The organism is Mesorhizobium wenxiniae (assembly GCF_002284535.1).
Lineage (GTDB): Bacteria > Pseudomonadota > Alphaproteobacteria > Rhizobiales > Rhizobiaceae > Mesorhizobium > Mesorhizobium wenxiniae.
Map to the genome: position 1 here is coordinate 54442 of NZ_NPKH01000023.1, position 51779 is coordinate 106220.

Sequence of the window (51779 nt, forward strand, 5' to 3'; positions counted from 1 at the left end):
CAGGGGAGCCATGTGACGGCTTTTGCCGCCATGAAGCCGCCCAGGGTCGCCGCACCAATGATTGCCCACCGTGCGCCGCGCGCCTGCATCAGTAGATCGTGCATCTGGTTGACCTGCTCGGCCATCGATTCGACGGTATCGGTGAGGTGCTGAACCTTGACTTCGAGGCGAACGACTCGATCGCGGGTGTCTGTCTCGGTGCTCATGGACGCCAACCGCAGAGTTTCTGGCCCTTACGGTTATGGGCAAGGAGGGCTTTAACTTCCGCGTCTGTCAGTGCATCAATGGCAGATGCGGATATCCGGATCGGGCTGGATATGGCGCAGAAGCTGCCCTTTGTTGACTGGCACCCCGCAATAGCGAGGAGCAGGGTAAGAGTTAGGATTTTGACCACTGGCCCAACTCCTTTCGTGCGGCATCGGCCGGCAGCGCGCCAATGTCGTTGTCGACCTGATCAGCGATATCGCGGGCCTTGGCTTCGGCAGCAGCCTGCTTGTTGCGCTCAGCCTTGGCGCCTGAGAGGCTGCCCTTGAACCATGCGCCAGCTACTGCGATGATGCCGGCACCAATAGCGAGGATGGTTGGATTGGAGAGGAAGAAGCCGAGGATCGCGCTCATTTCGCCCACCCGAACTTGCGAGCCAACCAATACCATCCCTCAACTGCCGAACCGATCGCCAGAGCCGCGCCAGTTTCGAGGAGCATCTGAAGATCAGGATCATCTGCGAAGCCCGCCCCGTCTTCCGCAGACAGAATACCCTTCGCCGCGAGGAAGCCGGCACCGTATCGAAGCAAAATGCGGATGATGACACTGGTCATTTCGGCTTCCTTCCGAATATCCATTTCAAGATTGCGAACAGAGCTGCCCAGAACGGGTTGCGTTCCGGATATTCGGGCGGCACAGGGGCCACTAGAGGCGGCTTTGGAGCCGTGATGGGCTTAGCTACGCCGTAGCCTTCCAGCAGCAGCAGATCATCGAACTTCTGGGCATAGCCGGCGATCAGCGCAGCCTTGTCCGTGCCGTTGATGATCCGGCGCGCCCCGATGAAATCGGACTTGCTGAGCGTGATGTAATCTGCCAGCTTCTTGCCGGTGAAGGTGCCGAGTTTCGAACCCTTGACGAGGATCTTGACGGCAATCTCGGGGCGTTCTGCCAGTTGAGGCTCTTTCAGCAGATCAAGGCCGAGACGCTTTGACCAATCGGTATAATTCCGGCGCCCGGTGATCTGGACGAAGCCGCGCCCCATGAACTTGCGGCCGTCGCCGGCAATGGTGTTGCCAAGGTCCTTGCGGCCCTCGTATTTTCGTTGCGCAGCAGTCGGTCCCCAAATCTCGCGCATGTATTTGAACGCGCCAGTCTCATGCCATGCCGTGCCGAGGACATAGGCGCACTGGTTGCGCAATAGTCCTTCTGCCTTGCATTCGGCCACGATTAGCCGCGCTGAAGGGTGCTTCAGATCCATGGTGTTTCCTTGAGGTTGTGGCAAAGAAAAAGGCCGCCGAAGCGACCCTTAAGAATTGGCTGTCAGGCCCGAACCAGGTTAATCTATCCCTGCTTCGGCGTATATTCTCTTCAACTCGATTGCTTCGTTTATCTCTTCAGCACCGTTCTTGAGGAATTCCTCTAAACTGTTGCTCGAAATGGCTGGGTAGTAAAAGCAATTGAGTGCCTTTTCGAAGCCGAGAGCCTCAACACCGCGCGCGAGAATCTGTTCAAACGTTTCCATGGCGGGTTCCTTCTTTGGCCACGAGCTTAGCATAAATTGCCGCCGCAATCACGCCGCCTTGGTGACTTCCACGCGCAATGTGCCGCTGCCAAGGTCGAGCGGGTTGGCGCCAACATCGTTGCGGAAGAAGTAGGTCACCGTATTGGCCGCGCTGACATAGGCGCGCAGAGAAGCGCCGGCCAAATCGAGACTGAACGAAGCAGTGACGAAATCGCCCAATGCCGCCCCTGTGACGGTGATTGTGGCGGGCGTCGTGCAGGCATCAAGCGCTATGCTGGCAGGATCGACGGTAGCCGAGGCGCGGATTTTCTGCCGAGAGCCGATCTGATACCAGCGCGGGCTGTGGAAAATGAACTCCAGCACCTCGCCGTTCGCCGCCAGATAGTCCGCACCGGAGGTCAGCCAAATCTCGCCAGCGCCGCCAGCATCATGCTTGATCGTCGTGTTGGCGTCCTTGACCAGCAGTTTCAGCGTCTGGTTTTCAACGCCATCCGTGAAATTTGTCAGGTCGGTTGCAACGGTGTTCGCGGTCTTGACGCTATTCTGGCTGGCGACGGAGAACGTTGAAGCGTTGGCGGTGAACGTGACTGCCACAGGCGCGATAAAGCCGCTTTCGAGGCCGGATTTGAGCCTTGATATCTGCAGGTCTTGCGTGCCAAGGGCGCCGCCCCGCACCTGTAGGATGGGTATTTCGGTCAGCAGCGATGAAGTCGTGTTGTAGAAGTCGGGGAATGAGCCGGTTGTCGTGTTCGACTGATTTTCGACAAGGAAGACGCCGCCGGTGCCTTGGATGTTCGAGCTGCCGCTACGCGTTGCGCCCTTCGTTGAAAGCCGCGTGTTGCCTCGAATCCAGACACTGGCGGCAGTGCCGGAAATGATCTTGATGGCCGTTTCATAGGTGCCACTGGCGCGGGCAACCATCGCAAGGTTTTCAACGATTAGCTGGCCGCCCCCTGCATCGACCGCAATCGCTGCCGTGCCAAAGTCCTCCGCATTTCCACCGAGAATGTGGATCTGCATGACGTTGTTAACGCCGGTCGCGAAGGGATCGCCGCCGACATGGAAAACGTAGGTGCCGCCCGTTGTCGTGTCGCCGCCAAGGCAGTTGATCAGAGTGGCGTAGCCGCCGATGCGGAAATTAGACTTGCCGGCGCCGCATTCGTGGGCATAGCAGTTAGTCAGAACCGTGCTGTTGCCGCCTTGCAGCTTTACGCTGTCGCCGTCCTCGGACGAGAAAGAGCAGCCATACCAGCTTGTTGCGAAATGGCGGTTCGCGATGAACGAGGCTTCCGCATCGGATTCGAAGAGCATTTCGTTAAAGGTGCTCTCGTATAGCTGCCCGCTTGCAAGCGTGTAGTTTACGCAGGTGTCAGCGTCCCCAAACATGCGGTGATGCGCCAGGTGGATGCGGTGCAACCCTGTGTCGGGGCTCGGCTTGAGCATCGACTTGCCGGCCATGCCAAAGGCAACCAGCGCGCTCTTTTCCTTGCCTACGCCGTGGCAAAGGACGCCGATCGATGTTGGGCTGCCTGTGGCTGAGTACAGGAACAGAGGCTCGGTGATCTTGTAACGGCCTAGCCCAAGCCGATAATAGCCGACATGGTCGATCATGCCTTGAATGGCTAGGGTGTCGTCGTGACCATCCCCGGTGATGCTGCTGGTGTTGTCGCCGTAGGCGCCGTATGCATTGACCGTGGTGGCTAGGCCCACGACCAGTTCAAACCAGCGACCATTGGCAGACTGAAGCTTGCCCTCGTGGGTCGGTTCCGCGGCTACCCATTTGTAGAGAGCATCGCCACCGTCGCCAACGGTGTAATAGCCGGCAGTCCGCAATTCGAGGACGCTGGACGAGATGGTCGCCGCTTCGACCAGGACCGCAGTCCTGAACAGTGGGACCGCAATATTGACCAGATTCTGTAACGGCGTGTGGACCGGGCGCCCGCTCTGATAGAGCATGACGCGGATCTGGTCCGTATTGTCTATCTCGCCGATGGCTGCAGGTTCGGCCATTTGTTAACCTTAAATAAATTGTGCGGAGATATTGCGCAGACTCAGTGAATCCCCCATCTTAGGAAGATGAGGGCGTTTCTTGTTCTTTCAGTTCTGCTAACTAATTTAGTGATGGCTAATACAGCCATTGCCGGGAAGAACGACGCCGAGTGGAATCCGCCGGTGCGGTTCGACCATTCTTACGCTGGCAAGCTCACTGTGATTTATCTGCCGCAAAAGCAGGTTGTTACTGCCTGTGCAAAACTTTTCTCAAAGTATGGCGTGTCAGCCACATCTTCGCTTGTCCAGCGCGGCTGCGCAGCGATCACCGGCAGGACATCCTGCACCGTGATTGTGATCGACAAAACCTACGCGCTCGCCACGCCGAAGGCGGTCCTTCGCCACGAGACGGGCCATTGCAACGGCTGGGCGGCAGATCACCCGAACTAGGCGATTGAGACAACAGCAAGCGCGCTGCCACTGGCGCCGCCCACCACTTGACTTGTTGAGACCGGCCGATTCGATTGGGAGCTAAGGCCCGTACTCAGCGCGCCGCTATAGCGGCTGTTGTCGGAAGAACTGGCTCCCGACGTAGTGCCATCATAGGTCTCTGTAACGCCGGTCCAAATTACATCCCCGTCAGTGTCGCTATTCATGTAGGCGGCAATGAGTGCGCCTTTCGCAGAGACGTTGATCGTGGTCGCCGTTGTCGCCGGGGAACCTCCCTGGTTGGCTGTGTCAACTGCTGTATCAACAATTGCACTTCTATTGAGCACCCGAACAGTGCCGATAGCGCATGATCTAACGGTTCCGGAAAAGTTGACTTCGATGGTGCCAGATGTTCCTGACGGCACTTCCGCTGAAATGACGCCGGCGCCTACGCTTTGGCTAATACCATCCGCAATGCTGTCCTGGTCATGAACCGTGGCAGAAACGCCGCCGATCGTTGCGGAGGAGATCGTTCTGGCGTTGTTGTCACCGCCCCAGCTTACCGAGACGAAGATTTCCCTGCCCGATGCGGCATCGCCAAAACTTTCTGATCCAAAGGAATAATCCGCGGCGTTCGAGTCATCATTGGTCGAGCTGAGAAAGGTTGCCTCAAAGGCCGCCCCAATCCCCGCCATGATCCCCGCGATTCCCGGCAGCATCAGGCCACCGCCTTCACGAGGCTGGCGAAGACGCGATTGCTGGCGAGCACGTCATAATACAGGATGTCCTCCGCCCCGGCCGCCGTGCTCAGAACTGGCGCTGTTCCGCCTGCGAATTCCCAATCCGTGCCGTAGGCGAGCGTCCGCGACCCTGTGCCGTCCTGCACGATGCGGATACGGCCGGTCTGCCCCGGCTTTTCATTGGTCGGACTCCCGAGAGTTCGATTGCCGCCAAGCGTCACCACCGCATTGATGAACGTGGACATATCAACAGCGATTGTCGCCGCGTCGGTCAAGGTGACTGTTGCGGCGGCGTCGAAAACCTGCCCGGGCGTCAGCGCGCGGGCAGCGTCTGTGCCTGTGCGGTATTCCGCTGCCGTGGCAATCTCTATGATGCCCTTGGCTGTCAGGGACGCATCCAGGCCGTTTATAACCGGGCTGGTGAGCGTCTTGTTCGTCAAGGTCTGAGTGTGGTCCTTGAAAACGAACTCGTCGTTTCCAGTGAGAAGTGGGAGCGTGACGGTTCGATCGGCCGCAAGCTCTGAGACAGCCAACACATACTGGTGGTCTGCTGATGTGTCGTTGATCTGAGGTGTAGTAAGCGTCTTGTTGGTGAGCGTCTGCGTGCCGGTCAGTGTGACATACGCCGACTGATCAGCCAGCGTCGGGTTGAGCAGCAGCCAGCCGCCCGCCGCGGAATTGAGCGCTTCGGAATACTTAAAATCATAAATGCCGGTCGCCTGAAGCTCGCCGCCTGTAAGCGCCGATTCCCCGGAAGAGATCATCTTGCGGATGGACTTCGCGCCGATGCCGTTGACATTGAGTGTTGCGGCGGTCGTGTTGTCGGTGGCAATGCGCAGGGTAATGATGCGCCCGTTGGCGTAGGTGGTGAACGCCGAATTTGCCGTCACGGTCAATGCATCGGCCGTACCGCCGGCCGTGAGCGCGCCGCCGATGTCGCCAAGCAACTCGGCATCGCGAGCCATCATCTGCCGGGCTGACCCGTTCACGGTCGAAGGCGCTTGCCCCTCGGCCCAGTTGATAGCGCTATCGGATGTCGCGTTGCTGGCCGCGACAAGGCTCCAGTCGTATTTCGATGCCATCGGCGCTATCCCATTCTTTTCTGGTAGAGGTGTTGGGCGAACTTCGGCGCGTTCACTTGCTTAAGCAGCGCGTCGCCGGTCTGGCGGGCATCGCCCATCGGGCCCATGCGTGGCATTGGAGCGTTGGGCGTGCCGGCGAGGATCTTGAACGCGCCTTGCAGCCGATCGCCGAAGGATTGCGGCTCTGGTGAAGCGGCGTATTCGGCAACCTCCATCGGAATAGATGGATCGGAGAGCATCCCGCCTGGTTGCGGCTGTGAGGCGGTAGCCGGTGCCAGGCCGAAACTTTCCTGGCCCTTCGGCCCGTCTGTAACGAAATCGCTGCCAAGCAAGCCCATCGCGTTCTTGCGATGGCCTGCCATCTGCTGTTCAACCTTGTCGCGAACGGTTCCGGGCGCCCCGCCGTTGTTGGCGTCCGAAGCGTTGTATTTGCCAACGCCGCCAGCATTGATCGCGGAATAGATGTCGAGCAGTCCCATCCCCGGCTTGACGCCTGTGTCGCGGAGATAGCCGACCATCCCCTTGGCCTGGCTTTCAGGAGAAAAATCGCCGCCAAGGTACTTTTGCGCCTGCGGCTGGCCCCATTGGATCAAGCCCTGATGCTGGCCCCATTGCGTGGTTGGGCCTTTCTTCAGCGGGTCGAATGTGCCGGCCGTCTCGTAGGAAACAGCCGTTCCGAGATCGAGCGGCGACACGCCAAGTTGCGCGGCGGCATCGAGGATCGCCTTTTTGATATCTTCGCGCATGGGCAATGCCTCACAAAGAAAAGGCCGCCCACTTGGCAGCCTGAGAGTTCGTCACTATGTTCGCGTCAATGAGGATCGTTACTTTCGCCCAGATTGCCGCCTTTGGCGCTATTGCCGTCGCCGGCATCGCCTCGCGTGGTCAACTGCCTGAAACGTCCCCGAGCTGGGGAGATTGGATATTCATCGCCCTGACGATCGCTTTACTTGCGTGGTGCGTTCAGACCCGCGTTGCCAAGATTGACCCCGAGGGACATGAGCAGGCGGGACAAGGGTTCGCGTTCCGATTGGGCAAGTCGCTGAAGGGCATTCGGCGCCGCCTGCGTGGCTGATTTCTGACCACCGGCCGCGATAATATCCAAGATCTGCTGAACGTTCCGGTTCGTCATGCTGTCGGCAACCGACTTTGCGCCCATGCCTCCGAGAGAAGCGATGCCAACCATCGGGTTGACCATCGCCCCACCGACGCCAAGAGCCGCCATGAGGCCATTCCCTGACGGAGACAGCTTGCCAGCCAACCGAAGTGCGTTCTGCCCTGGTGTGCCGCGCACGACCTTTTCAAGTGCGGCCTGTTCATCGGCTGTGAAGCCGCGAGGCTTTTCAAGGACGCGGCGAAGGTTCTGCCGCGTGGCGTTGTCGGCATTGCCGCCGGAGCCTGTGGATGCAGCCCGCAATTCCGCCTTGCTGAGCGCTTCGGACACCTTGTTGGCCTTCATTTCACGTGAAGCAAGGCTTCGCGCCTCACTGATCGCGCGCCATCCGGCATTCGCGTCGCCCATGAGGACATCCGACGTGCCGGGCTTGGCGATCAATTCATCAATCTGATTGATGATCTTGGACGTGAGGGCGTTGTTCGATTTGTTGCCGGGAATATAGGCGTTGCCCGCCATCTTGCGGATTGTATCTAGGCCCTTCAGGGTAACATTCTGGCCCTTCAGGTTTTCGATTTCCTTTAGGACCGCAGCAGCGCCAGGTTCATTCGCCGGAAGGAAGCCGCGATCGGCAAAATCCGCAGCGATGTTGGAACGGAGCCTGTCAACTGCAGTCGGCGTAAAGGCAACGCCTGCCTGGTCTGCCCGATCATAGGCGGCAGTTTTGAGCGCTGAAATCTCATCGAGCGAAGGGATTGCCGGCTTTTTGCTGAAGGCCCCGGCGACCTTGCTTGCGCCGGCCGAGACGGCATCGCCAGCCACACTGCCCAGACCGCCAGCAACAGCACCGATACCAGCGCCTGTTCCGATATCCTGATCATTGCCGGCGGCGCTGAGCGCTCCGTAGGCGGCCGCTTCAGGCACCATCATGCCGGCGCGGGCCAGAACGCCCTTGACACCCTCCATCGCGGCTGTACCGCCCCGCCCTGCCAGCGTCAGGCCTTTGCCAGCAAGTTTGGCCGGTCCGGCAACGGCACCAGTCAGTTCGGACGCCATTCCAGCCCAAGGAGCACGATCGCGAGCGCCCTGAAGCTGGTTGCGGATGTCGGCAAGCTCTTCGTCATAAGGCTGGCCAGTCACCATCGAACGAACGCCGGCGGCTGCCTTGTCAGCAAAGCCGAAGCTTGCACCATGGCCAAACAGAGAAATGGCATCTGAGGCAGCGACTATCGGCTGCTTCCATCCCGCCATTCCTTCAGCCCGAGCGCGCTCGGCATCCGCTACAGGGTTGCCTTCAACGCCGGTGTCGAAGGATTGCGTGATGGCGGAAAGCTCGGCGGCGGTTTGTGCGGCAACGTCCTGCTGAGGAGCGGCTTGATAATCCTGCCACGGCAGGCGCTGTTGCTGTTGATAATACCTGTCTTGGGTCTTGTGTAGCTCCTGCGCATACATGTCCGCATTGGCGGGCGTGTCGAACACCCCAAGCATCTGGCCCGTGCGACCGTAGTGCTGCACGGCTTCGTCATCGGACATGATGCGCCCATCCGGGGAAACGGTTGGCACGAGAATTTCGCCGCCGCCCGTTCCGAAAGACATAGAGCGTACAGTGCTAATGCTGCCGTCTGGATTGCGAACAATCGGCCGAGATGCCAGATCAATGTTTCCTTGGGCTTTCAGGCCAGGGAACGGTCCCACCGGGCTAGCGTTGCCCCGCCTCTTCGGTTGGTATTCTTCCCACGGAAGCGGCATTTAATTAGCCTTTTCCCAGTTTGACGGCTCGGAAGGATCGCCGCCCTTGAAGCGATAACCGTAGCGGGATTCGCCAACCTTCGGCAGCGCAGCGGCGGGAGGTGTAGCGCCTGCTGGAGGTGGTGCAGCCGGGACAGCGAATTGCGAACCCTGCCCGCCGGAAATCTTCAGGCCGGTAATGGTCGTATCGCGGTTCTTGCGCTTCTGCGCGATAACCTCCGGCCCGTCGCCGGGCTGTGGGAAATATTGCTGCTTGGCGTTTTCAAACTCTTCCGGAGAGATGACCGCGCCGGACTCACGGCGCAGCACAGCATTGATGAAATCGCGCTGCGCCTGCTTGAACTTCTGCGCATCCTGGGACAGTGCGTAGTTGCCGACAAGCGGGACATCACCAACCGTCTTGTTGAAAAGGCTCGTGCCCTCTCTTTCAAGATCAGCGAGCAATTTGTGCGATTCTGCGGCGCGGCCATAGAAACCAGCGTTGCGGCCTTCCGCTTCCGACAGTTTGGGCATGCCGGGTGCGCCGCCCTCGGAATACGTAACCGTGCCGTCGGGCCCGACAGTCAAATTGGTTCCGCCCGAACGGGCTTTGATGCCGCCGACGCGCTCATATTCGCGCTTCTCAGTGTTCCATGTAGCCTTGTAGGGCTGGCCGGTCGTCTCATCGAACAACTCGACAACTTGCGGAGGCTTCTGGCCCGCGTTCGGTGCCGTTATCCATTGCTTGCTCTGAGGATCGTACAGGTTCCCATCACCGGCATTGACAAGCGATGGGTCTTTTTTCTCGCTGAAGTCGGCCAACACCTCATAGGTGTTCGGATCGACCAGGCGGCCATTGATCTCGATAGGCGTCTTGCCCTGCGATCGCTGCATGACATACGCACGCAAAGCGCTCTTGTCGGAGGCCAGAATAGTCGCCATCCCCGGATCAAGCCCCTGCTGTGTCAGCCAGCCAACGGTTTTATTGCGGGCAGCGCTCTGCGGGGCGATGATGTTCTGCAGGATGCCGCCAAGACCACCGAAACCGCCGCCATTCGCCTCAGGGGCGGCCTGTGGAGCGTTTTGTGGCATCGGCTGGCCTTGCGGAGCCATCTGCGGCGGCATCGCCTGTTGAGGGCGCTGCTGTGGCATCTGCATGGCATGCGGCTGGGCAAGCCCCTGCTGTGCCTGCATCAAGGCAGCCGGATTATGGTGGTCGCCGACCTGTGTTGCCGGGCCGAGCGGAGACTGTGCACCCGGGCCAAGCAGCGAGGCGAGGATTTCTTGAAGGGTCATTTATCGTTCCCCTAACGGCTTCTGAAGCCACCGCCCTGGATTTTCTTAGCCACTGTCGGAGCCGCAGCCGGTGCTGCCATCGGCGTGCGGGCCACCATTCTTGCTCGCGTGGCTGCCGCTGCATCATCGGTCGAAGGCGTAAGCGCCCCGCCGTATTGTGGAGCGGCGATTGGCGCGACCTGGTTGGGCTGCTGGTAGCCGCCGCCGGGCGATTGCATGCCCTGCATGAATAGCTGCTGGAGTTGCGAGCCTACATTTTCTGGTGTGGAAGATGAATTGCCGCCCATGCTTATTGTCCCTTATTGACCGCTATTGACCGCTATTTACCGCCGAACATTGAGCCTACGGCGCCAATGGCGCCCATGGGATTTGACGTTGTGGACGTGCCGCGTTGCGTGCCGTAAGGACCAGCTGCGCCCGAAGCCGCGGATGTCAGCAGGCCAAGCCGGTTCCAGTCCTGATTGTCCTGCTCGTACCAGGCATTGACCTGATCGCTGAGCTGCTTCTGTGCCTGGTTGTCGAGCAAGCCGCCGGCCTGAAGTGTGGCACCGGCGCCGGTCAGCGCGTTTTCGAACTGTTTCTGATCCTGCCCGGCCATGGCATTGGTTGCGTTCAAGCCGAGCCCAAGACCGGCCTGCCTTGCGCTGTCCATCTGGCCAGTCGCGGCAAGCTGGTTCTGGATGTTCTGATTCCATTGGTTCGAAAGCGCATTGGAGCGGATGTTGCCGAGTTCGCCGGTCAGAGCGCCGACATTCGCCCCGGAACCATACCGCCCAGCCCCTGCGAACTGGCTTTGCACCTTGGATGCCGTTTTCCCCAACTGTCCCTCAAGCGCCTGCTCAAAATAGGGATTGTCTGCGCCGGAAGCGATGCCCGAAAGGTTCTGCTCGGCAAAGGATGGGCCAGTAGCCGCGGCGCCGATGCCTTGGAACAGCGGGCGCGTCCCTGCCGTGTTGGTGTTCGCGCCGGCTTGGGCGAGGTTGTTGATGCCTGACATCGTGGTGCCAGACAGGTCAGCAACCGTCGAGCCAGTATAGGCATTGCCGCCCGCCCCGGTATTGTAGAGGTTCAGCCCCTCCTGCCCTGCCAACTTGAACATTGGCTTTGCCCAGGCAGGCGGCTTGCTTTCGGTGGTGCTGCTTGTCTTGCTGGACATGATTTACCTCGTCTTCCGCCAAAGCACTGCATGCGGTTTGTAGCCGCGCGGTTTCAGGAACTTGTCCCAGCCTGTTCGGCCTTCGACGGCGATTATTGAACAGTCGTTTTGAGCCGCGCTGTCTTCCATCGCGGTCGTCAGCTCATCGGCGAATTTCGCCACATCCCTGCCGGCGAGGTCGCAAAGCGTGAATATCCGGGTTCCTGTCGCATCGATGGTTCGAACCGTCGTCATTGCGATGGCAACGAAAGCGTCGCCGTTCAGCACCAGCCACAGCGTCCTGTTGCCGGCGAGAACTTCCTGAAACAGCGCGCCAGTGGTTACGTCCTTCGGATAGCGCTTGGCCAGTTTGCCCATCGCGCCCAGAATGTCGCTCATGTACGGCGCCAGTTGATCGATCGACCATGAGGCAGTGCTTTGGACGGTATAGGTCACCGCTGACCCGATGGTTTCGCGTTGACATCCACACCCTGCGCGTGATGCCATGTCGTGCCGGCCGGGATGGTCACGCGCACCCTTTGGAACCGGGATGCATTGAGCTTGTCGGCCCGTCCCGTTGAGGAAGTTGGCGTGATTTCACTGGTCCATGCTACGGCGGCGCCGCGCTTCATCCGTGAGCCGATCGCCACCGTGCAACTGTCGCTGTCCACAACCGGATAAACCGACGAGATCAGCGTGACACCGCCGGCAAGGTCGCCCTTTTCCTGCGTGGTGATGATGGCTTCCTTGTTTGAGCCGTTGAAAAAGCCGAGCGTGAAATCAGATCCGAATGCAGCCAGGATAGGGGCCCCGCCCTGCCACACCTTCGAATCCAGTGAATAGGTCAGCGTATCCAGGTTGGTCGAAATCGCGTCCAGCCCCTCCAACGTGTAACCAGCGGTCGCAGCCGGGAAAATGCCCACGTTGGTCTGGTTGGCGATCGACCAGCGCGTTTGCAGCCAGTCATAGACCAGGATGGCGCCATAGATGCCGGCGCCGGTCAAATCCATGGTCCAGTAAACACGGGAATAGAACGGATCGATCGCCCCGATCATCGTTGCGGCATCTGATGCGGCCAACTGCCCGAAAATGGTGCGACTGACCTTCTCAAAGCCAATGTCAGCAATTGCCCCATCTGATGTGATCTGGAAGAATGAACCCTCATCGGCAAAGAAGGTGTTTTCACCGCGGGAAGCGATGGAATAAGGCGACTTGGCCCCGCGCCCGTCGTGGATCTTGACAAATGAGAAGATGATCGATGAGCCGGGAACGAAGGTTCCGAGATAGATGGCCCGCTCCAGAATGATCAGCGGGTTTGTGGCCCGCGATGAGCCTTGAACCACACCGCCTTCAGGGAACGTCTGAAAGTCCGAATTGTCAGTGCCTGGCGTCCAGCCTTCAATGTCGTTCAGGGCAGACCAGTGCACCCGGTTGGCATCGGTGGCCAATTGCATCAGACAGAGGAAATCGCCCCATGCCTTGACGAAAGACGCTCTTGGCGGGGAACCTGCGAGATTGGCGAACTCAGTCGAAACGCCAAGTTCGAAAACCTGCGGATCGTCATTGATGTTGACGGCGACGACGTATTCGCCGAATTGTTCGAAACACCAGCGCGCGGTGTCGTTCGCGGCATAGTTGGTTAGCGCCTGAACGGTCACGTTATCGACGTTGAGCGTGGTCGTGCCGACCGCTTCGAGCTCGAACGTGGTGTTGCCGGTGACCGCCGTTAGATACTCGGTGAACGTCCCGTTTGCCGCTCTTGTCGTGCCGTTGACAGAAGTGCCCCCGGAAATGACAGGGCGAACACCGCCCGCCGAAAAGCCCGAGACGGTGAATACAACCTTGTATATCGTGCCGGCAGTGAACGACTGGGCTTGAGAGATGGAATTGCCGCTAGCGGCCGTGGTGGCAGTGGCGACACCGGCCGCAATCGTCCATCCGGCATCCTTGGTCCAGTTGGTGTCCGCAGCAAACGTCCCGTTGACGACCTGATTAGCCGCCAGTTTAGACACATGGTCCCATGCCAGTGTTGTGTTATTTAGCACATACAGCTTTGTCGTGGTGCCGGCGAAGATGGTCACCTGCCCGCTCAGGCTTCTTGCCGTGAAGAATCCCAGCGGTTCGGCAGAGAGAGCCGAAGACAGCGCCTCCAGATCGGGAAACGGCAGATAGGAGCCGGTCGAGCACAACACGTTCAGGATGTCGCCTGTGGACTGCCCGTTCAGGTCTGCCTGGTCGGGCAGCCATGCAGAGAAGGGGACAACCGTCATTCGTCTTCACCGAATACCAGATGATGCTTGGCGCGCTCCATGAGGACGAGTGTTTCGCCGGCATTGGCGTTGCCGCTTACCCAGATGGAGCCGTCTTCAAGCTGACCGAGGATGGCGAGCGTCGTAAATACCTGTCCCTTGGCGCCTTCAAGGATTTCGTCGGAATCGAACCTGAAGCCTTCGCCGATCTCGACGGGTTCGAATTTGAGAACGTTGCTTGTCACGGCGTGCGGCCTCTTGCCCAGACAACAACGTCATCGACGCTCGCAAAGCGCTCGTAAGCCCATCCCTTGCTCGTCCTGACGCGAACAAGCGTCTTGCCGTTCTTGGAGCCAAGATCGGTCGCATCGGTAAAGCCGAGTTCGGCGAGCTTCTGGATGATGGTCACTGATACATCCAGTCCTGGTAGCTATAGTGCGGCCTGTGCATCAAGCCGGGGTCAACCGACGAGATGCTGCGCTTGCCCTGTGCGATGATGTTCTTGACCGATGGGAGCGCGCTGTTGAGAACCGAGGCCCAGCGGGACATGGCGTCATTATCCTGAATGAAGATGCCGCCCCAAACGATTGTTGCCGCGAGATAAAGGTCGGGATGATAGGTCAGCAGCCAGTTAGTCGGAGCCGCCACCGAAAGCGCGAACCGCTGGCGATAGCGGAAGCGGAACGGATAAGCCTGGTCAAGCGGGCAGTCGAAATCAATGCTGGTTCCGTCCATCGCCCAATAGCGGGGATATCCGTTCGACACCCGGTAGGGAAACGTGCCGTCATCCTTGCGGGTCATCTCGACTTCATCGATGCCGGATTGGGCAAGGAACAGGCCGATTGGCGCAACGATGCTCAGCGCAGAAATACTTATGGCGCGCGATGACACCGTGCCGGTGAGCGTCGTATCAACTTCGACAGGGCCAAGCTCGCGGTTCAAGGCAGCTTCGGCGAGCGCGATAAAGTCCGCCGCCTCGCCAGCCATGTCGCCGCGCGTCATCCAGTTGGTGACAGCCGCCTGAAGCTCGGTGTAATTCGTGATCGCCATCGGCTATCCTTTCGGCAGGATGACGCCGGCGCGACCGTCCTTCTGGACTTCGCGGCCCTGCGCCCTTGCCCAATCCATGACCCTCGGGCCGATCATCACATCGCTGGCGTCGTCGTACAGAATGACCTTGCAACGGTCTCCGAGCCGTTCGAAGAATTTTAGCCTGTCACCCAGCTTGCGCGGCGGTCCATCAACGAAAGCCAGCCCGAATGCCTCGGGAAGTTCGTCGGTGAGGTCGTACCAGCCGTCTTTCAGATCGGCCGTGACCAAGACGATATTGCTTGACACGCCAGCGACGGCGGCCATTTGTTCCAACTTCTCGGCATAGTGCGGGTCATGCTCCACGCACCAGATTTTCGCTCCGGTCGCCGCCATGGCGATGGTGGAAAGCCCGGAGCCGATTTCCAGCACGGGGCCATCGGAAGACCGCGCCAGCCCAACAGCCAGTTGCAGGACATCTGGTGCGGCTGACCATTTGTTGCCGAGTGCCTTGAAGACTTCTTCGAAGGTGGCGAGCTTCGCGTCTCTTGCCTGGATGCGCTCAACCAGCCATGGGAGAGAGGTTCCGTTCCGGCGCCGCAAGGATGCCCCAAGGGTGTCTTTCAGCACCGCCTTGCCGCAATGGCCGAGCTTTAGTTCGGGAGCAGCGAAGACCTTGCCGCCCATCTCCCGCCAGACCATGCAGAAGCGAATATCGCCGCCCCTGCGCCCGCCGCCAAAATAGTCCCTTTCGAACAGGACGGGATGCAGCCCGTCATTCTTGAGGAAGTGCTTGGCGGTCGCGGCCATCGTCTCAAGGAGGTGGCGCTTGATCTTCATGAAGCCGGTTGGAAGCCCTTCGACCTCCAACAGACCATCCTCGTCCACATCGTTGACGCCGGCCAGCATGCGAACCGGCATGTTTTCTTCTTCGCTTTCGCGACGATAGGGATAGACGCCGCCGACGAGATCGCGATCGATCTGGCAGAGCGTCACCAGCGCGTCGGGCTCCCACGACACATCGGCGTCTAGGAAGACAAGATCCGTGCAGTCGGACTTGAGGAAATCCCCGACAACGGCATTGCGGCCGTCATCGACGTGGCAATTGCCCTGAAGGAGATAGTAGGCGGACTGGATGCCCACCGCCGTAAGCGCTTCTCGGCTTCTGGCGATGGAAAACACGTAACTGGCGTCCGGGCTGTCATAGACGGTCGTGGCCAGCATGACCTTCTGCCCGGAAGCAGAAGGCCCGGCATCATAATAGCGATAAGACACCGGGCCTCCCGATCAGGTGGTTACGATGAGGCCGAGCGCGACCAGAGCCGCCATAAGGCGGTTGGCCTTGAGCTCGTTCAGCGCAGTCGTCGCCGTCGCGGTATTCGGCCAGGTGACCGAAGGACGCGCGATAGGCGTCGAAAGCGCATAGAATGCCAGTTTGTCCGTCGCGGACTGGCCGAGTCGGGTCCCATCCGGACCCTTATCGGAAAGCTGTTTTGCACCCATGAGAGTGTCCTTTCTTCAGATTTGAGGGGATTAGATGTCGGCCGCGAGCGAGGCGCGGACGGCAAGACGCGGATCGATCGTGTCCGTGCCGTACAGAACGTCCAGACGCCAGTTGCTGTCGTCGTTGGTGCCGTCATAGTACGGGATGACACGGACGCTGACGCCCTTGAAGGTGCGGCGGGCAACGTCGATGGCGCCGGGAGGCGATACCAGCGGGACCATCGTCAGGGCGAACGCGTTCTTGTGGAAGAACAGGTTCTGGACATAGCCGGTGGAGGCCACGCCCTGCCAGGTGACGGTGTTGTCGTTGATGTCGGTGCCGGTCGAGAGATGGCATGTCTTCTGAGCGCCCGAGAGGATGATGGGCGGCCAGATCAGCACGTCGGACTCGTTGCCCGAGCCGACAGCGTCAGCCATGACGACGAACTTCTTGAGGTGCCCAAGAGTTTCCTTCGTCACCGGGTTGACATCGTACACGTCCGAAATCGTGAACGTGTCGCCATACTTGATGGTCGAGGTCGCGCCTGCATAGCCATCCATGTGGATGGTGATGGAGGTCGAGTCCTTCACGCTCGCCCAGGTGAACGTACCATCAACGATCGTGAGATCGATCAGGTCCGTGCCGGTGCGGTCGCCGGTGGTGTGGGTCGGGACGTTCTGCGACATGTAGGTATCGACATTGCCGACGCGGCCGATGCGAGCCTTGCGGAAGGCATCCTTGGCAACGTCCTGCATGTAGAGGGCGGTCGAAGAACCGAGCATGGCCCAATGATCAGCCGGCGACAGAACCGCATAGCGGTCTTCCTGCGGCACGGAGGTCTTGTCCATGTATTCCGGGGCAAGGGCGAAATCGGCAAACGAGTTGATGCCGCCCGAGGGGATGGTCACATTGCCCGGGATGTTCTTGTACTCGGCCATCAGATCGCGATCGATCTGGTTGGCAAGCTGGATCATCGCCGGCTTGATGACGCGCTCGGAAAGCTGCTTGATCTGCAGGGTCAGGTCCTGAGACGAGAACTTGAAATCGACGCCCTTCTGCTTGTCAACGGTGACCGGGATTTTGCCTTCCACGACATCCTGAATGGCGGCAACCTTGCCGTCGCGGACGGTGAAGTCAGTCGGGCGGCGGATGGAAACGGTTTCGCCGACCTTATAGCCGTTGATGTTCTTGGAAAACTCGTCTTCGTAGCCGCGATAGACGAGATTGCCCATGACGAGTTCGTTCTCGAGGATCATCACGGCCTCTTTGGCGATGATGTCCGCAGTCAGTGTGGTGTTGGACATTGTGGTTCCTTCGGGCGGCCTTGGCCGCGTTCAAACGGGTTGAGTTAGATGCGCCCTTCTCGTTTGGCGTGCGCCACGTATTCCTCCATCGACATCTCAGCGAGGTTCTTTCGGGCTGGCGGGTTGGCCTTGGCCGCGACGACCTTCAACGGTTCGACGGAAAGCTTTGGAGCGGGTGCATTGGGTTTGGTGTTGATGGCCTGGTGGCCGAGCCATGCGAGATGGAGCGCCCGATAGACGGCCGGGGTGTACGCTCCTTTGAGCGTATTCCAGTCGAACCCGAGTTCCTTTGTCGCAAAATCGGTGACTTTCTTGTCAACCTCTTCGGACCAGCCCTTGATTTGTGTTTCGGCGTAACGGCGCGTTTCCTGAAGGCGCTTGGCAGTTTCCTGCTGCGTCTGCTCAGTGCGAGCCTTCTGCCGTTCTCCGAGGTATCCCGCGACCTCGCCGCGCGCCGCCTTCAACTGCTGGAACTTGCGAAAACCTGCCTGGGCGGCAAACAGGTCTTGCGTTTCCCATGCGTCCCAATCGACATTTTCATAGGACTTGAGGTCCGAATCGATGCTGATCAGCGCCGCGCGGGCATTCATTTCTTCTTCGCCGACCTTGGATGCCTGCTCGATTTGCGCAGCACGCGCTTCGAGTGCTCGTTCCTTTTCGGCGACTGCTTGGGTTTTACGCGTATAATCGGCCTGCCGAAGCACGCCGTCCTTGAGACCTTTCGGCCCCTTGATCTTCTTGCCGTCCCAGTCGAATTCCTCGAGTTCTTCTTCTGGGTTGGGTTCTCTTGCCTCTTCATCCTCGACTTCGCCGGGTTCGACAGGTTCGGCGGCTTCGAGGTTTTCCGGTTCGTTCGGCTCCACTGGCTCGATTGGCGCTTCCGCTTCGAGGGCAATAGATTCCTGTTCACCGTCCATGGGTGCAATCCCTTTCATGGGTTGTTGCGGTTAGAAAAAACTAGGCGGCGCCGACGCCCTGCAGATAGGCAAGGTCGGCGTTGTATTCGGCGAGGATCATTGCGTCGGTGAGGTTCCCACCGAAGCCTGCCGATGCTAACTGATATGAATTGAATGAACTGATGACGCCTGCGGTGTTGATCGCGCCGATCACTATGGCAGCCGTTGACAGTCCGGTAGATGTGACAGTTTGAGTACCGAGACTGACACCGTTCCGAAATGCGGCCATCGCAGTAGAGGTAGATCGTCTGGCAACGAAGCCTCCAGAGCTATTAGGTGACGCGCTGGTTGCGGGCGTGGCATCGACATTCAAGCGATATGAGACGGCGTCGAGTGTGGTTCGAAGGACCAGCGCTGCCTGAGATGTAGTCGCTGCCGTCCTTGATCCCATCACCACAGCACCCGACTGCGCGTCAGTCCGCGACCAGACGGACAGATGTGCGCTGTTGAGGGCAAAGTTCCCGCCTGCTGTTGATGGCGTGAAGCCTGTGGCTAGATATCCGTCTACCCCGTTGCCAGTGTAGCCGCGGTCAGCCTCGAAAGCGATGGTGCCAGTCGGGGTCAGGTTGAACGTGTCTGCCTTCCAATTGCGCTGAGCGGCCTGTGCATCGGCAGCAGCCATCATGTAGAAGGCATCTCGCAACGCCCATGCGCCTGAAGCCTTGGCAGCCAGGATGCGGTTGTTGATCAGCGTCTTCCGGGCGTCGGTCGGTGGCGTCGTGAAACGGGCAAAGAGCGCAAGTGCTTCCGGCGCGAAGACGACCTGCCTTGAACTGATGAGGCTTAGCCCGAGAGGCCCGAGCGAGAGGCCCATGCTAGTATTTCAACCCGACAAGGCTGGTTGCCGTCGTGTTGGTGGACATGACCCGATCGCACTTGACCGGCAGAATGGAACCAGCCGGAACACCAACGAACGTCACGGTCGATCCTCTGACGGTTCGAACCGCGACGTTGCCGGTCACGCCGACATAAACGGCATCGAAGGCAACAACCGTGGAATCGCTCACGGTGACGGCTGCAGCATCACCGGCTGCGAGTGCTTCAATAGGGCTTGCCATGGGTTATCCTTGCGCCGATTGGCCGTTGGGTTTTGGCTTGGCCGCTGCAATGGCGGCTTGGGTTTGCGCCTTGTAGAATTCGACTTGCTGCTGGGATTGGATCTTGGCAGCGGCGATCTTTTCCTCGCTCTGCACCTTGATCAGTTGGATTTGCTGTTCAGCCTCGATTTCGGCGATCTTCTCGCTCTTGTCGGCCTTCAACTGCTGGTTTTCCTGAGCCAGCTTCTGCATCTGCGCCTGCATTTCCTGCATCTGCTTCTGAAGCTCGGGCGGCACTTGACCAGATGCCATCTCTTCCATCTTGTCGGCGATCTTGTCGGCGCCTGGCCAATCAAGCTGCTTGGCAAGCTCCGGCATGATGATCGGAGCCGCAGCCGGGAAGGCACGGACCATCTCAGTCATAGAAGCAGCGGCTTCCTCACGTCGTGACGTGAAGCTCGGGCCAGTGGTGACAGTCAAATCGTACTTGCCCGCTGTCAGGTCGTGCATGGCCATGATGGCCTGGCCCTGCTCGTCAACCATCGGCTGCCCGGTCTTCGGATCAACCTGCGGGTATTCCTTGTTGATCGGCTTGGCTTCCTGCGTGCCGTCCTCGCCAATGATGCGAATGATCCGCTCGCCGGAATAGACTTTTGGAATGAGATCGATCAGCACACGGCCGGTGTGGCGAATGGCGCGCGACATGTTGTCGATGAAGTGGAACGTCGAAACGTCGCCCTCGCGCTGCCTGGCCATGATGGCGCGACCCGATGTTTCATTCGAACGCGCGCCCAGGGAGGCATCATAGAGGCCGATGATGGACTTGATGTCGTCGGATGCGTTCAGAGCCTCCTGAAGCGCTCCAGCAGCCGTTCCCATGTCAAGCGGCTGCCTTTGCGGAGGAAGGGCGCCCTTCTTATATTCCATGTAAGGATGGCTTTTGGTGTTGGCCGTGTTCCAGCGCTCTTGATCGACATCAAAGGCGCCCTGCTCGCCGATGTACGGCACCTTGGGTGCGAGCGCGACGAGCTCAGTTGACGCCGTGCGCCAGTAATTGAACATCCGCTGCGCATCCACAGCGTTGTGGATCAGCGAGCGGAAATAGCGCTTGCCCTCAATGTCGAACTCATCGCCATAAACCGGGATGATCGGGATGTAGCGGCCGGGCCAGTCGCGGGTTTCGAGGATTTCGGCACCGGACATGATGCGTTGCGTGACCTTGCACGACTTGGCCTGACGCTCGCGCACGACCTTGATTTGCCCAGTGGAGAGCAGGAATTGCATCTGCTCCGACTGCATGGCCTCCATATCGTGGACAGACCCATCGGAAAGCTGAAAGATGGGCCGTTCTACTTCCTCACGCGTCCACCATTCGGCAACAGTGACGAAATCGCCATCACGCCAGCTTGTGCTAACGTCATTCCATGAGGCATCGTCCCAATCGACCTGTGCCTTGTCGCCATACTGGGCTTTGAACTGCTCCTTGCTCAGCCGATCGACTACGAACGCCTTATCCCAGTCGGAACTATCGGCGTTGCGTGAGTTCGGATCGCCATAGATCGAGAACGGATTCGACACCCGGTTGATGGTGATGTCCATGTCGAACGCATCGTCATAGGCATAGTCCATGCCGACTCTGATATAGCCAAAGCCGCCCGAAACAGCGCATTCCGTGGCCGTGTCGTAAGCGGTATCGGCGTTGGAAGCATATTCGATGTTGCGGATCAGCCCGTTGATCAGTTCCGCGGTGGCGGGATCTGCTCCACTGTCGGCCGCATGAACCTTGATCGAGGGCTTGTTCTGCCGGGCATCGTTCACCACCTGGCGAATGAAGGTCGGCAGCTTGTTGATGGTGAGGCAAGGGCGGCCTTCGACCTGGCGCTGCTTGGCAACGTCAGCCGGCCATTGATCGTTCAGCCGGGAGAACGTCATGTCCGCAAGCGCGGTCGTGCGATTGGTGCTCTCTGCATCCTCGCAAGCCTGGAAATCATCCAGCGCTGCGCGAAGCAGATCGTCGTCCTCGCTGGATTTCTTGGCTTTGGCCATCTACACAAGCTCGCTCTTATGAACGCCGGCTCGGAACTGCGGCTTGATGTATTTGTCGTAAATGTACATGACCTGACGGCGGGTCATCTGGCGCGCAGCCATGATCTGACTGGCCACGATCTTCTTTCGTTGGCCGCACTTCATGGCGCACACGAAATCGATGTAAACCATGTGATGGAAGCTGCCGCGCTCAGGAAACTTCATCAGCTAACCCATCCAGCCGCCGGCACCGTAGCGAGGTGCGGCAGCGCGCTTGCGCTCTATCGGTTCTTCGTAAGCAACACACATCAGGCCGAAAGCATCGGCGCCGTGCGAAGCCCAGTCATGTTCGGGACCAAGGCCGATATTGCGGGCCTCGTCATACTTCTCGTGATACCAGCCCAGCGCGTCGATGCCGGCTGCGCATGTGGCCTCGTTGAACCAAATGGCAGGGAAGATGCGCCGTGCTGCCTCAACACGCTTGAGTGCCGCGCCCTTGCCCTGATTAGGTATGGTGCGAACCTGAAAGCCTGCCGCGGAGATATGATCCTCGAAGCGGATGGCCGTGATTGCATCCTCTTTCGCCCCGTCATGAGGCAGGATGCATTCTGCCGAGCCGTAGCCCTTGGTTCTCAGCCAATCGAGATGTGCGGCTAGCGGCTGCCTGACTGCCTCGTAATAGTCTAAGACCCGGATTTCCTTGCCGATGAACTGCGCAATCCAGATCGAGGTTGCATCGCGGACGCCTATGTCCCAGATCGCGTGAACTGGGAGAATAGGATCGCGAGCAACGTTGCCTATGCGCTTTTGCGCGCGGGCCTCAGCCAGAGATCGCGCATAGTACGCGCCAGACAGAACTGTCGCGTAATCGCCTTCCCAAATGTGCGCATATTGATCGGGGTCGTTGTTAAGGCAGTCTCGACGTTCAACATCAAGAACCGATGGAAACCATGGGTTATCAGACCAGTTCGCGCGGACGACACGAGAGCCGGTCGGAAGTGTTGCCCCTCGGAGAAGCACATCGATCGGATCGTTTTTCCTTCGTGGATTCCAGCTAGCCCAGATCTCCGAACCATCGGCCCTAATCGTCGGACGTAGCAGCGTGAGAGAGGTTGTGGAGAGGGTTTGCGCTTCTTCTGCCCAAGCACGTTTAAATCCTTCCAGAGACTTGATCGATTCCGCTGTATGGTCCTGCATGCCCTGGAACAGGATCACCCCATCGCCAGGCGTTTGTATCTTCTCGTTGAAGACCTTGAAGCCGTCAGCCTCACCCAATCGATATTCGATCAGCTTGGCCTCGATAAGTCGCTTGGCCGAATCCTTCAGGCTCTTTTGCACCTCACGGACACAGACCGAGAGCAAACCCGATCCCGATATACTCGGTTCCGCAAGGCTGTCCTCGATCAGCATCCCGGCGAAGAAATGCGACTTGCCACTGCCTCGGCCGCCGTGGGCGCCTTTGTATCGTGATGGGGCAAGCAGAGGCTCGAAAACCTCGGCAACATCAATTGCCAGCGTTCGGCCGGACAAGGCGTCTCTCGATTACATGCACCACATTGACCGGGTTGTCTTCGTCGCCTGCGAGCGTGACTGCAGACAGATCGGGCAGCGTCTTGCGCAACAGGATCTCGATCGCCTTGAGCCTGCCTGTCTCGATCTCGGCAATTTCGCCTAACGCATAGGACTGCAAGCGATTTACGAGCTGACTTGTCTGGATTGCCGAGCGGGTTTGATCCTGCTGGCGAAGGTTGAGACGGGCAGCCATGGCAGTTCCTTTCGGATTGTTGCCGGGTTTATTTCAGAGGGATTCGAACTGCTCAGCGAGGGTGCGAAGCGTCTGCGCGATGGCTGCATACTTCGATGGTTCTGGGGGTGGTGGCTCAACTACAACCGGAGGAACATAAGTGTTGTGCAGCCGGTACAGCTCACGGATTTCCAACTCAGCAGCCGACGTGCCGCCAAGCGACATATGGCCTTCCTTGACCATCCAGATGTAGGCGAAATCCATTTCCGGGTTGGGAACAAGCTTGGCCCAGCGCTCGAACATCTCTTTCGTCTGTGCCGCGGTCGGGAATTTGTATTTTCCGCGCTGGCCGGCGGTGTAGACTGACCAGTTGCCGCCGCCGAATGCCTGGAATACCGGAACAATCCGCTCAAGCTCGATGCCTGAGTCAAGTGCCGCCTTCACCATCCGATCTATGAAGTTGATATCATAGATCGTCGTGCCGTTGTCGAGCAGGCGAACCGGATAGGGGTCGATGCCGAACAGGTCAATGTGGGTGTTGGCGTAATTGTAGGTGTTGGCGAAGGTCGAAGCCTCGTATGGACCCATGTCCATCAGCGTGACGAAGGTCTTTGCACCAGGACAAGTCTCGTGGATGTAATCCGATTCCGCCATCAGATGCGCAGGATCCGTCCGGGGCTTGTATCGTCCGGTGATGTCAGGTTCGTCGCCTAGGCGGAAGCCATAGAGCTTTGGATGATTGATGAACGGGCGAACCAGCGATTGAAAGGCTGTGGTGGCGCCGACGTTATTGCCGACCCAGACAAGACCTTTCATGCCTTCAGGCAGCGCATTGAGTTGAGAGACATACGAAACGTCAGCGAGATTGAAGCCGGCTTTGGCTATGTCCGCAGCGGGTCCGTCTGTGTAATGCAGGGTCATGCTATGCTCCCTGTCAACAAGGGCTTGCAGGCGGCTGATCCAAGGATCGGCACTTGTCCGCAACGCTCACGGGCGTGAGACACTCGCGAGGCCTGCAAAGGGACGGAGCCAGCCCATCCAAGCGCCACAATTGCGGAACTTACCGGATAGACTGGCTCACTGTTTATCTGTGATTTTTGGGATTGGGTTGGGCGCAAATCGCCCGATAACGTGCACCCTAGGGGTATTCGTTACCGATGTCAATACGGAACGTGTCGTAACGATAAAGAATTTATAGCCATCCCCACGTCCTGCCTTGGTGTATGGAACTGATCGCCTCACGCGTTATGCCATACTCGGCTGCTAGGCGACTTTGAGAAACGACTCCCTTGAGCGCCACTATGCGCCGCGCGTCGATCTCACTCAGTTTGGCCAGCGGGTGGCGGCCCCCCCGGTTATGGGTTCCATGCTCCAACTTATCCGCCTCGTTTTCTGTCCTGGTTTTCCAAGACAGATGGCGCTTCGTGACGCAACCCTGCTTACCTTTGCCGCATGAGTGTGCAGCCTGATGAAATTGCGTTGGAGGTGGCCCGTTGACGCGCTCACACACAACGAGGTGGACGTATTGCATCTCCCCCTCATGTGTGAACCGACCGTACCCATTGTTGATGACGAACGGCCATATCAGGCATTCGTCGCCGTCGTGCTTGAGAACTGTTTCGTTGAAATAGCGCTCCGCAGCGCCGCGCAAGGATCTAATCCCGTCAGTACTTCCGCTGCGCTTCCACCGGCCATAATGGGGGCGACACATGCCAATAGCATGTGAAGATCTCTCGCAACCTTCGACAGAACATTGAGCAGTCATCGCGTCCCTACAGATATTCAAAATGAAGTGCGCAGGCCTTCAAATCTTCATTGAGGATGATGGCCATGTGTCGGTCATCATACCCGTATTTGGTAGCCATGTCTGAAGCTGTTGAGCCCATTACACAATAATCTACCAATCTTGCTGTCGCCCACCTGCCAATATCTTTCCGTGCGGCATCGATCTTGTCCATCGCTTCGAGACGCCCAACCTGAACGCCGCGCCACATGCCACCGCCAACGGCACCCAAGTCTGGCGAAGAGGCAGACGCGGTTCCTGCTTTCTCCCACAGAATGGCAAAGTCACAGCCAGCATGGTAAAGCGCGGTTGGTGCGCCGTCACGGGCGTAACGCCAAGAGAACGTCCCCGGCCGGCAACGAAGCGAGCGGGCTTCCGAGCGTGTCGCAGTGATGCGGACGTGCGTGTCGATCTCAACGGCGCCGTCGTAGCCTGGCGTCATCTGAATGGCCCTTCTCGGCTTCATGTGCTAGGATCTGTGTCTGGAGAGCGGATGCTTTCGGCTATTGCCCAAGCTGTATCGGCCACGAATGATGGCTCAAGTTCGCGGCCTGCGGCTTCAGCAATCTTGGCGCAGCGCTCCCGCTCTGCCATAAGCGCCTCTGCGATGAGTTTGGCGCACGTCTCGTGTGGCTTGTCGCGTATCCAGACGGATTGCATCTCCACAAGCTCCGCGGCTGTCTTGAGGATGTCCTCGGGTATCTCGCTCATGGCTCTGCTCTATTGGCTGGAGAGAGGGCGGCGCCAGCCTCCGAAAGAATGGACAGGAACGGCAAACTCACCCAATCGCCTTCGCCTTTGGCGGTCATGGGAATGCCGAGCGCTACCCGGTTAGGAACGTACTTGCGATAGGCCAACTGGCCGCTTGTCGTCAGGAATGGCTCGGTCATCTCAGGCTCCAGAAGTGATTTGCATTCTAGCCGATTTCTGCTTTAATCGCAAAGACTTAGCTACCTAACGGCCCTCAGAAACCTGCCCATCTTGGCCCTTTTCTGGGGATACGAATTCGATCCGTGGATGACCGTTGTATGATCTCGATCACCAATCAATCTGCCTATCTGTGGCAAGGAAAGAGGCGTCAGCCGAACGGCCCAATACATGACGAATTGTTTGGCGAAGACGATTTCCTGATATCGCCGGTTGCTGTGGATTTCCTTCCGGGTGACACCGAAGACACGGCAGGCCCGGCGCTCGATCTCGGCCACAGTTGGGCGGAATCGAAAGCCAGCAAGACGAAGCTCGGCCGCATATGCTCTGGCTCTTTCGGTAGCTTCTGCACGAACCCTTTCAATACGCTCCCGCTCGGCAAGTTCCGCCTCATATGTGGCGCGCTGTGCGGCAAGGCGCATTGCGCGTTCGTCCGCAAATTGCGCCGCATGACGCGCTCTAATGCCGCGTTCTGTTGCCTGATAGGCAAATACTTGCATGGTGAAACTCCTACGCTTGCGATTTGATCTTTTCCCACTTCCGGGAGAAATGGTTGTCGGGGAGCGGAGCAGCCTTGATCTGGACGACGTTGGTTGCCTGGCTCGCAAGCTTCGCCTGGTACTGCCGCTCTTTCTCGCAGCTGTCCTCGTAGGCGCAGCGATTTAGCCAGGTCTGGGCGTGGCATTTGTATTCACCCTGCCCTCCCGATCGGATGAACCATGCGGCACCATCAACGATGTCCTGCGGATCTGCTCCGCGCTCCTCGACGTGGCGGAAGAACTCGTCCCGAGCTGCACCGCGCCCATCGTTCTTGTGCATGTGGGGCATCCAAATGGCCCAGAAGGCGCGGAATTCTGGCGTCTCGTCTGCCTTTGTGGTGGGTCGTGCGCGCTTCATGCTGCCTCCTTGACCATTGGCCCAACGAAGCGCGGGCCGTCATGATGTTGAGCGTGAAACCGATACCAAGCCGCGCTGTCCTTGCCTGAGTGCTTCGAGTCGGCGATCCACTTGACGCGACCAACCGCGACGATGTGACTGCATTGCTCCAGAAACGGAGCCGCTTGCCGCGTGTGAGCCCAATCGGCATCGAAGAGCAGCCATGTCGGCGCCAGCCGTTGGAAATGCCGGATCATTGGGTGAAGGATCTCGCGCGTCCAAGGCGGATTTGTTATGATCGCATCACAGTCGAGCGAGACGATATCGAGCGCATCGTTTCCCCGCTGGACATCGCTGTAATAGACGCAGGAGAGGCCTAAGCCCTGAAGGTGGTTGACTAGATCGAGTTCACCGCAGCACGGCTCTGCAAACGTCTCTACGCCACGCAGATGAGGGATGAGTGGTAACACCGCAGAGAATGGCGTTGCATAGGCGTCCATGGGGCGGCGCGTGAAGTCCGAACGCTTCCCCATCAGGCCGCCAAAGCCTCCTCTGCATGCTGGATGATCACGGAACAAGCGGGCCCGGATTCTACCCATTGAATGGAAATGCGCTGCACGAGGCTGTCATCGTCTATGACCTGCATCGAGACGAGCAGATCCAGGATTGCCTTCGTGCCGGCGTTGTCGAGATCACGCTTGCGCTTGTCGGGCTTTACCAGGGCTACAGAGACGCTCACGAAGCCGTGGAGGCGCTTCCTGCCCTGTTCTAGGATGTGGCCCTGCGCGAGGCTTAGCCAGCGCTTGTAGCCCTCGCTCTTGGCCCTGCCGCCGGCTATGTTGCGGAACAGGTTGTTCAAGCTTGGCGGATAGGGCAGCTCGTAGCGGATCATGCTGCGAGAGCTTCGAAAGCGCGATAAGCGCCGTATCCGAGCCCGATGAAAGCCGCCCAGCACATCCCAGCCAATAGAGGCCAGAGCACAAAGAAAACGAGCGGATGAGGTAGCTCTAGTTTGGGCTCTTCTGGCTCATAATGGCCTGTCGCTTGGTTGAGCGTGAATAAACCATCGGTCGTGGCGATGGTGATAGGCTTGGTGTGAGCGTTCATTGGTTCATTTCCTTCCTAATTTGCGGTCCAGCCACAACAGCAGCCAGGCCAGCCATTTTCGAATTGCGTGCATCCGCAAGTGCCTTTTCTTCTTGGTAGGCGTTCTCACCGGCCTGGGAGACCAACCCGTAAGCATGCCGGGCAAGCATCAGTGCACGGTAGACCGATCCGCGCACGTCGTTCATTTCTCTCAGCTTGTACTGGAGTCGGAAGAGGTAGCTTTCACTGACCCCAACCTTGCGAGAGAGACGGTAGCGAACAAGGTTTTCCTTGTCCTTCCGCCCTTTCCATTCGGCGTCCATGAGCTCTTCTGCCCAGCCCGCCGCCTCATTCAATGCACTCATACTCATGCTGTCCTCGGAAGCTTTCTTTCCGTTTTTGGAAACTCTTTTGTCCGACATGGCCCAACTCCACTGCTACGTTTCACAGCATGAGCAACGGGCAAAGAAAGGTAGTTTTTACAGAGCAGGACACCCGCGACGCACAGCGACTTCTCAGGGTCTTGGTGGAGCGTGCGGAAAGACGAAGAGCTTCGGGCGCTCAGAGTCCCGAACAAATTCGAGATCCAGCGCCTACCGTGCTGGAGAATGCGGCGGGCGACAAGAGCGATGGGGTGTTGGGTTCGCTCAATTGTCGCCCGCCAGTTGCCGCGGCCGGAGGGGAGAAAGGCAGCGGATTGATTGGCTGGCGGGGTTCTGGTCCTGTTGAGACCCGGAATGATTTCGCCATGCGCCCGCCAGCGCAACCGTGCGCAGGTCCGAACGGCGAAGGGTTCACGGTCGAGGCTGAGGGAATTGCCCGGAACGCACGCACGGCTAAGAAATGAAATTGTTGCGGTGGTCACAGAAGCCCTCGCTCGCGCAAGATTTCACGGCTTTCGATGTCATTGAGGCGTTTCAGGCACCGGCCTGCGATTATGGAAAACGGCAGGGAGCCGAGAAGCCAGACAGTGACGGCGAGCCAGAAGATGCTCATGTCTGCACCTGGGATTGGGTGGCTGGCGAGACGGAGGGGGACGCCTCGCCAGCCTGTTCGGCAACTCGGGAGGAGTTAAGCGCCGAATGGGGATGTGCCTCGACTTGTTCCGACGGTGCGAGGCCAACCGTACTGTCCTGCTCGGCCATTGGCTTTGCATGGGAATTAGGTGCAGCGCTTTCTTCGGTTTCGCGCGCTGCCAGCGAAAGATCGCAGCCCACAGGACGGGCCTCCGAACTGGAATGGGCGCCCGAGACGAAGGGGAGAATTTTCGCCTCGGGCTTATCTGTCATCGCTGAGGGGTCAAACGATGACAGATGGGGATGTGGGTCGTGGTGCAGGACGCTCCACGGGGAATAGAAATCGGTTGAGGCTGGCGCGGTCATGATGCGGCACCTTGGAGATTGGAATGACGCCCGACGATGACAAAGACCCGCCTTTGACCGAGCCGATCGTCATTTCCGACGCGTTCGTTGAGGGCATCGACATCGAGCGGATCGACGGCGATGTTCGCTTGATTGGATGGGTCACCCATGCCGAGGAACACCGGATCGTTGCGCGTCTGGTCCTGCCGGATAGCGTATGTCGCGCTCTGGTCCGCGATTTGCGAAAGGCGCTCAGCGGCGGGCATTGAGATTTCAGGATTTGCTACACAAGCATTTACTTGTTGAGAACCATGTTTGGTAACGGACTGTGCAAAGCGAATTGCGCGAACCGATTGAAATGTTGCGCCGTGAAACGGTTGGTGATCTCTACTACTTTGGTCGTAGACAACTGACCATTCCGGAGGGCACCCTTGCACCAGCTTTTGATCGAACCGGCCATTGTGCCGGATATTTTCTGCACCGGCCTTGCAGAGGCCGAAGACTTGGGCGACGGCAACTTTCGCTTCACCCTCTATGCCAAGCAACGGTCCTTCCACGACTATGCCGGGACCGTCGATCTGGTCATTGTGGCAAGGCTCATCATGCCGGCTGGCGCTGTCATGGAAGCCATCCAGATGACCATGAAGGCCATGGGCGTGGCTTGCTGTGGAGGGGAGAGGTTGAAGCTGAGACATTAGGCGGCATCCTCCACATATCCGGCGAGGTCGTTCGGCGTAACCGCGCCTTCAGTGACCTCGCCAATCTTCTTGGCGATGATGCGCCCCGGCCATGGAGGGTTATCGGCACAGAGCTGGGAAACGTACCCAGGCGAAACGCCAATCTTCTCGGCGAAATCGATCTTCGCCATCGGTTTCGGATCGGCGTTGAGCCACTGTGCAAGTTTGTTAGCCATGCCGAACTATAGCCACACTACAGTCACCTCGTCAACCACTTTTTTAGTGCTGCTGTATGGAGAGCAGAAAGGCCGAGTGGCAAACTATGCCCATGGCTAAAATGGCTCGTGCAGCACCCAAACCAGTCCGGCGACGGCACTTCGTCAAGCAGTGGCGCAAATTCAAGAAGCTGACGCAGGAGCAGCTAGCGGAGCGGATCGGCGTCACGCCAGGCGCCATCTCCCAGCTCGAACTCGGGCGGGTGAACTACACCCAGCCCATGTTGGAAGCGCTTGCTGAGGAGTTCGGCTGCAAGCCAGGGGATATCCTCAACGTCGATCCGACCCACGAGGGCGTGCTTTGGTCGATTTGGGAAAATCTGGATCTGCCGACCCGCAATCAGGTCGTGGAAATTGCCCGAACTTTTCAGAAGAAAACCGGCACCGACAATTAGGCTTCGCTACCCTGTCTTGGTTAGCTCCTCTTTCTCCAGAGCAGAATCCCTTAAGAAAGAAGCTTTCCGTTATTCAGCTTTCCGTTCTTATTCATATGCCAACGTGGCACTTATATAACTGCCAACGTGGCACTTATTCCCAAAAAAAGTTGAGCCAGTAGCGGTTGCCTGTGTTGCGCTTTCGCTCGGCTGTCAGGTAGCGGGTTCCCGTCCACTCGCCTGTCTCCCGGTTGAGGCCGGAAAGCTCATCGATCGCGCGGATCACTGACCGGACACCGACGCCAGACGACTTGGCAATGGTCGCAGTTGACGGCCAAGCGCCGCTCTGGCGATTGCCGTTCATCCTCATGGCGATATGCACCGCGACGCGCACGGTGGAGTGCGAAAGGTCATGGTCCTCGACCACGGCCCGCAGCCAGGAATCACGCTTTTTCAAAAATGCCGATGCAGTCATGCTGCTATTGCTTAGCGCATAAATTGTAGCGTGGCTATATTTTTTTATTGACGCTAAATGATAGCGGTGCTATATATCTCCTCAACACCAGATGAGGAACACCCCGATGACAACCGCAACGAAGACCCGCCAGGACTTTGGCCTGACCGGCGCCGACGACATCATATTGCGCCAGATCGTTGATCGCGAGCGCGGCGACGGAATGCGCTTCCCCACCCATAGGGCAGCGGTCGAGCGCTTGGAGGACTTGGGTTTCGTAGCGACCGTTCGCTGCTCCGGCACAATGCTGGTTGTCGCGACCAAGGCAGGACGCGATGCCATCGCCGCCTTATCGGCCTGATTCCCCTTTGGAACATCCGCACCTACACGGAGAATGACGATGAACGCCAGCGAGACGAAACATACGCCAGTGGCTTGGCGTGTTTTGGCTGAGCCTGACTTGCCGGTTCACTTCGCCCGCACCAAAGCCGACGCGGACCATCTGGTGAATAACCTACTCACGTACCGCAAGGGCTGCACGAAAGCATGGGCTGAACCGCTCTACCTCATTTCCACAGCCACTTCCTCGCCGATCCCCGACGACACCCTGAACGAGATCGCTGCCGACAACGAAGCGGCGCGCGACGACGAATTCAACACTTGGACTGATGGCGACGACAAGCACTAAGCCGCACACCAGATGAGGAACGCCCCGATGGCAAGCGCAACAGACATCATGGCACTGCACGACAAAACGATGGAATGGCTACAAGGCAGCCATGCGGAAGCGCCTAGGATGGCTCGGCGTCTTTTGGCGCTTGCCAGCCCAGGAGCTGAAGCTCTTTCCGACAAGCAGCGGATCGATGAATTTGTAGATGCGGCCATTGAGGCTGCTGGGGAATTAATCCGGCATGCTGAGTTGCAACCGCCTCCGTCCAGCGATGACAAAATAGCAATGGACAGAGACCGTTGGCGTCGAGTTGCCGAGCGTCTCGAAACCGAGAAGCCCGCACTCGACAAAACAGTGGCAGAGCCTCCGCCCCGCCCATCGCCAGAAAGCAAGCCTGTGGAATGGCTCTGGTGGGGATGCGACGAACTCGGCGTAGAGCACATGTCATTCGGGCGGTGGCACAAGCATCCATGTCAGCACCGGTACAAATACGCCAAGCCCCAAACAACCGAACACGACCATCCAATATCGACCGCAGCCCTGCCGACTGCCGATGCCCTTACAGCCACTGAACGCCAGATGAGGAACGCCCCGATGACAAAGCCGGAGAGCATGTTGGAAATTGCGGCCATGTGCCACCGCGAAAAATGGCAGTTCGGAGAGTCGCTGGCATTCGATGTTTTGCACCGAATAGGCGATTTGGCCCGCGCGAAAGCCGAAATCGCCCGGGAGCAAGCGCGGTGGGCGAATGACGTCGTGGTCACCGCTACCGGCGTCTTCCCGCAGAACTACGTGGTCAGGTCACCGTGTGACCCGCCGCTGCCCAAGCCAGACTTCCTTTACATCGAAGGCACTGTTTACCGAAAGGAGTCTGCCAAAACACCCGAGGAGAAGGTCAGAGAAATGGAAGACCGTAAACAGATCGACAGCCTCGCCAAGCGCTGCAACGATTTCAACGATCAAGTCAACGAGTTGCGGAGCCGGAGAGATGACATGCTGGCGGCGTTCAAAGCCATAAGGCATCGGGCAGCCGCAGACAGTGATCTCTACCAATCGGTAGGGCATCTGTCGCTTGCGAATTCGCTCAGCTTCATCGCCGAAACCGCCGATGCTGCCATCGCCAAAGCGGAGGCCGTATCGTGATTGATGACGGTATAAAACCCCTGCAGGCACTCGAAGCTGCACACGCTGCCTTCTGTAACCCTGCAAACCGTGGGTACAGCATTCAAGCCGCGATCGGCGCTTATCACGCGAGGATAATCGGCCAGAAGGCTATTGGCTCGGAAGAGCCGCTAGATCCGACTGCGCTCTATACCGCCTGCGAGGTAATGCTAGCGGTGCTTGGTGACCAAGCCGGCCTTCCGGAGGACTACGCGAACGAGGTCAGCGCGGCGATCCGTGCCTATCTCGCCACGTCCCGAGCTCTCGCCCCCCTTCCTGCCCCAATGCCGGGAGATATGACAGAGACGATAGCACTGATCCGAAAGCGCATGAAAAGCGGCGAGTGCGACTTGCGCGATGTCGGCCAGATACTGACTGGCAGATTTGATCAAGACGTTCCGGCCGCAATTCTTGCCGCGGCTGCCGCCCAGGCAGTGCCCGATATGGTGGAGGCGGCGCAACGCATCTTCGAGGCGATGTGCGGCAGGCCTGTCGATTGGGCCAAACACGCGGCTGATACCAACGAAGACAACCTTTTCCAGAGCGCAGACTGGGAGTGCTGTCTCACCTACGCAAAAGCCGCCCTTATTCAGAAGAACACTGGAGAAGACGGATGACCGCGAACGAGACGACGGCGGTTCCCTTGCATCGAAAGGGATGACAGAGTGAGCAACAAATGCAAGCACCTCGCAATTTCGGATGAAGCGTACCGCAACGGCCGTCCGGTAGGCGTTTTCCTTTGCACATGGCCAGCGGCAAAGCTCTGGCTTTTGAAGCCAGCATGGGTTGACCGCTCAATCGGCGGCGGACTGATGATAGATCACAAGAAGGAATGCCCGAACTGCCCCTGCTTTGAAAAACAGGAGGCTGTCGATGGCTGAAGATGTTCGGCAGTATCAATCATGACCGCGCATCGCCGATCCATCGATGCTTTCAACCGCACTGCAGCCAGCATGGCCTCAACTCTGGCCAGCGTTGGCCGGCAGAGGCCCCACCTGGACATGCGCGTGCTGACGACGATCTACGGCGTTCCGTTCGGACCCAAGCGGGTCGTTGCCGTGGGCGAGCAGTATTTCCGCGTTCTCGACATGACCTATCGGCAGCTTCTGATGGGCGTGACCCCGGATGATCTTGAGCTTGAGGAAATCGATCCGGACGAGGAGTCAGACTGATGACCTCGCACGACGCCAAACTCATCCGCGAGCACATCACCAGCCTGCAAGGCTGGATATCGCACTGGCAGGACGACGCATTCTGCAGGCTCATCCCCACCGAAAGCAGCCTGATCATCGCCAAAGCCCATGCCGAGAGCGCGTTGACGCTGCTCGATCGGATGGAAACTGAACAGAAGGAAACCGCGTGATGGACGCCGTTTGCAACTGGCTCGCAGACCACCCTCGCCTCACAGCGCTATTCCTTTGCTCGGCCATCTATGCGGCTGGGCTGGCAGAAAGGCTTTTGCCATGAGCGCGCGACAAATCGAAGAGCAGCAGAACGACACGCCGGCCGATGGCTACGGAGCCGGATTCCTCGAATACAGCATCCGCTCATCCTTCCGCGATCTGTGCCGGCTTATCGGCTTCGAGAACGCGCGCAACGAAATTGCAGAGATCATCAATTCTGAAGCCGAAAGGAAACGGCAATGAGCGATCAAAAAGTAGCGGTGGTCGCCAAGGCCATCTGCAAGAGTGGAAGGTTTGAAACCGGCGAAGGCACATGCGCTGTGCTCTGCATGGATCAACTTGGCGACGCCCGCAAGAATTGCACGCACTGCGTCAGGGTCCACGGGAAACTCGCCCTAACGATTGTCACGGCGCTGGAGGAGCAGCAGCAATGAAGCAGATCGTCACGTCGCACATTTACCCGCCGATTCCAATCCGGGATTTCGACTGGTGCGCCTACTTCGACGGCGAAGAGGAGCGCGGGAATTATGGCTACGGCCGCACCGAAGCGGAAGCCAAGCAAGACCTTCTCGACAACTACGGAGAGGACGAATGACCATCCACCTTCCCAAGCTCAAAGAGCCTTTCGAGCCAGACCGCATTAGCTGGCGGGTCGGCTCTACCACCAAGGACAAATCCAAGGGAATGGCCCTTGCGTACATCGATGCGCGCGACGTGATGCAGCGCCTTGATGATGTCTGCGGTCCTGAAAACTGGCAGTGCGACTACCCCCACGCTGCGGCGAAAACTGTATGCCGGATCGGCATAAAGCTCAACGACGAATGGGTGTGGAAGTCGAACGGCGCCGGCGACACCGACATTGAGAGCGAGAAAGGCGCTCTCTCCGATGCCTTCAAGCGGGCTGCCGTCCTTTGGGGCATCGGACAGTATCTGTACGACCTGGAAAGCCCATGGGTCACGCTGGACACACAGACCGGCAACGATGGCAAGGTCTACGTCAAGGGCATCGCCAAGCACGAATTCACGCGCTTGCACAAGCTGCTTGGCGGCAAGTCCAGCAGCCAGCTCGCGAAGGGCGACGAGTGGGCTGCGTTCCAGAACGATCTGTGGGCTTGCAAATCGGTCGTGGCCATCGAGGGCCTTTACAAGGAACTTCGCAAAACCTGGTCAGGCTCTTGGCTTGAGCAGGCTGCGGAAGCCTGCGCTGAGCGCAAGAAAGATGTTTTGGCCGCAGAGGCCGAAGCCACTGCAACACCCCCCGTCAAGAACAAATATCTCGAAGCCGTAGGAGGCATGTAATGGCCGAATATCAGAAGAAAGACATGTCCGGAACTCTCTTTCGCAACGAGCGGAAGGAGAAGGACACCCACCCTGATTGGGCTGGATACATCATCATCAACGGCGTCGAGTACTGGCTGAACTGCTGGGAAAAGACCGGCCCCAAGGGGTTGTTTTTCTCCCTCGCCGCCAAGCCCAAGGAAGAGCGCGCCAGTGAGATCAGGCGCGGCTACCAGGGCAAGCAGGCCGATGACGTAGACAACATGCGTGGCGGGAATCTGGACGACGAAATCCCGTTCGCTCCGGAGTGGCGGTGATGGCGCAGACCTGCATCCTTCGCGGCCAATCGCAGCGCGACTTTGCCAAGGCGCTGATCGATCGCGCGCCAGCCGACGCGGTAGTGACGATCAAGGAAGCATCGCGCACCGTTGACCAGAACTCGCGGCTCTGGGCGATGTTGTCCGACGTGAGCCGAGCAAAGCCGGAAGGTCGCATGCACACGCCGGAGGTTTGGAAGAACCTCTTCATGCACGCATGCGGCCATGCAGTGCAGTTCGAGCTTGGCCTGGACGGAAAGCCATTCCCTGTCGGGTTCCGGTCGTCTCGGCTCACTAAGGGACAAATGTCCGACCTGATGGAGTTCGTGACCGAGTACGGCACGCGCCACGGCGTTCACTGGACAGACCCGGCTTATGGAGAGGCAGCATGACCCGCATGACATGGCGCAGGGCACACCCGGTAAGGCGTCCAGAGCGCCCGCAAGCCTTCGTATCGGTCCACGCCGAACTAGGCCGCGCATATCTCCTAGAGATGGAGAGGCGAGCCAGGGAGGAACATGAGCTGGCGGCTGAGCTTGAGCGCGAGTTGGCCGAGGATGATCGGTAGTGGCCCGCAAGTCCTTCAACCGCAAAGACCGCGCCCGCATCTTCAATGCTGCCCTTGGCGTTTGCCATCTGTGCGCCGGCAAGATCGGTGTGGCTGAAGCCTGGGAGATCGAGCACGTCATTCCGTGGGCTCTGACGCATGACGACAGCGACGACAATCTGCGGCCGGCTCATGTGAAGTGCCACCGGACCAAAACAGACCAGGACATGACCGACATAGCCAAGGTCTATCGCATCGCGGCGAAGCATGACGGTTCGTGGCCTAAGTCCCGCGCCAAGCTGCAATCCCGCCCATTCAGCAATTCGAGGATGACACGCCCATGACCGCCGCTACCGAGCTAGACGAACTGATCGAGCGGCTGCGGGACCACTACCGCACAGATGTAGGCATGGCAGCTGAAACTGGGGCAGATATCGCGCAAGCCGCAGCCACCCTCGCCTCTCTCACCGGACAAGCGGTAGCGCCGGTAGCGTTCCAAGATCGTGTGCAGCCGTGGATGATGGCCTGCTTTGGCGCCGAGATATCTGGCGACAAGGTGGAGCGCGGTGATCGGCTGCTAGAGGAGGTTCTGGAGCTTCTGCAATCAGGCGGGTACGATCCGGCTCGCGTTGTGGCGCTCCGCGACTATGTGTGGTCCAGACCGGCCGGCGAGCCGTCTCAGGAAGTCGGCGGCGTGCAGGTCACGCTGGCTGCGTATTGCCTCGCCTTCGGCCTCAACATGCACGAGGCCGGCGAAACCGAACTGGCGCGCATCTGGACCAAGGTCGAGAAGATCCGGGCCAAGCAAGCCGCCAAGCCTGTCGGATCGGCACTCCCCGTGGCCGCCCCTGTCCAGGCACCGATAGCGCCGGTAGCGGTGAAGGCGCTGGAGTGGGAAGATGCGATCCACGGCGGTTGGTGCGCCCTTGGCGCTGCAGGACTCTATCATGTGCATATCGGCTATCGGGACGAGACGCGCTTCTACTTTTTCACCAATCCTTTCGACCACGAGCCGAACGACTTCTGCTCGGAAAAGGCCGCCAAAGCCGCCGCGCAAGCCGACTTCGAAGCCCGCATCCGCTCCGCTCTCGCCCTCCAAGCAGAGGGGCGCGGGAAATGACAAGGGCCGACCTGGTGGACGATGATCCGATCACCTTGAATGAAGCCAGCAAGCTGGTTCTGCGGGGGATCGTGTCAGTAAGCGCCTTGCGCGCGGAAATCAGGCGTGGAAACCTGACGGTCGCACGCATCGGGAAAAACCTTTACACGACCCCGGCCGCAATCCGCGAAATGAGGGAAAAATGCCGCGTCATGCCGAACCACCAAGATTGTACCTCAGGCGAGACGGAAAACAAAGCGTCTGGATCATCCGGGACGGAGGAAAAGACAAGCGAACTGGCTGCACTGAAGGCGAGCGTCAAGGCGCTGAAATCCGGCTCGCTGAGTACCTTGCACAAAAGCACGCCTCAAAGCCATCAAAAGGCGGGAAGTCCGATTCCATTTCCATCGCGGAAGTCCTCCGCGTCTACGTGATGGAACATGCGCCATCGGTTGGCCGGCCGAAGCTTATAGCCGACCACATCGAAGGGCTGGCACCGTTCTGGGCGCACCGGATGGTGGCGAGTATCAAGGGGAAGACATGCAGAGACTTCGCAGATTCGAGAACCACGCCGTCGATGGCTCGCCATGAACTGGAGACGCTGCGAGCTGCGGTCAACTACTTCCATAAGGAATATGGGCTTGATCCCGTCCCGGCTTTCACGATGCCGGAGAAGCACCGTGCGCGTGAAAGATGGCTGACACGCGATGAGGCCGCAGCGCTGCTCTGGCAGGCCCGCAGGACGCCGCACGTTGCGCGCTTCATCCTCATTGGCCTTTACACAGGAACGCGCTCCGGCGCCATCCTTGGCCTGTCCTGGCTACCTTCGGTCAAGACCGGATGGCTGGATCTGGAACAGGGCATCATGCACCGCAGCGGGAGCGGCCAGCGCCAGTCGAATAAGCGCCAGCCGCCGGCAGCGATTCCAGAACGGCTACTAGCACATATGAGGCGGTGGAAGCGGCTGGACAAGAACATCCGCCACGTCATCAATTGGAACGGCTCTTCGGTGCTTTCGGTTAAGAAAGCCTTCCGAAATGCCCGGCAAAATGCTAAGCTTTCCAATGATGTAATCCCGCATTCATTGCGTCACACCGCTGCGACTTGGCTCATGCAATCAGGTGTCGAACCGTGGCAAGCTGCCGGGTTCTTGGGCATGACGGTGGAAGTGCTGGAGCGGGTATATGGCCACCACCACCCGAATTTCCAGAAGGCCGCATCGACGGCGATAGCGGCAAGGAGAGCATGAATGTTTAAGGGCGCCTCTGACAACGCGGTTAGCCGCGACCGAAACAGGGTGTTGAACGACAGGGCGAACTATACTCACGCCGATTTCGAAAAGCGCGCTGACGACCTTTCCCATGAAAAGGGAGCTTTGATCGCTGAAAAGCGTGAACACGAGGCGTTCTTTTCTCGCATAAAGCAGGAAACCGAACGCTATCATCGGCTTGGATCGAAATCTCGGTCTAGGACATCTTCTAGCGTCCTGATGAAATTCGAAGCAGAACGCATCCGCCGGATAGACAGGATCGCGTACATAGACCGGCGGCTTAAAGAGCTAAAGGAGGCGAACCACAAACTCCATTCGGATCATGGCCCGTACAGCAAAATGTCCTATACGGACGCCTTTTATCGGTGTGCCAAAGAGCTACTGCCGAATGAAATAATGCAGCGGATTGACTCCGCCGCGATCGCCTTGCTGGCACACCAAAATGATTTGGCGCCATCGCGCACAGAAACCGCACAGGAACGACCGACAGCAACCGAAACCAACGTGAACGAACAGCGGACATAAGGCGTCTTGGGAATGAACAAACCGGCCGATATACTGGTTTGGGACCAGAGGGTCGGGAGTTCGAATCTCTCCACTCCGACCATTCATTCACCGCGACGAACAGCAGCCGTGCTGCCGGCGCACCTGCGCCGGACAGCATCTGCGGCCGACGAAGCACCCAGCGACCGACGGGCAGNTTCATTCACCGCGACGAACAGCAGCCGTGCTGCCGGCGCACCTGCGCCGGACAGCATCTGCGGCCGACGAAGCACCCAGCGACCGACGGGCAGCCCGTATTTCCGCGCGTGCCCGCCTGAAGCTGCGAAGCGTCAGATTTGGATGAACGCCAGGAGATCCGGATTGATGATCTCCGGGTGGGTGGTGCACATGCCGTGCGGAAGGCCCTTGTAGACCTTGAGCGTGCCGTGTTTGACCAGCTCGGCTGCAAGCAGAGCGGAGTCGGCAATCGGCACGATCTGATCGTCATCGCCGTGCATGATCAGGACAGGCACGTCGATCTTCCTCAGGTCCTCCGTAAAGTCGGTCTCGGAAAAAGCCTCGATGCAGTCGTAATGGGCCTTGGCTCCGCCCATCATGCCCTGGCGCCACCAATTATCGACAGCCCCTTGCGAGACCTTGGCGCCCTCGCGATTGAAGCCGTAGAACGGGCCCGGCACATCCCTGTAGAACTGGGCGCGGTTGGCGACCAAAGCGGCACGGAAGCCGTCGAAGACCTCGATCGGCAGGCCGCCGGGGTTGCTGTCGGTCTTGAGCATGATCGGCGGCACCGCGCCGATCAGCACCGCCTTGGCGACGCGTCCTTCGCCACCGTAGCGGGCAACGTAACGCGCCACCTCGCCGCCGCCGGTCGAGTGGCCGATATGGACGGCGTTCTTGAGATCAAGGTGAGCGACCAGAGCCGCGACATCGGCGGCATAGGTCTCCATCTCGTTGCCGGTCGCCGTCTGTGTCGAGCGGCCGTGCCCACGACGGTCATGCGCGATCACACGATAGCCCTTGTCGAGGAAGAACAGCATCTGGTTGTCCCAGTCATCGGCGCTGAGCGGCCAGCCGTGATGGAACACGATTGGCTGGCCTGTGCCCCAATCCTTGTAGAAAATCTCGGTGCCGTCCTTGGTGGTGAATGTGCTCATCCTCTTACTCCTTGATGCAGGTGGCTGAATTGGTTGGGGGAAGGTTGGTTCCTTCTGTGGACAAAGCTATCGCAACGGAGTCATGGTGAGGATTGGCAAAACAGACATTGAACAAGGCAAAACTGACAGATGGGGGCGGCGCGTGATCCGGTCGAAATCGGGCTTCTGGTGTATCCCGGCGTTCAGGAAGCGGCAGTACTGGGCCTCACCGATCTGTTTCAGCTGGCCAACCGGCTGGCTTCCGAACGGTCGCCGGATGCGCTGAGGCTTCGCGTCACACATTGGCAGTGGCAAGAGGCGAGTCAAACGGTCATCCCCACCTTCGACAGCGAGCCCCGCCCTGGCTATGGACCTGCCATGGTCATCTTGCCTCCGACGCTGGGTGATCCGATTCCGCGCGAGGCGGCCGCGCCCTATGCCGACTGGCTCAGGGCCCGCCATGCGGCCGGCGCGACGCTCGGCTCGGTCTGCGCCGGCGCCTTTGTGCTGGCCGAGACCGGCCTGCTGTCGGGTCGTGTTGCGACCACGCATTGGGCCTATCGCGACGCGCTGGCGATACGCTTTCCCGACATCCTACTCGATGCCGACAAGCTGGTCATCGACGATGGCGACATCATCACCGCCGGCGGCTATATGGCCTGGACCGATCTCGGCCTGAAACTCGTCGACCGGGTGCTTGGGCCGACCGTCATGATAGAGACGGCCCGTTTCATGCTGGTGGACCCGCCGGGACGCGAGCAACGCTTCTACAGCCCGTTTGCTCCCAGGCTGAACCATGGCGACGAGGCCATCCTCAAGGTGCAGCACTGGCTCCAGGCGAGAGGCGCGCGCGATGTGACGCTTGCCAGCATGGCGGAGCATGCGGCCTTGGAGGAGCGGACTTTTTTGCGCCGCTTTCGCAACGCCACCGGCCTCAAGCCGACCGAGTATTGCCAGCACCTGCGCGTCGGCAAGGCGCGTGACATGCTGGAAACGACGACCCGATCCATCGACCAGATCGCCTGGGATGTCGGCTATGACGATCCCGGCTCCTTCCGCAAAGTGTTCGCCAGGATAACCGGCCTGGTGCCGGGCGATTACCGCAGGCGTTTTGGCGTGTAACGAGCGGCCCTGCCCGGCGAAAGCTGAGCGGTGGCGGTTGCGGTGTGACGAGTCTCGACTGGGACGGCCGGACGACGCGAATGGGCGGCAAACAGGATCGCGCTTATCGTCGGCTTGCTTCCCTTAGAGAGCGCTTTCGATATCGGTCCTTGAAAAATCGTCGCCGACATAAAGCAGGCGGCAGGCATGTTCCTTGGCCACCTCATAGGCGAAGCAGTCACCGAAATTGAGCGCGGCCGGGTGAATGTCCTTACCCCATTTTGCGTAGGCCTCGGCGATGCGACGCGCAGAGGCGGGCGTCACTGCCGCAATTTCGAAACCAAGCCCGTCGATCAGGCCGGACAGCTCTTCGCCGACATTGCGCCGGGCCGCGACGATCAGCGCTTCGGCCACGGTGCCGGCGGAAATCAGAATGACGTCTTCGGCCTCGAGCGCCGCGATGCAGACATCAGCCTCCGGCTCGTCAAGAACGATCGCCATCAGCGCCGAGGTATCGACCACGATCATTCAGGCAGGCCATCATCGCCGTAGAGAAAATCCTGGCTTCGCGCGGCAGATGGCCCGACCTTCGCCCTGGCGGCGCCGGATGCGCGCATCGCCTCCAGCAATGCCCGACGGCTTTTCCTGTCCGGCACTGCCTTGACCGGAACCAGGCGCACGGCCGCATGACCGTGGCGGGTCAGAATGATCTCGTCACCTGCCTCGGCACGACGCACCAATTCGGTCAGCTGTCCCTTGGCGTCTGTAACGGATACCTGCATCGCGCCTCCTCTATGGACCATCCTCTGGTCCATATTTGCAATGAAAAATAGACCATTCAACGGTCCATTACAACAGCCAAAGGCGGAGCGGGATTGCGATTATCCGTGGGCGCGGTTGCCAGTGCCGTATACGCGCGACTGGCGACCCCTCTTTGAAGGCAAGCTCGCCGGGAAGAGAACCCCAACCGCCTCATCTCCCGGCGAGCCTACAACCTGATTTGATACGCATCAGGACCGGGGTTAGCCGGCAAGGCTGACCTTGCAAAATGGATGCCAGCACTGATTTCCCGAAATGGGACACCGCCTGAGCCTGTCGTATCAGATCTCGAACTCGCCCTGCCCCTCATCCATGGCGCTGACGGTTTCGGCGGCCAGCGCCCTAGTGATCGGCGTCTTGCGCTCCAGTGCCGTGCGATCCAGCCGCTCGACCACCCGCATCGCGGTTGCCAGCGAGCGTTCGATTCGGCGCACCAGATATTGCACGACATGTGGCTCGACCTCAACCTGGCGGTCGGCGAATAGTTTGGTGATGACGCCGGCCAGCAAGTGATCGTCGGGCTCGTGGATCTCGACCGTCGCCGCCGCCTTCAGCCGCGAAGCGAGGTCCGGAAGTCTGACGCCCCAGGCGGACGGAAAGCGCCGCGCGGTCAAGAGCAAGGTCGAGCCGGCCCCGCGCACCGCGTTGATCAGATGGAACAGCCCGTCTTCATCGACCGGACCGGCATCGACATCGTCGATCAGGGCCGGCCGCGCGCCGAGGCTCGCCATGCAGTCGCCGATGCGCCCGGCGTAGACCCCCACTGCGTCGGCGCGGGCGCGCCAGATCGACGCCAGGTGGGTTTTTCCGGAGCCCGCCGGACCGGCGAGCACGACCACCGGCGACGGCCAGTCCGGCCAGCGGTCGACCAGCGCCACCGCCTGGCTGTTGGTGCCGGAGACGACGAGTTCATCGCGCGAATAACCGGTGCCGTGGCCGAGATCGAGCGGCAACTGGCGCGGCGGGTCGATCTTGTTGTGGTCGGGCATCTGGCTCAACTGCGCGGCCCACCGCTCCCGCGGCGACGCGCCGGCAGCGGCGGGACAGGTTCGGTATTGTGGCCCTTGTAGAGCGGCGAATCGAGATAGCGGGAAATGGCAAAGCGCACCAGAACAGCAACGGCGGCCGAGGCCGGCACGGCGATCAGCAAGCCGACGAAGCCGAACAGCGCGCCGAAGGCAAACAGCGAAAACATCAGCCACACCGGATGCAGGCCGACGCTTTTGCCGACCAGCCTCGGCTGCAGGATGTTGCCTTCGATAAACTGGCCGACGAAGAACACGCCGGCCACCGCCGCGACCATGGTCCAGTCCGGCCAGAACTGGACGAAGGCGACGCCGACGGCCAGCACCAACCCGGTCAGCGAGCCGACATAGGGAATAAAAGAGATCAGCCCCGCGAACAGGCCGATGAGGATGCCGAAATTCAGGCCGGTCAAGGTCAACCCGGTGGCGTACATGGCGCCCAATACCAGGCACAGCGTGCCCTGGCCGCGCACAAAGCCGGCGGTGGCGGTGTTGATGTCGTTGGCGATTGCCCTGACGGTCTGGACATAGTCGCGCGGCACCCAGCTGTCGACAATCGCCACCATGCGGTCCCAGTCGAGCAGCATGTAGAAGGCGACGACGGGCGTGACGACGAACAGGCTGACCACCGATACCAGCGCCACGCCGGAGCTCCAGATCGAGGTGAACACCGTGGTCAAAAGACCGAAGCCGGAGGTCAGCAGCGAATTCAACCCTTCGCGCAGGCCATTGGCGTCGACGCCGAAATTCTCTTCCAGCCATCTCGGATCGAAGCTGGTGATCAGGGTCTGCAGGCGGGTCAGGTATTCCGGCAGCTTGCTGGCGAAATCGGCCATCTGCGAAGCCAGCACCGGAATCAGGATGACGAAGGCCAGTACCAGAACGACGATGAAGGCAAACAGGATGACAATCGTCGCCATCAGCCTGGACAGACCGAGCCGCTGCAGCCGGTCTGCGACCGGGTCGAGGAAGTAGGCGAGCACCATGCCGGCGACGAACGGCAGCAGGATGCCGCTGAAGACATAGAGGAAGATCGCGAGGATGACGGCGCTGATCAGCCAGAAGCGGATTTGGCGGCGAAACACGCCAGACGCGGCAGCCGCAGCCTCGGCAGCCGCGTCGATGTCCTGGTCAGGTGCCCGGTGTGGAGCCTTCGCCATAGCCGCTCATATGCCTCAGCCAAGCCACGAGATAGGCCGCGGCCGAAGCCACGGTCAAGACCCCGGACAGCAATATGAGCATCGGCCTGAGCGGGTCGAGATCGATGGCGAGGGCCAGCTCGCCCAGCACCACCGCCGCCAGCCCGATCTGGATGGCGGTGTTGGCTTTCGACACGAAGAGCGGCTTCATCTCGACCGGGTGGGCCATGACGGTGGACAAAACGACGGCGCAGACGATCAGCGCATCGCGCGACACCATGGTGATGACCAGCCACAGCGGCAATTCACCAATGAAGCCCAGCACCACGAACACCGAGACCAGCAGCAATTTGTCGGCCATCGGATCGAGATAGGCGCCAAGCTGCGAAAACTGATTGAAGTGGCGGGCGATGAAGCCGTCGACGCCGTCGGAAATGCCGGCGATCAGGAAGCCGGCGAAAGCCCAGTCCCAGCGCGCCTGCAGCATGGCCAGCACCACGCCCGGCACCAGCACGAAACGCATGATCGTGATCATGTTGGGGATGGTCAAACGCATATCCCGTCGCTTCTGTTTTGATGATACATGAGGGAGATGAGAGGCTACGGCAAGTGGCGACGCTCTCTCCTCGCTCACCTGCTCCACTCCAAACCGAAAAAGAAGCTAGCGAATGTCGATGGCACAGAGAATTACAATGGCCCTGCGTGTCACACTTTGCTTTTTGGCCGGAGTGACAGAAAGCCTCCTGGCTTTCGCATCTTTTAACGACTCCACACCGCGACTCGGCCATGCATGATCATTTGACCAGTTTCGTTCTTCAACTGGTCGTCGGCCTTCTCGTGTCTTGGCCTCTCTGGTAGTGGCTGCCGCCGTGGCGTTCGCTTTAGGGCGGTCAGTCGACGTAAACCCAGATGTCTGGAGTGTGGCGGCAAGTTTGATCGCCGCCGGTTTCTCCTACGGAGTCCTCCCGAGCGGCGAGGTCAGGTCTTTAGCGACCGTCGGTGCCCTCGCCGCTGCGCTGGCGGGCATTTCTTTCTACTGCTGGAGCGTATGGAGCCCGGTTCGGCCGGTCTAATTGAACACCGCCATCGCCCGCTTGCCTTGCGGGGCAAAACCGTTCATGCGAAGAGCCCTCAAGCAAACGAAACAGCGATGAGCAGGCGCCGGAAAATGAGCAAGCGCAAGAACGGGCTCACCTATGCCGAGGCGGGTGTCGACATCGATGCCGGCAATCTCATGATCGAGAAGATCAAGCCGCTGGTGCGCGCGACGCGCCGGCCGGGCGCCGATGGCGAGATCGGCGGCTTTGGCGGCCTGTTCGACCTCAAGGCCGCCGGCTTCACCGACCCGGTGCTGGTCGCCGCCAATGACGGCGTCGGCACCAAGCTGAAGATCGCCATCGATGCGGGCAAGCACGACACGATCGGCATCGACCTCGTCGCGATGTGCGTCAACGATATCGTCGTGCAGGGCGCCGAGCCATTGTTCTTCCTCGACTATTTCGCCACCGGCAAGCTCGATCCAGACCAGGGTGCTTCGATCGTCGGCGGCATCGCCGAGGGCTGCCGGCAGGCCGGATGCGCGCTGATCGGCGGCGAGACGGCGGAAATGCCCGGCATGTATCACGGCAACGACTACGACCTTGCCGGCTTTGCCGTGGGCGCGGCCGAACGCGGCCAGTTGCTGCCGACCGACGACATCGTCGAGGGCGACGTGCTGTTGGGGCTGGCCTCGTCGGGCGTGCATTCAAATGGCTTTTCGCTGGTCCGCCGCATCGTCGCCACCAGCGGCCTTGCGTGGACCGATCCAGCGCCCTTCAACGATGAAGCCACGCTGGCCGAGGCGCTGCTCGAGCCGACCCGCATCTACGTCAAGTCGATCCTCAAGGCGATCCGTAACACGCATGGCATCAAGGCGCTGGCCCACATCACCGGCGGCGGCTTTCCTGAAAACATCCCGCGCGTCCTGCCGAAAGATTTTTCCGCTGAGCTCGATCTCGATGCCATCGAGGTGCCGGCGGTATTCTCGTGGCTGGCGAAGACCGGCGGCGTGGCGCCCGCAGAGATGATGCGCACTTTCAACTGCGGTGTCGGCATGATCCTCGCCGTCGCCTCCGGCCAGGCGGCACAGGTCGCGGCCGTCCTGCAGGAGGCCGGTGAGAGCGTGACGCCGATCGGCCGCATCGTGCCGCGCCGCGACGCCGGCGTGATCTATCGGGGCTCGATCGGCCTATGAGCGCGCGCAAACGCACCGTGGTGCTGATTTCGGGACGCGGCTCCAACATGACGGCGCTGATCGCCGCGGCCAGCAACCTGGACTATCCGGCCGAGATCGTCGGCGTCATTTCCGACCGGGCCAATGCCGCCGGTCTCGGTATCGCCGCGGCGCGCGGCATCGCCACCAAGGTGATTTCGCGAGCCGACTATACCAGCAAGGAAGCGCATGACGGGGCGATCGACGCCGCACTTGTCTCGTTCGGCGCCGAGATCGTGGCGCTGGCCGGTTACATGCGCATCCTCGGCGCGCGCTTCGTCGAGAAGTGGCTGGGACGGATGATCAACATCCACCCTGCCCTGTTGCCGGCCTTCAAGGGGCTGGATACGCATGCGCGAGCCATCCGCGCGGGCATCCGCATCCATGGGTGCACGGTGCATTTCGTCACCCTGGACATGGATGACGGCCCGATCATCGCCCAGGCCGCCGTGCCGGTGATGGTCGGCGACAATGAGGACATGCTCGCCGCGCGCGTGCTGAAGGCCGAGCACCGGCTTTATCCGCTGGCGCTCGGGCTGGTCGCCGAAGGCAAGGCGCGGATGGAGGGCGGCCGTACCGTGCTTGCCCACTTCGCCGACGATGCCGACAACAGCTCCTCCGTGGTCATGGCACCCGATCCGCTGCGCGACGAGACCGACCTCGAGCATCTGGCGCGCATCACGCCCTGAGCAGGAGAAGGCTGGCATGGCGACAACGAAGCAACTCCTTCTTCTGCGTCATGCCAAATCGAGCTGGGACGATCCTGACCTTATCGACTTCGACCGGCCGCTTTCCGGGCGCGGGGTGAAGGCCGCCCCGCGGGCCGGGCGCGAACTGGCCAGGCAGGGCTGGCTGCCGGACCTGGCGCTGGTGTCGCCGGCGCTGCGCAGCCGCGACACATGGCGGCTGGTCTCGGCGGAACTGCCGGCAAAAACGCCGGCCAAATTTGTTCAGGCGCTCTACGAGGCCAGCGCGGCAGACGTTCTCGCCAAGGTGCGGCAGGCAAATGCGGCAACGAGCAGCCTCTTGGTGCTCGGTCATAATCCCGGCCTGGAGGAATTCGCACGCCGGCTGGCCGGCGCCGGATCGGATGCCGCGGCACTCAAAAAGCTTGAAGAAAAATTCCCGACCGCAGCCCTGGCCCGCTTCGTTTTCGATGGTGACTGGGCACGGCTGGCCCTCGGCGATGCCCGGCTGACGCACTGCGTTTGGCCGAAGGATCTGCGCTAGCGCATGGGCCCGAAAATCGAAATTGATTTTTTGCTGCGCTGTCCTTCGGTTCGGAAAGGATCATGCGCAAAATTAAGTGCTGCAGCGTCCTATGCGCGTGCAAAAAACGGGGCGGGTGCTTAGGCTGAGACTTCTTGATAGGCAGAAGCAAAACGGCGGGCCAAGGCCCGCCGCACCTTGCGTTCCGGAGCTTGAGGGCTTAGCGGCCCCAGTTGCCCCGGCCTGATTGAGGCACGACGGACTGGGCCGTGCCGGACTCGGGCGTCGCATTGGTGTTGACAGCGTTGTGCTCGGTCGGGAGCAGCTTGCCGATCGAACCCGTGAACGTGTCGTCGACATTTCCAACAGGCGCATTGCCAGCGGGCGCTGCCGGCTGGTTGACGCCGTCCGAACTATAGTGGTCGCTGCCGGCAAAGGCGCTGCCTGTGGCAATGAGGATGGCGGCAGCGGTGAGAGCAATCTTGGTCATTTCAGGTACTCCAGTATTTCAGATTTTTCAGTGTTGGTGTCCGTCTCGTGGCGTGCGTTGGGAGGATTTCGCGTCGCTCGGACTACCCCGAGGTGGGCTCGCATTGGGGCGGTTTCCAATCACAAAGATGTTCCGGCCATGCCGTGAATCGGGTGCTTGAAATCCGCCAAAAGGCTTCCTTCGCCACAATCTTTGACATGATGTGTTAGGCGAATTGTCCTGCCGCGGGTGCACGGTTTTTGCTGAGCCGGCGTTCACACCGTCCTGCACGACGCGTCAACAGAAACGAACCGATCGGTTCGATTTCTGCTGAGGCACAAATGTAATTCGCAGATCTACCGGCTTTGCGTTGCTGCTCTAGACGTGCACGTCACCAAAGGAGAGTTCGCCATCGTCGCGAGCAGCCAGGAACGCGATGACCAGCAGGCAGGCATAGAGTGCGGCGACCAGCACGGCGATGACCACGCCAGGAATAGGCCCCAGGGCGGCGCTGGTGACGGCCTCGCGCACCGAACCGACGAAGCCGATGCGGACACCTTCGGTTAGAAGACCGGGAGTCGACAGTTTCAGGATCCAGGCCATCAGCAGGATCAGCAGCATGTGGATGTAGTTTCGACGCTGACGGCGCGCCAACGCCGCTCGTTGCGAAATGAGGAATTTTGGAGTGCGCAGGCTTTCGCCCACGACCAACAGCCAATCGGACGCGAAGTCCGGCTGCGGCGAGAATATCTGCTCGAAATAGTGCCGTTCGAACTGGCGCACGCGGGCCCGGTAAACCCCGAAGAAGCGATACCGCCGCGCTTCTATCCACAGCAGCAACAAAGACAAGCAGCTTGGCAAAAAGCAGCACGCCGTGATGCGCGCTGGCCGTCGAAAGCGAGACGGACAACATCGCCGCGACAACCGTTATCGCCCAATTGCTCGTCCGGTCCAGGCGGTCGCGCCACCCCGTCATGCGCAGAATCTCGGCGCGATGAAAGTGCGACATCGTGGTTACGAGTTCACCGGACGAAAGTGTCCTTCCGATGGGGTCCGGCGCCGCCAACGCTTCTGCCATCACCATACCTCCACCCGCCCACGCGAAAACGGCCGGATGGATATATCGTTCCGACGCTTCACTTCGCCGCGCGCAGCCAGACCTTATTGTCGTGGAACGCAGCACCGCCATAGGGCGCCGGCGCGTCGGCGCCGGTCAGGACGTTGATGCCCTCGCCGCGCTCGTGGGCGCTGTTCGGCCAGATACCTTCGGCGATTACGACGCCGCGCCTGATGCCTTCGAACAGTCTTGCGTGCAGCACGACTTCGCCCCGCGCATTGCCGATCTCGACGCGGTCGCCATTGGCCAGCCCATAGGCTGCCGCATCGTCCGGATGCAAAAGCAGTTCCGGCCGGCCCTCCTTGGCCTTAGACACCGGCGTCTCCGAAAAAGTCGAGTTGAGGAAATTGCGCGCCGGCGAGGTGGTCAGCCGGAACGGATGCGCCGCATCCGCCACCTCGATCAGGTCGACGTGGTCGGGGAATTCCGGCAGGCTTGCCACCGGCCCGAACAGGCCCATGCTTTTCGGCGGCCGGTTGGGCGCCGCCTGCCCGGTCCAGTCGGCGCGGAAGCGGAATTTTCCGTCCGCGTGGCCGAAGCCGTCAATAAAATGCGCCGCCTCGAAATCCGGCTGCAAATCGAGCCACTTTTCTTCCTTGAGGCTCGAAAAACTGCCGAGCCCGCGCTTGCCCAAAATGATGTCGATATGCTGCTGCTCGGTCATGCCAAAGCCAGGCCTGTCGTCAACACCGAGCCGCTTGCCGAGTTCCTCGATGACGAAATGGTTGGTGCGCGGCCCTTCCGGCGGGTCGATCAGCTTCGGACCGAGCGTGATGTGCTGGTTGCCGCCGCCCTTGTAGACATCGTCATGCTCGAGGAACATCGTCGCCGGCAGCACGACATCGGCGAGTTTTGCGGTGTCGGTCATGAACTGCTCGTGGACGCAGGAAAACAGGTCGTCGCGTAAAAAGCCCTGCTTCACCAGCCGCTGCTCCGGCGCGACATTGACCGGATTGGTGTTCTGGATCAGCAGCGCCGTCACCGGCGGGCCGCCATAAAGCGCATCCGCCGCCCCGGTCAGCACCGGGCCGATGCGCGAATGGTCGAGATGGCGGATCGCGGGGTCGCGCATCCGCGCGCCTTCCAGCAGTTCCTGGTTCAGCTTGAAGATACCCGAATTGGAATGGAAGGCGCCGCCGCCCTCATATTGCCAGCAGCCGGTGACCGCGGCGATCGAGGCTGCGGCATGCATGTTGACCGAGCCGTTGCGCTGGCGCGAGAAGCCGTAGCCGAGGCGGAAATAGGTTTTCTTCGTCGTTCCGACGAGACGGGCAAAGGCCTCGATCTCGTCGAGGGAAAGCCCGGTAATGTCAGCCGCCCATTGCGGCGTCCTCGTCCGAAGATGCGCTTCCAGACCTTGCGGGTCGTCGGTGTATTTTTCCAAATAGGCGCGGTCGGCCATGCCGTCACGGAACAGCACATGCATCACCGCGCAGGCCAGCGCGCCGTCGGTGCCGGGCTTCAGCACCAGGCCGAGATCGGCCTGCTTCATCGTCGCATTCTCGTAGACGTCGATGACGACGATTTTGGCGCCGCGTTCCTTGCGCGCCTTGATCGCGTGGGTCATGACGTTGACCTGGGTGACCACGGCATTGGTGCCCCAGATCACCACGCAGTCGGACTTGGCCATCTCGCGCGGGTCGGGACCGCGCAACGCCCCGGCGCCCATCATCCAGCCGGCCCAAGCCAGATTGGTGCAGATAGAACCGAAGAAGCCGGAGTACTTTTTCGCGTGGCGCAGCCGCTCGATGCCGTCGCGCTGCACCAGCCCCATCGTGCCGGCATAGTAATAGGGCCAGACCGTCTCCGAGCCGCATTTTGCCTCGGCCGCAATGAATTTTTCGGCGACGAGGTCGAGTGCGGCCTCCCAGCTCGCTTCCTTCCAGACGCCCTCGCCTTTGGCGCCGGCGCGGATCAGTGGCTTCAACAAGCGGTCGGGGTGATGGACGCGATCGGCATAGCGGGCGACCTTGGCGCAGATGACGCCTGACGTATATGTGTTGGCCTTTGCGCCATGGACGCGGCCGATGCGCTTGCTGTCGAGTAGCTCGACCTCGAGCGCGCAGGTCGAGGGGCAATCATGCGGACAGGCCGAATGGCCGATCCTGAGCTTGGCGTGCTGATTCATAGGGCCAAACTAGCCGTTTATGGCGGCGGCGTGTAGGGCCAGATGGCGCTACTCCGCCGTGCCTTCCTCGTATTCCGCCGACATTGACAGCCATTTTTCCTCATGGGCGGCCAGCGTCTGGGCCAGTTGCGAGCGCTCCTTGGCCAGCCGTGTCGCCGTCGACGGGTCCTTTTCATAGACCGCCGGGTTGGCGAGTTCATCCTCGATCAAGTCGATGCGCTTACGGATGCGGTCCATCAGCGCTTCGGTGGCGCGGATTT

At 59.9% G+C, this 51779-nt stretch carries 73 protein-coding genes, 1 tRNA gene and 1 pseudogene (2 of these 75 only partly in view); 23 read left to right on the forward strand and 52 right to left on the reverse strand.

All coding sequences use genetic code 11. From position 1 onward, the window contains the following. The 6 genes from CIT31_RS16595 to CIT31_RS16625 all read right to left on the reverse strand — a co-directional run. A protein-coding gene (locus CIT31_RS16595) for a hypothetical protein (protein ID WP_095519508.1) crosses the window boundary here: on the reverse strand, window positions 1-206 show its 5' portion. The gene continues 25 nt to the left of window position 1, outside the view; 206 of the gene's 231 nt are visible here — the first part of the coding sequence; its start codon is at window positions 204-206; the stop codon falls past the left edge of the window. A gap of 172 nt (window positions 207-378) precedes the next feature. Then, the gene (locus CIT31_RS16605; RefSeq protein WP_095519510.1) at window positions 379-618 is read right to left on the reverse strand and encodes an ABC transporter permease; all 240 of its coding nucleotides are present in this window, start codon (window positions 616-618) and stop codon (window positions 379-381) included. Further along, a complete protein-coding gene (locus CIT31_RS16610; protein WP_095519511.1) occupies window positions 615-818 on the reverse strand; it encodes a Pam3-gp28 family putative phage holin in 204 nt (67 codons plus the stop codon). The genes CIT31_RS16605 and CIT31_RS16610 overlap by 4 nt, the downstream gene beginning before the upstream one ends. Further along, a complete protein-coding gene (locus CIT31_RS16615) occupies window positions 815-1462 on the reverse strand; it encodes a hypothetical protein (RefSeq protein ID WP_095519512.1) in 648 nt (215 codons plus the stop codon). The genes CIT31_RS16610 and CIT31_RS16615 overlap by 4 nt, the downstream gene beginning before the upstream one ends. 78 nt (window positions 1463-1540) lie before the next feature. Continuing rightward, entirely contained in the window at window positions 1541-1726 is a 186-nt protein-coding gene (locus tag CIT31_RS16620; RefSeq protein ID WP_133116168.1) for a hypothetical protein, read from the reverse strand. 48 nt (window positions 1727-1774) lie between these two features. Next, entirely contained in the window at window positions 1775-3736 is a 1962-nt protein-coding gene (locus CIT31_RS16625) for a hypothetical protein (protein ID WP_095519514.1), read from the reverse strand. 66 nt (window positions 3737-3802) lie between these two features. Here CIT31_RS16625 and CIT31_RS16630 point away from each other — a divergent pair, with 66 nt between their 5' ends. Then, complete coding sequence (locus tag CIT31_RS16630; RefSeq protein WP_133116169.1) at window positions 3803-4165, forward strand: hypothetical protein; 363 nt, start codon at window positions 3803-3805, stop codon at window positions 4163-4165. Here CIT31_RS16630 and CIT31_RS16635 read toward each other — a convergent pair. From CIT31_RS16635 to CIT31_RS16805, 35 genes are all read right to left on the reverse strand, one after another. Then, complete coding sequence (locus CIT31_RS16635; RefSeq protein ID WP_095519516.1) at window positions 4162-4863, reverse strand: hypothetical protein; 702 nt, start codon at window positions 4861-4863, stop codon at window positions 4162-4164. The two genes, CIT31_RS16630 and CIT31_RS16635, sit on opposite strands and share 4 nt — an antisense overlap. Continuing rightward, on the reverse strand, window positions 4863-5966 hold the full coding sequence (locus tag CIT31_RS16640; protein WP_095519517.1) for a hypothetical protein: 1104 nt from the start codon (window positions 5964-5966) through the stop codon (window positions 4863-4865). The genes CIT31_RS16635 and CIT31_RS16640 overlap by 1 nt, the downstream gene beginning before the upstream one ends. Before the next feature lie 5 nt (window positions 5967-5971). Further along, the gene (locus CIT31_RS16645) at window positions 5972-6712 is read right to left on the reverse strand and encodes a hypothetical protein (protein WP_095519518.1); all 741 of its coding nucleotides are present in this window, start codon (window positions 6710-6712) and stop codon (window positions 5972-5974) included. A gap of 200 nt (window positions 6713-6912) precedes the next feature. Continuing rightward, complete coding sequence (locus tag CIT31_RS16650) at window positions 6913-8613, reverse strand: hypothetical protein (RefSeq protein WP_133116170.1); 1701 nt, start codon at window positions 8611-8613, stop codon at window positions 6913-6915. A gap of 216 nt (window positions 8614-8829) precedes the next feature. Then, window positions 8830-10002 (reverse strand): hypothetical protein, encoded by a 1173-nt coding sequence (locus CIT31_RS16655; RefSeq protein ID WP_133116171.1) that lies wholly within the window; start codon window positions 10000-10002, stop codon window positions 8830-8832. Window positions 10003-10115: 113 nt separating this feature from the next. Then, a complete protein-coding gene (locus tag CIT31_RS16660; protein WP_095519521.1) occupies window positions 10116-10331 on the reverse strand; it encodes a hypothetical protein in 216 nt (71 codons plus the stop codon). 92 nt (window positions 10332-10423) lie between these two features. Beyond that, entirely contained in the window at window positions 10424-11260 is an 837-nt protein-coding gene (locus CIT31_RS16665) for a hypothetical protein (protein ID WP_095519522.1), read from the reverse strand. Window positions 11261-11263: 3 nt separating this feature from the next. Further along, a complete protein-coding gene (locus tag CIT31_RS16670; RefSeq protein ID WP_133116172.1) occupies window positions 11264-11638 on the reverse strand; it encodes a hypothetical protein in 375 nt (124 codons plus the stop codon). 53 nt (window positions 11639-11691) lie between these two features. Continuing rightward, complete coding sequence (locus CIT31_RS16675) at window positions 11692-13509, reverse strand: DUF4397 domain-containing protein (protein WP_095519524.1); 1818 nt, start codon at window positions 13507-13509, stop codon at window positions 11692-11694. Beyond that, a complete protein-coding gene (locus CIT31_RS16680; protein WP_095519525.1) occupies window positions 13506-13733 on the reverse strand; it encodes a hypothetical protein in 228 nt (75 codons plus the stop codon). Before CIT31_RS16680 ends, CIT31_RS16675 begins: the two co-directional genes overlap by 4 nt. After that, window positions 13730-13897, reverse strand: a complete 168-nt coding sequence (locus CIT31_RS34270; protein ID WP_165778478.1) for a hypothetical protein — start codon at window positions 13895-13897, stop codon at window positions 13730-13732. The genes CIT31_RS16680 and CIT31_RS34270 overlap by 4 nt, the downstream gene beginning before the upstream one ends. Further along, complete coding sequence (locus CIT31_RS16685) at window positions 13894-14538, reverse strand: phage adaptor protein (RefSeq protein WP_095519526.1); 645 nt, start codon at window positions 14536-14538, stop codon at window positions 13894-13896. The genes CIT31_RS34270 and CIT31_RS16685 overlap by 4 nt, the downstream gene beginning before the upstream one ends. A gap of 3 nt (window positions 14539-14541) precedes the next feature. After that, window positions 14542-15792 carry an O-methyltransferase gene (locus CIT31_RS16690; protein WP_133116173.1) on the reverse strand — a complete coding sequence of 417 codons (1251 nt, stop codon included), beginning with the start codon at window positions 15790-15792 and terminating at the stop codon, window positions 14542-14544. Window positions 15793-15804: 12 nt separating this feature from the next. Continuing rightward, entirely contained in the window at window positions 15805-16020 is a 216-nt protein-coding gene (locus tag CIT31_RS16695) for a hypothetical protein (RefSeq protein ID WP_095519528.1), read from the reverse strand. Window positions 16021-16050: 30 nt separating this feature from the next. Continuing rightward, window positions 16051-17304, reverse strand: coding sequence for a P22 phage major capsid protein family protein (locus CIT31_RS16700; protein WP_095519529.1), 1254 nt, complete (start codon window positions 17302-17304; stop codon window positions 16051-16053). A 44-nt stretch (window positions 17305-17348) separates the two neighbouring features. Then, a complete protein-coding gene (locus tag CIT31_RS16705) occupies window positions 17349-18221 on the reverse strand; it encodes a hypothetical protein (RefSeq protein WP_095519530.1) in 873 nt (290 codons plus the stop codon). A gap of 40 nt (window positions 18222-18261) precedes the next feature. Continuing rightward, the gene (locus tag CIT31_RS16710; protein ID WP_095519531.1) at window positions 18262-19074 is read right to left on the reverse strand and encodes a hypothetical protein; all 813 of its coding nucleotides are present in this window, start codon (window positions 19072-19074) and stop codon (window positions 18262-18264) included. Between the two features lies 1 nt (window position 19075). Beyond that, complete coding sequence (locus CIT31_RS16715; protein ID WP_095519532.1) at window positions 19076-19318, reverse strand: spike base protein, RCAP_Rcc01079 family; 243 nt, start codon at window positions 19316-19318, stop codon at window positions 19076-19078. A gap of 3 nt (window positions 19319-19321) precedes the next feature. After that, window positions 19322-21343: a portal protein gene (locus tag CIT31_RS16720; protein WP_095519533.1), complete on the reverse strand. Its 2022-nt coding sequence runs from the start codon at window positions 21341-21343 to the stop codon at window positions 19322-19324. Next, window positions 21344-21547 carry a hypothetical protein gene (locus CIT31_RS16725; RefSeq protein ID WP_095519534.1) on the reverse strand — a complete coding sequence of 68 codons (204 nt, stop codon included), beginning with the start codon at window positions 21545-21547 and terminating at the stop codon, window positions 21344-21346. 3 nt (window positions 21548-21550) lie between these two features. Then, the gene (locus CIT31_RS16730; RefSeq protein ID WP_095519535.1) at window positions 21551-22852 is read right to left on the reverse strand and encodes a phage terminase large subunit; all 1302 of its coding nucleotides are present in this window, start codon (window positions 22850-22852) and stop codon (window positions 21551-21553) included. Beyond that, window positions 22827-23087: a hypothetical protein gene (locus CIT31_RS16735; RefSeq protein ID WP_095519536.1), complete on the reverse strand. Its 261-nt coding sequence runs from the start codon at window positions 23085-23087 to the stop codon at window positions 22827-22829. The genes CIT31_RS16730 and CIT31_RS16735 overlap by 26 nt, the downstream gene beginning before the upstream one ends. Before the next feature lie 33 nt (window positions 23088-23120). Continuing rightward, window positions 23121-23987: a hypothetical protein gene (locus tag CIT31_RS16740; protein WP_206073382.1), complete on the reverse strand. Its 867-nt coding sequence runs from the start codon at window positions 23985-23987 to the stop codon at window positions 23121-23123. An 851-nt stretch (window positions 23988-24838) separates the two neighbouring features. Next, the gene (locus CIT31_RS16750) at window positions 24839-25291 is read right to left on the reverse strand and encodes a hypothetical protein (protein WP_133116174.1); all 453 of its coding nucleotides are present in this window, start codon (window positions 25289-25291) and stop codon (window positions 24839-24841) included. Window positions 25292-25311: 20 nt separating this feature from the next. Then, entirely contained in the window at window positions 25312-25560 is a 249-nt protein-coding gene (locus CIT31_RS16755) for a hypothetical protein (protein WP_095519539.1), read from the reverse strand. Further along, entirely contained in the window at window positions 25557-25739 is a 183-nt protein-coding gene (locus CIT31_RS16760; protein ID WP_095519540.1) for a hypothetical protein, read from the reverse strand. The genes CIT31_RS16755 and CIT31_RS16760 overlap by 4 nt, the downstream gene beginning before the upstream one ends. Window positions 25740-25799: 60 nt before the next feature. Then, a complete protein-coding gene (locus CIT31_RS36075; RefSeq protein ID WP_095519541.1) occupies window positions 25800-26276 on the reverse strand; it encodes a helix-turn-helix domain-containing protein in 477 nt (158 codons plus the stop codon). A 10-nt stretch (window positions 26277-26286) separates the two neighbouring features. Next, entirely contained in the window at window positions 26287-26673 is a 387-nt protein-coding gene (locus CIT31_RS16770; RefSeq protein ID WP_095519542.1) for a hypothetical protein, read from the reverse strand. Beyond that, window positions 26670-27185 (reverse strand): hypothetical protein, encoded by a 516-nt coding sequence (locus CIT31_RS16775; protein WP_095519543.1) that lies wholly within the window; start codon window positions 27183-27185, stop codon window positions 26670-26672. The genes CIT31_RS16770 and CIT31_RS16775 overlap by 4 nt, the downstream gene beginning before the upstream one ends. Beyond that, on the reverse strand, window positions 27185-27544 hold the full coding sequence (locus CIT31_RS16780; protein ID WP_095519544.1) for a RusA family crossover junction endodeoxyribonuclease: 360 nt from the start codon (window positions 27542-27544) through the stop codon (window positions 27185-27187). Before CIT31_RS16780 ends, CIT31_RS16775 begins: the two co-directional genes overlap by 1 nt. After that, the gene (locus CIT31_RS16785; protein WP_095519545.1) at window positions 27541-27759 is read right to left on the reverse strand and encodes a hypothetical protein; all 219 of its coding nucleotides are present in this window, start codon (window positions 27757-27759) and stop codon (window positions 27541-27543) included. Before CIT31_RS16785 ends, CIT31_RS16780 begins: the two co-directional genes overlap by 4 nt. Next, window positions 27756-28160, reverse strand: a complete 405-nt coding sequence (locus CIT31_RS16790; RefSeq protein ID WP_095519546.1) for a hypothetical protein — start codon at window positions 28158-28160, stop codon at window positions 27756-27758. Before CIT31_RS16790 ends, CIT31_RS16785 begins: the two co-directional genes overlap by 4 nt. Before the next feature lie 570 nt (window positions 28161-28730). After that, on the reverse strand, window positions 28731-29120 hold the full coding sequence (locus tag CIT31_RS33855; RefSeq protein WP_133116175.1) for a hypothetical protein: 390 nt from the start codon (window positions 29118-29120) through the stop codon (window positions 28731-28733). Next, complete coding sequence (locus CIT31_RS33860) at window positions 29117-29794, reverse strand: hypothetical protein (RefSeq protein ID WP_133116176.1); 678 nt, start codon at window positions 29792-29794, stop codon at window positions 29117-29119. Before CIT31_RS33860 ends, CIT31_RS33855 begins: the two co-directional genes overlap by 4 nt. Next, window positions 29794-30012, reverse strand: a complete 219-nt coding sequence (locus tag CIT31_RS16805; RefSeq protein WP_095519549.1) for a helix-turn-helix domain-containing protein — start codon at window positions 30010-30012, stop codon at window positions 29794-29796. The genes CIT31_RS33860 and CIT31_RS16805 overlap by 1 nt, the downstream gene beginning before the upstream one ends. Window positions 30013-30104: 92 nt before the next feature. Here CIT31_RS16805 and CIT31_RS16810 point away from each other — a divergent pair, with 92 nt between their 5' ends. Beyond that, window positions 30105-30446 (forward strand): helix-turn-helix domain-containing protein, encoded by a 342-nt coding sequence (locus tag CIT31_RS16810; protein WP_165778479.1) that lies wholly within the window; start codon window positions 30105-30107, stop codon window positions 30444-30446. Between the two features lie 133 nt (window positions 30447-30579). On the opposite strand, the gene CIT31_RS16815 is transcribed toward CIT31_RS16810, so the two are convergent. Next, window positions 30580-30900 carry a helix-turn-helix domain-containing protein gene (locus CIT31_RS16815; RefSeq protein WP_095519551.1) on the reverse strand — a complete coding sequence of 107 codons (321 nt, stop codon included), beginning with the start codon at window positions 30898-30900 and terminating at the stop codon, window positions 30580-30582. Between the two features lie 106 nt (window positions 30901-31006). On the opposite strand from CIT31_RS16815, the gene CIT31_RS16820 reads away from it, so the two are divergent. The 17 genes from CIT31_RS16820 to CIT31_RS16905 all read left to right on the forward strand — a co-directional run bounded on the left by CIT31_RS16820 (window position 31007) and on the right by CIT31_RS16905 (window position 39231). Beyond that, on the forward strand, window positions 31007-31240 hold the full coding sequence (locus tag CIT31_RS16820) for a hypothetical protein (protein ID WP_095519552.1): 234 nt from the start codon (window positions 31007-31009) through the stop codon (window positions 31238-31240). Window positions 31241-31279: 39 nt separating this feature from the next. Then, window positions 31280-31567 (forward strand): hypothetical protein, encoded by a 288-nt coding sequence (locus CIT31_RS16825; protein ID WP_133116177.1) that lies wholly within the window; start codon window positions 31280-31282, stop codon window positions 31565-31567. Window positions 31568-31594: 27 nt separating this feature from the next. Continuing rightward, on the forward strand, window positions 31595-32692 hold the full coding sequence (locus CIT31_RS16830; RefSeq protein WP_133116178.1) for a hypothetical protein: 1098 nt from the start codon (window positions 31595-31597) through the stop codon (window positions 32690-32692). Next, the gene (locus CIT31_RS16835; RefSeq protein ID WP_095519555.1) at window positions 32689-33327 is read left to right on the forward strand and encodes a hypothetical protein; all 639 of its coding nucleotides are present in this window, start codon (window positions 32689-32691) and stop codon (window positions 33325-33327) included. Before CIT31_RS16830 ends, CIT31_RS16835 begins: the two co-directional genes overlap by 4 nt. A 285-nt stretch (window positions 33328-33612) precedes the next feature. Then, window positions 33613-33882, forward strand: a complete 270-nt coding sequence (locus tag CIT31_RS16845; protein ID WP_095519557.1) for a flagellar biosynthetic protein FliO — start codon at window positions 33613-33615, stop codon at window positions 33880-33882. Next, window positions 33882-34073, forward strand: coding sequence for a hypothetical protein (locus CIT31_RS16850; RefSeq protein ID WP_095519558.1), 192 nt, complete (start codon window positions 33882-33884; stop codon window positions 34071-34073). The genes CIT31_RS16845 and CIT31_RS16850 overlap by 1 nt, the downstream gene beginning before the upstream one ends. Before the next feature lie 100 nt (window positions 34074-34173). Further along, a complete protein-coding gene (locus CIT31_RS16855; protein ID WP_095519559.1) occupies window positions 34174-34356 on the forward strand; it encodes a hypothetical protein in 183 nt (60 codons plus the stop codon). Then, complete coding sequence (locus CIT31_RS16860) at window positions 34353-34547, forward strand: hypothetical protein (RefSeq protein ID WP_095519560.1); 195 nt, start codon at window positions 34353-34355, stop codon at window positions 34545-34547. The genes CIT31_RS16855 and CIT31_RS16860 overlap by 4 nt, the downstream gene beginning before the upstream one ends. Continuing rightward, complete coding sequence (locus CIT31_RS34275; RefSeq protein WP_165778480.1) at window positions 34544-34708, forward strand: hypothetical protein; 165 nt, start codon at window positions 34544-34546, stop codon at window positions 34706-34708. Before CIT31_RS16860 ends, CIT31_RS34275 begins: the two co-directional genes overlap by 4 nt. Then, complete coding sequence (locus CIT31_RS16865) at window positions 34705-35412, forward strand: Rad52/Rad22 family DNA repair protein (protein WP_095519561.1); 708 nt, start codon at window positions 34705-34707, stop codon at window positions 35410-35412. The genes CIT31_RS34275 and CIT31_RS16865 overlap by 4 nt, the downstream gene beginning before the upstream one ends. Then, on the forward strand, window positions 35412-35708 hold the full coding sequence (locus tag CIT31_RS16870; protein WP_095519562.1) for a hypothetical protein: 297 nt from the start codon (window positions 35412-35414) through the stop codon (window positions 35706-35708). The genes CIT31_RS16865 and CIT31_RS16870 overlap by 1 nt, the downstream gene beginning before the upstream one ends. Continuing rightward, window positions 35708-36100 (forward strand): recombination protein NinB, encoded by a 393-nt coding sequence (locus CIT31_RS16875; RefSeq protein WP_095519563.1) that lies wholly within the window; start codon window positions 35708-35710, stop codon window positions 36098-36100. The genes CIT31_RS16870 and CIT31_RS16875 overlap by 1 nt, the downstream gene beginning before the upstream one ends. A 175-nt stretch (window positions 36101-36275) precedes the next feature. Then, window positions 36276-36599, forward strand: a complete 324-nt coding sequence (locus CIT31_RS16885; RefSeq protein WP_095519565.1) for an HNH endonuclease — start codon at window positions 36276-36278, stop codon at window positions 36597-36599. Next, window positions 36596-37375: a hypothetical protein gene (locus CIT31_RS35190; protein WP_245316343.1), complete on the forward strand. Its 780-nt coding sequence runs from the start codon at window positions 36596-36598 to the stop codon at window positions 37373-37375. Before CIT31_RS16885 ends, CIT31_RS35190 begins: the two co-directional genes overlap by 4 nt. A gap of 181 nt (window positions 37376-37556) precedes the next feature. Then, a complete protein-coding gene (locus CIT31_RS16895; protein WP_095519566.1) occupies window positions 37557-38603 on the forward strand; it encodes a site-specific integrase in 1047 nt (348 codons plus the stop codon). Beyond that, complete coding sequence (locus CIT31_RS16900; protein WP_095519567.1) at window positions 38604-39149, forward strand: hypothetical protein; 546 nt, start codon at window positions 38604-38606, stop codon at window positions 39147-39149. An 8-nt stretch (window positions 39150-39157) separates the two neighbouring features. Then, window positions 39158-39231: transfer RNA gene (locus tag CIT31_RS16905), tRNA-Ser, on the forward strand. A 226-nt stretch (window positions 39232-39457) separates the two neighbouring features. On the opposite strand, the gene CIT31_RS16910 is transcribed toward CIT31_RS16905, so the two are convergent. Beyond that, the gene (locus CIT31_RS16910) at window positions 39458-40282 is read right to left on the reverse strand and encodes an alpha/beta fold hydrolase (protein ID WP_095519568.1); all 825 of its coding nucleotides are present in this window, start codon (window positions 40280-40282) and stop codon (window positions 39458-39460) included. Window positions 40283-40411: 129 nt separating this feature from the next. Here CIT31_RS16910 and CIT31_RS16915 point away from each other — a divergent pair, with 129 nt between their 5' ends. Next, window positions 40412-41383, forward strand: a complete 972-nt coding sequence (locus CIT31_RS16915) for a GlxA family transcriptional regulator (RefSeq protein WP_095519569.1) — start codon at window positions 40412-40414, stop codon at window positions 41381-41383. Between the two features lie 123 nt (window positions 41384-41506). On the opposite strand, the gene CIT31_RS16920 is transcribed toward CIT31_RS16915, so the two are convergent. From CIT31_RS16920 to CIT31_RS16940, 5 genes are all read right to left on the reverse strand, one after another. Next, a complete protein-coding gene (locus tag CIT31_RS16920; RefSeq protein ID WP_095519570.1) occupies window positions 41507-41890 on the reverse strand; it encodes a type II toxin-antitoxin system VapC family toxin in 384 nt (127 codons plus the stop codon). Beyond that, window positions 41887-42144: a type II toxin-antitoxin system Phd/YefM family antitoxin gene (locus CIT31_RS16925; RefSeq protein ID WP_029354283.1), complete on the reverse strand. Its 258-nt coding sequence runs from the start codon at window positions 42142-42144 to the stop codon at window positions 41887-41889. Before CIT31_RS16925 ends, CIT31_RS16920 begins: the two co-directional genes overlap by 4 nt. A 318-nt stretch (window positions 42145-42462) precedes the next feature. Beyond that, window positions 42463-43170, reverse strand: a complete 708-nt coding sequence (hdaA, locus tag CIT31_RS16930; protein WP_095519571.1) for a DnaA regulatory inactivator HdaA — start codon at window positions 43168-43170, stop codon at window positions 42463-42465. 5 nt (window positions 43171-43175) lie between these two features. Then, on the reverse strand, window positions 43176-44366 hold the full coding sequence (locus tag CIT31_RS16935; protein ID WP_095519572.1) for an AI-2E family transporter: 1191 nt from the start codon (window positions 44364-44366) through the stop codon (window positions 43176-43178). Further along, window positions 44338-44895, reverse strand: coding sequence for a CDP-alcohol phosphatidyltransferase family protein (locus CIT31_RS16940; protein WP_095519904.1), 558 nt, complete (start codon window positions 44893-44895; stop codon window positions 44338-44340). Before CIT31_RS16940 ends, CIT31_RS16935 begins: the two co-directional genes overlap by 29 nt. A gap of 618 nt (window positions 44896-45513) precedes the next feature. Here CIT31_RS16940 and purM point away from each other — a divergent pair. Genes purM through CIT31_RS16955 form a run of 3 tightly spaced genes read left to right on the forward strand, consistent with a single transcriptional unit; the run spans window position 45514 to window position 47826 of the window. Continuing rightward, complete coding sequence (purM, locus tag CIT31_RS16945; protein ID WP_245316345.1) at window positions 45514-46578, forward strand: phosphoribosylformylglycinamidine cyclo-ligase; 1065 nt, start codon at window positions 45514-45516, stop codon at window positions 46576-46578. Next, window positions 46575-47285 carry a phosphoribosylglycinamide formyltransferase gene (gene purN / locus CIT31_RS16950; RefSeq protein ID WP_095519573.1) on the forward strand — a complete coding sequence of 237 codons (711 nt, stop codon included), beginning with the start codon at window positions 46575-46577 and terminating at the stop codon, window positions 47283-47285. The genes purM and purN overlap by 4 nt, the downstream gene beginning before the upstream one ends. Before the next feature lie 16 nt (window positions 47286-47301). After that, the gene (locus CIT31_RS16955) at window positions 47302-47826 is read left to right on the forward strand and encodes a SixA phosphatase family protein (RefSeq protein WP_095519574.1); all 525 of its coding nucleotides are present in this window, start codon (window positions 47302-47304) and stop codon (window positions 47824-47826) included. A gap of 199 nt (window positions 47827-48025) precedes the next feature. On the opposite strand, the gene CIT31_RS16960 is transcribed toward CIT31_RS16955, so the two are convergent. From CIT31_RS16960 to CIT31_RS16975, 4 genes and pseudogenes are all read right to left on the reverse strand, one after another. Further along, a complete protein-coding gene (locus CIT31_RS16960; RefSeq protein ID WP_095519575.1) occupies window positions 48026-48295 on the reverse strand; it encodes a DUF680 domain-containing protein in 270 nt (89 codons plus the stop codon). A gap of 357 nt (window positions 48296-48652) precedes the next feature. After that, window positions 48653-49352, reverse strand: a pseudogene (locus tag CIT31_RS16965) (DUF2270 domain-containing protein). Between the two features lie 58 nt (window positions 49353-49410). Beyond that, a complete protein-coding gene (locus CIT31_RS16970) occupies window positions 49411-51519 on the reverse strand; it encodes a molybdopterin-containing oxidoreductase family protein (protein ID WP_095519576.1) in 2109 nt (702 codons plus the stop codon). A gap of 48 nt (window positions 51520-51567) precedes the next feature. Further along, window positions 51568-51779, reverse strand: partial view of an ABC-F family ATP-binding cassette domain-containing protein gene (locus CIT31_RS16975; protein ID WP_095519577.1) — the final stretch only. 1666 nt of this gene lie beyond the right edge of the window; 212 of the gene's 1878 nt are visible here — the last part of the coding sequence; the start codon falls outside the window, past its right edge; it ends in the stop codon at window positions 51568-51570.

What these genes read in the sequence shown, in the direction of transcription:
- CIT31_RS16785 (WP_095519545.1), bottom strand. Translation starts at nt 27,759, where the DNA reads ATGAACGCTCACACCAAGCCTATCACCATCGCCACGACCGATGGTTTA.
- CIT31_RS35190 (WP_245316343.1), top strand. Translation starts at nt 36,596, where the DNA reads ATGACCGCCGCTACCGAGCTAGACGAACTGATCGAGCGGCTGCGGGAC.
- CIT31_RS16710 (WP_095519531.1), bottom strand. Translation starts at nt 19,074, where the DNA reads ATGGGCCTCTCGCTCGGGCCTCTCGGGCTAAGCCTCATCAGTTCAAGG.
- CIT31_RS16695 (WP_095519528.1), bottom strand. Translation starts at nt 16,020, where the DNA reads ATGGGTGCAAAACAGCTTTCCGATAAGGGTCCGGATGGGACCCGACTC.
- CIT31_RS16870 (WP_095519562.1), top strand. Translation starts at nt 35,412, where the DNA reads ATGGCCGAATATCAGAAGAAAGACATGTCCGGAACTCTCTTTCGCAAC.
- CIT31_RS16925 (WP_029354283.1), bottom strand. Translation starts at nt 42,144, where the DNA reads ATGCAGGTATCCGTTACAGACGCCAAGGGACAGCTGACCGAATTGGTG.
- CIT31_RS16855 (WP_095519559.1), top strand. Translation starts at nt 34,174, where the DNA reads ATGAGCGCGCGACAAATCGAAGAGCAGCAGAACGACACGCCGGCCGAT.
- CIT31_RS33855 (WP_133116175.1), bottom strand. Translation starts at nt 29,120, where the DNA reads ATGACCGCGCCAGCCTCAACCGATTTCTATTCCCCGTGGAGCGTCCTG.
- CIT31_RS16625 (WP_095519514.1), bottom strand. Translation starts at nt 3,736, where the DNA reads ATGGCCGAACCTGCAGCCATCGGCGAGATAGACAATACGGACCAGATC.
- CIT31_RS16670 (WP_133116172.1), bottom strand. Translation starts at nt 11,638, where the DNA reads ATGAGCGACATTCTGGGCGCGATGGGCAAACTGGCCAAGCGCTATCCG.
- CIT31_RS16720 (WP_095519533.1), bottom strand. Translation starts at nt 21,343, where the DNA reads ATGGCCAAAGCCAAGAAATCCAGCGAGGACGACGATCTGCTTCGCGCA.
- purM (WP_245316345.1), top strand. Translation starts at nt 45,514, where the DNA reads ATGAGCAAGCGCAAGAACGGGCTCACCTATGCCGAGGCGGGTGTCGAC.
- purN (WP_095519573.1), top strand. Translation starts at nt 46,575, where the DNA reads ATGAGCGCGCGCAAACGCACCGTGGTGCTGATTTCGGGACGCGGCTCC.
- CIT31_RS16735 (WP_095519536.1), bottom strand. Translation starts at nt 23,087, where the DNA reads ATGGCTGCCCGTCTCAACCTTCGCCAGCAGGATCAAACCCGCTCGGCA.
- CIT31_RS16970 (WP_095519576.1), bottom strand. Translation starts at nt 51,519, where the DNA reads ATGAATCAGCACGCCAAGCTCAGGATCGGCCATTCGGCCTGTCCGCAT.
- CIT31_RS16620 (WP_133116168.1), bottom strand. Translation starts at nt 1,726, where the DNA reads ATGGAAACGTTTGAACAGATTCTCGCGCGCGGTGTTGAGGCTCTCGGC.
- CIT31_RS16830 (WP_133116178.1), top strand. Translation starts at nt 31,595, where the DNA reads ATGGCAAGCGCAACAGACATCATGGCACTGCACGACAAAACGATGGAA.
- CIT31_RS16615 (WP_095519512.1), bottom strand. Translation starts at nt 1,462, where the DNA reads ATGGATCTGAAGCACCCTTCAGCGCGGCTAATCGTGGCCGAATGCAAG.
- CIT31_RS16675 (WP_095519524.1), bottom strand. Translation starts at nt 13,509, where the DNA reads ATGACGGTTGTCCCCTTCTCTGCATGGCTGCCCGACCAGGCAGACCTG.
- CIT31_RS16820 (WP_095519552.1), top strand. Translation starts at nt 31,007, where the DNA reads ATGACAACCGCAACGAAGACCCGCCAGGACTTTGGCCTGACCGGCGCC.
- CIT31_RS16910 (WP_095519568.1), bottom strand. Translation starts at nt 40,282, where the DNA reads ATGAGCACATTCACCACCAAGGACGGCACCGAGATTTTCTACAAGGAT.
- CIT31_RS16660 (WP_095519521.1), bottom strand. Translation starts at nt 10,331, where the DNA reads ATGCAGGGCATGCAATCGCCCGGCGGCGGCTACCAGCAGCCCAACCAG.
- CIT31_RS16705 (WP_095519530.1), bottom strand. Translation starts at nt 18,221, where the DNA reads ATGGACGGTGAACAGGAATCTATTGCCCTCGAAGCGGAAGCGCCAATC.
- CIT31_RS16650 (WP_133116170.1), bottom strand. Translation starts at nt 8,613, where the DNA reads ATGTCCGATGACGAAGCCGTGCAGCACTACGGTCGCACGGGCCAGATG.
- CIT31_RS16775 (WP_095519543.1), bottom strand. Translation starts at nt 27,185, where the DNA reads ATGGGGAAGCGTTCGGACTTCACGCGCCGCCCCATGGACGCCTATGCA.
- CIT31_RS16700 (WP_095519529.1), bottom strand. Translation starts at nt 17,304, where the DNA reads ATGTCCAACACCACACTGACTGCGGACATCATCGCCAAAGAGGCCGTG.
- CIT31_RS16750 (WP_133116174.1), bottom strand. Translation starts at nt 25,291, where the DNA reads ATGACGCCAGGCTACGACGGCGCCGTTGAGATCGACACGCACGTCCGC.
- CIT31_RS16900 (WP_095519567.1), top strand. Translation starts at nt 38,604, where the DNA reads ATGTTTAAGGGCGCCTCTGACAACGCGGTTAGCCGCGACCGAAACAGG.
- CIT31_RS16755 (WP_095519539.1), bottom strand. Translation starts at nt 25,560, where the DNA reads ATGAGCGAGATACCCGAGGACATCCTCAAGACAGCCGCGGAGCTTGTG.
- CIT31_RS16780 (WP_095519544.1), bottom strand. Translation starts at nt 27,544, where the DNA reads ATGATCCGCTACGAGCTGCCCTATCCGCCAAGCTTGAACAACCTGTTC.
- CIT31_RS16915 (WP_095519569.1), top strand. Translation starts at nt 40,412, where the DNA reads ATGGGGGCGGCGCGTGATCCGGTCGAAATCGGGCTTCTGGTGTATCCC.
- CIT31_RS16605 (WP_095519510.1), bottom strand. Translation starts at nt 618, where the DNA reads ATGAGCGCGATCCTCGGCTTCTTCCTCTCCAATCCAACCATCCTCGCT.
- CIT31_RS16665 (WP_095519522.1), bottom strand. Translation starts at nt 11,260, where the DNA reads ATGTCCAGCAAGACAAGCAGCACCACCGAAAGCAAGCCGCCTGCCTGG.
- CIT31_RS16715 (WP_095519532.1), bottom strand. Translation starts at nt 19,318, where the DNA reads ATGGCAAGCCCTATTGAAGCACTCGCAGCCGGTGATGCTGCAGCCGTC.
- CIT31_RS16860 (WP_095519560.1), top strand. Translation starts at nt 34,353, where the DNA reads ATGAGCGATCAAAAAGTAGCGGTGGTCGCCAAGGCCATCTGCAAGAGT.
- CIT31_RS16920 (WP_095519570.1), bottom strand. Translation starts at nt 41,890, where the DNA reads ATGATCGTGGTCGATACCTCGGCGCTGATGGCGATCGTTCTTGACGAG.
- CIT31_RS16630 (WP_133116169.1), top strand. Translation starts at nt 3,803, where the DNA reads ATGAGGGCGTTTCTTGTTCTTTCAGTTCTGCTAACTAATTTAGTGATG.
- CIT31_RS16935 (WP_095519572.1), bottom strand. Translation starts at nt 44,366, where the DNA reads ATGGCGAAGGCTCCACACCGGGCACCTGACCAGGACATCGACGCGGCT.
- CIT31_RS16610 (WP_095519511.1), bottom strand. Translation starts at nt 818, where the DNA reads ATGACCAGTGTCATCATCCGCATTTTGCTTCGATACGGTGCCGGCTTC.
- CIT31_RS16895 (WP_095519566.1), top strand. Translation starts at nt 37,557, where the DNA reads ATGCCGCGTCATGCCGAACCACCAAGATTGTACCTCAGGCGAGACGGA.
- CIT31_RS16815 (WP_095519551.1), bottom strand. Translation starts at nt 30,900, where the DNA reads ATGACTGCATCGGCATTTTTGAAAAAGCGTGATTCCTGGCTGCGGGCC.
- CIT31_RS16725 (WP_095519534.1), bottom strand. Translation starts at nt 21,547, where the DNA reads ATGAAGTTTCCTGAGCGCGGCAGCTTCCATCACATGGTTTACATCGAT.
- CIT31_RS16770 (WP_095519542.1), bottom strand. Translation starts at nt 26,673, where the DNA reads ATGAAGCGCGCACGACCCACCACAAAGGCAGACGAGACGCCAGAATTC.
- CIT31_RS16655 (WP_133116171.1), bottom strand. Translation starts at nt 10,002, where the DNA reads ATGCAGGCACAGCAGGGGCTTGCCCAGCCGCATGCCATGCAGATGCCA.
- CIT31_RS16875 (WP_095519563.1), top strand. Translation starts at nt 35,708, where the DNA reads ATGGCGCAGACCTGCATCCTTCGCGGCCAATCGCAGCGCGACTTTGCC.
- CIT31_RS36075 (WP_095519541.1), bottom strand. Translation starts at nt 26,276, where the DNA reads ATGCAAGTATTTGCCTATCAGGCAACAGAACGCGGCATTAGAGCGCGT.
- CIT31_RS33860 (WP_133116176.1), bottom strand. Translation starts at nt 29,794, where the DNA reads ATGTCTCAGCTTCAACCTCTCCCCTCCACAGCAAGCCACGCCCATGGC.
- CIT31_RS16635 (WP_095519516.1), bottom strand. Translation starts at nt 4,863, where the DNA reads ATGCTGCCGGGAATCGCGGGGATCATGGCGGGGATTGGGGCGGCCTTT.
- CIT31_RS16790 (WP_095519546.1), bottom strand. Translation starts at nt 28,160, where the DNA reads ATGTCGGACAAAAGAGTTTCCAAAAACGGAAAGAAAGCTTCCGAGGAC.
- CIT31_RS16805 (WP_095519549.1), bottom strand. Translation starts at nt 30,012, where the DNA reads ATGGCTAACAAACTTGCACAGTGGCTCAACGCCGATCCGAAACCGATG.
- CIT31_RS16760 (WP_095519540.1), bottom strand. Translation starts at nt 25,739, where the DNA reads ATGACCGAGCCATTCCTGACGACAAGCGGCCAGTTGGCCTATCGCAAG.
- CIT31_RS16865 (WP_095519561.1), top strand. Translation starts at nt 34,705, where the DNA reads ATGACCATCCACCTTCCCAAGCTCAAAGAGCCTTTCGAGCCAGACCGC.
- CIT31_RS16960 (WP_095519575.1), bottom strand. Translation starts at nt 48,295, where the DNA reads ATGACCAAGATTGCTCTCACCGCTGCCGCCATCCTCATTGCCACAGGC.
- hdaA (WP_095519571.1), bottom strand. Translation starts at nt 43,170, where the DNA reads ATGCCCGACCACAACAAGATCGACCCGCCGCGCCAGTTGCCGCTCGAT.
- CIT31_RS16955 (WP_095519574.1), top strand. Translation starts at nt 47,302, where the DNA reads ATGGCGACAACGAAGCAACTCCTTCTTCTGCGTCATGCCAAATCGAGC.
- CIT31_RS16645 (WP_095519518.1), bottom strand. Translation starts at nt 6,712, where the DNA reads ATGCGCGAAGATATCAAAAAGGCGATCCTCGATGCCGCCGCGCAACTT.
- CIT31_RS16685 (WP_095519526.1), bottom strand. Translation starts at nt 14,538, where the DNA reads ATGGCGATCACGAATTACACCGAGCTTCAGGCGGCTGTCACCAACTGG.
- CIT31_RS16740 (WP_206073382.1), bottom strand. Translation starts at nt 23,987, where the DNA reads ATGACCCTGCATTACACAGACGGACCCGCTGCGGACATAGCCAAAGCC.
- CIT31_RS16850 (WP_095519558.1), top strand. Translation starts at nt 33,882, where the DNA reads ATGACCTCGCACGACGCCAAACTCATCCGCGAGCACATCACCAGCCTG.
- CIT31_RS16825 (WP_133116177.1), top strand. Translation starts at nt 31,280, where the DNA reads ATGAACGCCAGCGAGACGAAACATACGCCAGTGGCTTGGCGTGTTTTG.
- CIT31_RS16640 (WP_095519517.1), bottom strand. Translation starts at nt 5,966, where the DNA reads ATGGCATCGAAATACGACTGGAGCCTTGTCGCGGCCAGCAACGCGACA.
- CIT31_RS34275 (WP_165778480.1), top strand. Translation starts at nt 34,544, where the DNA reads ATGAAGCAGATCGTCACGTCGCACATTTACCCGCCGATTCCAATCCGG.
- CIT31_RS16810 (WP_165778479.1), top strand. Translation starts at nt 30,105, where the DNA reads ATGGCTAAAATGGCTCGTGCAGCACCCAAACCAGTCCGGCGACGGCAC.
- CIT31_RS16845 (WP_095519557.1), top strand. Translation starts at nt 33,613, where the DNA reads ATGACCGCGCATCGCCGATCCATCGATGCTTTCAACCGCACTGCAGCC.